We start from the raw sequence: 56,300 nt of genomic DNA, 5'->3' as shown, positions 1-56,300 counted from the left end.
AGCAGACCGCTGACGGCGCAGCGGCGAAGTCCCGCGCCAATTGCCGGATCTGCGCGGCAGGCACCGCGCAGAGCGGGCCCATCGCTTCAGCCGTGAATGTGGCGACGGCCTCGCGCACATCCTCCAGGCCATCCACCGGCAGGTGACTGTCACGCACCAGCCCTTCGTCGAACAGCGTGTTGAGCAAGCCAAACAGCAGTGCGGCATCGCCCCCCGGGCGTACGAATACGTGTTGATCAGCGATGGCCGCCGTTTCGCTGCGGCGGGGATCGACCACCACCACTTTGCCGCCACGGGACTGGATCGCCTTGAGGCGTTTCTCCACATCCGGCACGGTCATGATGCTGCCGTTGGAGGCCAGCGGATTGCCGCCCAGGATCAGCATGAAGTCGGTATGGTCGATGTCCGGGATCGGCAACAGCAGGCCGTGGCCGTACATCAGGTGACTGGTCAGGTGATGGGGCAGTTGGTCCACCGAGGTCGCCGAGAAGCGGCTCCGGGTTTTCAACAGGCCGAGGAAATAATTGCTGTGGGTCATCAACCCATAATTGTGAACACTGGGGTTGCCCTGGTAGACCCCCACCGCGTTCTGGCCGTGACGGGCCTGGATGTCCGCCAGCCGTTCGGCGACCAGGGCAAAGGCATCGTCCCAGGCGATGGGCTGCCACTCGTCACCGACGCGCTGCATGGGTTGGCGCAGTCGATCCGGATCGTTCTGAATATCTTGCAGCGCTACCGCTTTGGGGCAGATGTGGCCGCGACTGAAGCTGTCCAGCGCATCGCCCTTGATCGAGGTGATCGTCAGGCCCTGGTCTTCGGTTTCGGTGGTTTCGAGGGTCAAGCCACAGATGGCTTCACACAGATGGCACGCACGGTGATGAAGAGTCTTGGTCATGGCCAGTCTCTGTTTTGTTCTTGGCGGGCGCTTTCGGCCGCGGGAACAAAACTATGGCGGGTGATTCCCGGCTGCGCCAGCGACGTTCGTCCTGTGAATTGCCGGGCATCAGGCCCACCGATGAGATGGTCTCACGGTTGGTCGGGAGGCGGCGCCAGTAGCTGGATTTCCTCTACGGTCTCCACCTGCTCCTGGCCGATGGGTTCGCCTGTCAGCTCACCAATCAGGCGCCAATGCTCGTCGAGCCCGCCACTGATGGTTGCCATGCGGTCGATCATCCGGCGACCGGCGGCCTTGATGACCTCGTCCTCGCTGCGCAGCAGTTCGAACGACAAGGACGTCACCGACGCAGTGAGGTGCGTCAGGGAGCGTGTCGTCAGCCCCAGCAGTTCCATCAATTGTTGCTCTTTCGAATCCATTTCGGCGCTCCTGCGTCTCGGGGTTCATTTATAACTCAGGCCTTTGCATTAGGAAATGTTTCGCGGTCGACAGCACTAAGTGCTGCCACCGATCACAGGTCATCAACCGCTCGCCGACGCCTCGCGCATCGGCCCTGCTTGATTGCCAAGCGGCGCGGCGCCAGTGTACAAATGAGTCGCTGCTGTCCGGAAACCGGCCCCAAACGTCGTCCCAGCCCGGGAATGGCCCCGCTGCAATCCCCAAAAACCGTAGCCCTATTGGTAAGACGCGACATTTAATGTCAATATCGCGCCTTCCCCTATTTTCGTCGCCCCGTGCGGCTTTTGCCGCAGGTCTCGCCCGTTTTTTCCTTGAACAAGGCTTTGAGCATCTGCGGTCCGTTACAAAAAGGTAGTCAATCATGAGCGCAAGGCACTTTCTCTCCCTGATGGATTTCACGCCCGATGAGTTGCTCGCCGTGATCCGTCGAGGCGTGGAGCTCAAAGACCTGCGTAACCGCGGCGTACTGTTCGAGCCCTTGAAAAACCGCGTGCTGGGGATGATCTTCGAGAAGTCATCGACCCGCACTCGCATCTCTTTCGAAGCCGGGATGATCCAGCTGGGCGGCCAGGCGATCTTCCTGTCACCGCGTGACACCCAGCTGGGCCGCGGCGAACCGGTCAGCGACTGCGCGATCGTCATGTCGAGCATGCTCGATGCCGTGATGATCCGTACCTTTGCCCACAGCACCCTGACCGAATTCGCTGCCCACTCCCGCGTGCCAGTGATCAACGGCCTGTCCGATGACCTGCACCCCTGTCAGTTGCTCGCCGACATGCAGACCTACCTCGAACACCGTGGCTCGATCCAGGGCAAGACCGTGGCCTGGATCGGCGACGGCAACAACATGTGCAACAGCTATATAGAAGCGGCGATCCAGTTCGACTTCCAGCTGCGCATCGCCTGCCCGGAAGGTTATGACCCCAACGCCGAGCTGCTCGCCAAGGCTGGAGATCGGGTGAGCATCGTTCGCGACCCGAAACTGGCCGTGGCCGGTGCACACCTGGTGAGCACTGACGTCTGGACCTCCATGGGTCAGGAAGAAGAAACCGCCAAGCGCCTCGAGCTGTTCGCGCCCCTGCAGGTCAACCGGGCCCTGCTCGATCTGGCGGACGCCGACGTGTTGTTCATGCACTGCCTGCCGGCCCACCGTGGCGAGGAAATCAGTGTCGACCTGCTGGACGACCCTCGCTCGGTCGCTTGGGCGCAAGCAGAGAATCGTCTCCATGCCCAGAAGGCCCTGCTGGAGTTTCTGGTCGAACCGGCGTACCACCACGCATGAGCCATTCCCTGCTGCTGGATCTGCATAACCTGGCCTGCGGTTACCAGGACCAACGGGTCGTCCAGAACCTCAACCTGCACCTCAATGCCGGTGATATCGGTTGCCTGCTCGGTTCCTCCGGCTGTGGCAAGACCACGACGCTGCGCGCCATTGCCGGCTTCGAGCCGGTCCATGAGGGGGAAATCCAACTGGCCGGGGAAACCATTTCCCGCGCCGGCTTCACCCTCGCTCCGGAAAAGCGCCGCATCGGAATGGTGTTCCAGGACTACGCGCTGTTCCCCCACCTGAGCGTGGCCGAGAACATTGCCTTTGGCATCCGCAAGCACCCGGACCAGGCTCGCGTTGTCGAAGAACTGCTGGAATTGGTCAACCTCAAGAACCTGGGCAAGCGCTTTCCCCAAGAGCTGTCCGGCGGCCAGCAACAACGCGTGGCACTGGCCCGCGCGCTGGCACCCGAACCGCAACTGCTGCTGCTCGACGAGCCGTTCTCCAACCTTGACGGCGAGCTGCGACGCAAGCTCAGCCATGAGGTGCGCGATATCCTCAAGGCTCGCGGCACCAGCGCGATCCTGGTCACCCACGACCAGGAGGAAGCCTTCGCGGTGAGTGATCACGTCGGGGTATTCAAGGAAGGCCGCCTGGAGCAGTGGGATACGCCCTACAACCTGTATCACGAACCGCTGACACCTTTTGTCGCCAGTTTCATCGGCCAGGGCTACTTCATTCGCGGTCGCCTCGACAGTCCTGAATCGGTACAGACCGAACTCGGCGTCCTGCGCGGCAATCGAGCCTATACCTGGCCTGTCGGCTGTGCGGTGGATGTATTGCTGCGACCGGACGACATCGTCTATGCCCCGGACTGCCCGCTCCAAGCGCAAATAGTCGGCAAGACTTTCCTGGGCGCTTCGACCTTGTATCGCCTGCAATTGCCGACCGGCGCACAACTGGAATCGATTTTCCCGAGCCACGCCGATCATCAGGTCGGTGCCAGTGTCGGCATTCGTGTGGCGGCTGAGCATCTGGTGCTGTTCCAGGCATCGGGTAGCACGGCGGCGCATCTGCCGGTGGTAGAGAACGGCGTGCGGCGGCACAGCACTGCCTATTGATTCGTCGATTCTCGGATGATTTTGTGGCGAGGGAGCTTGCTCCCGCTCGAGTGCGCAGCGCTCGCATGTTTTTGGGGCCGCTACGCGCCCCAGCGGGAGCAAGCTCCCTCGCCACAGACTCCGTCCCAATGATCAGCCCAGTGAAAGGGTTCCACTGGCCACCAACCTCGCATCTCCGCCTATCTTCACCCGCTCCCCTTCCAGCCGACAGAACAACGCCCCGCCCCGGGTCGAGCATTGGTAAGCGGTCAGCCCCAGCTTGCCCAAGCGCCTGGACCAGTATGGGATCAGGCTGCAATGAGTCGAACCGGTCACCGGATCTTCATTGATACCAATCGCCGGGGCGAAATAGCGCGAGACGAAATCATGCCGGCTTCCCGGTGCCGTGACGATTGCGCCCGGCCAAGGCAGCTTCGCCAACGCCGCCATGTCCGGTTTGCAATCGAGCACCGCTTGCTCCGACTCCAGCACCACGAACAGCTCGTTGGAACTCAGCACATCCACCACATCCACCCCAAGGGCACTCTGGACCGCCAGGGATGCCCCTAACTCGACCGGGGTAATGGCCGGGAAATCCAGCCACAGTCGCTCGCCCTCACGAGTCACGCTCAACGGCCCGGATTTGCAGATGAAGTCCAGTCGCTCAGCCGTTTCGTGGTAGACCTTGAACAGCACATAAGCGCTGGCCAACGTGGCATGCCCGCACAACGGCACTTCCGTGGTGGGCGTGAACCAACGAATATGCCAATACTGGCCTTCGCGTACTACGAACGCGGTTTCAGCCAGATTGTGTTCAGCGGCAATTTTCTGCATCAAATCATCGGCCAACCAGGCATCGAGCCTATAGACCATCGCGGGATTACCGCCGAACGGCCGGTCACTGAACGCATCGACCTGATGAAACGCAAGCTGCATGGCACTTCTCCTTGTCATTAGCGGGCCAGCATGAGGCGCAGGGGGCGGGTTATCCAGTGACAGATCCATAGAATTTTCACCCGACAGCGCTGGATGAGCTCGACACCCTTGCGGCGAGGGAGCTTGCTGCCGCTGGGACAGTCTGACGCTTCGGGCGCAGCAGCCCCAATGAATCAGACCCGCCCGATATCGGCGAATTTCGCCCCGGTGTGCTCCGCCAGCACCGACGGCGCCAGCTCCACCTCCAGCCCACGCCGACCGGCACTGACAAAGATAGTCGGGAGAAGCTGTGCCGAGCTGTCGACAAAAGTGCGCAGGCGCTTTTTCTGCCCCAACGGGCTGATGCCGCCCAGCAGATATCCGGTGGAGCGCTGCGCAGCGGCCGGGTCGGCCATTTCGACTTTCTTCACCCCGGCAGCGTGGGCCAGGCCTTTGAGATCCAGGCTTCCGGCTACGGGCACGACCGCCACCAAAAGCTCGCCTTTCTCGCTGGCTGCCAGCAGGGTCTTGAATACCCGGGCCGGTTCCAATCCAAGCTTTTCCGCCGCCTCCAGCCCATAGGACGCGGCTTTAGGGTCGTGTTCATAACTGTGAATGCGATGTTCGGCGCGCACTTTTTTAAGCAAATCCAATGCGGGTGTCATGACCGCTCCTGGCAGGAAATCCGAAAAGAGTGGCCGGATTCTAAGCCATCAGCCCCCAAAAGGCTCTGGAACGCACCCGCCGACCTGCCTTCAGAAAAAGCCATTCACGCGACGAATAATTGAAATGTGACCGACGGTTCACTTTCGACCTTTGACTTCAGCGTTTCTTGTCTATATTTTTTCGAAACTGAAAGCAAAAACACAGGTCTCAGCAACAACCCGAGCGCAGGATGGGAACTGCAACGCCGGTGGAAATCGCGCTAACGAGTGCGCCGCAAAAAAACAAAAACCGAGGTATGAATGACTATTGCTTCACAACAGCCGCCCCTGTCCAGCCAATGCCTGGCCGAATTCCTGGGGACTGCCCTGCTGATTTTCTTCGGCACCGGCTGCGTCGCGGCGCTCAAGGTGGCGGGTGCGAGTTTCGGCTTGTGGGAAATCAGCATCATCTGGGGCATCGGTGTCAGCATGGCGATCTACCTCAGCGCTGGCGTCTCCGGCGCGCACCTGAACCCTGCCGTCAGCATCGCCCTGTGCCTGTTCACCGACTTCGAAACACGCAAACTGCCCTTCTACATCCTGTGCCAGGTCGCCGGTGCTTTCTGCGGCGCGTTCCTGGTCTATACGTTGTACAGCAACCTATTCTTCGATTTCGAACAGTCCCGTCAGATGATTCGTGGCACTGAAGCCAGCCTCGAACTCGCCTCGGTCTTCTCGACCTACCCGCACGCGGCGTTGTCCACCGGACAAGCTTTCATGGTGGAAGCCATCATTACCGCGATCCTGATGGGGGTGATCATGTCGCTGACCGATGATAACAATGGCCTGCCCCGCGGCCCGCTGGCACCGCTGCTGATCGGCTTGCTGATTGCGGTGATCGGCAGTTCCATGGGCCCGCTCACCGGCTTCGCGATGAACCCGGCGCGGGACTTCGGACCAAAACTGATGACTTTCTTCGCTGGCTGGGGTGAAATTTCCCTCACCGGTGGACGCGATATCCCGTATTTCCTGGTTCCGATTTTCGCACCGATCATAGGTGCTTGCCTCGGTGCTGCCGCCTATCGTGGGTTGATTGCCCGCCATTTGCCTGGCGCCACAGCGGCTACAAAGGATGCAGAACGAGCCATTGACGGCAAGCCCGGAATGTCCTGAAACAGATCGGCGCAAGCTCCTGCCGTTCGAGCATGCGCTACGGCTTCCTCCCTTATTTACGTCCCAAGGCAATCGACATGACCGACATTCAGAACAAGAACTACATCATTGCCCTCGACCAGGGTACGACCAGCTCCCGGGCGATCATTTTCGATCGTGATGCGAACGTGGTCTGCACCGCCCAGCGCGAATTCGCCCAGCATTACCCTCAGGCCGGCTGGGTCGAGCATGACCCGATGGAAATCTTTGCCACCCAGAGCGCGGTCATGGTCGAAGCCCTGGCCCAAGCTGGCCTGCACCATGACCAGGTCGCTGCCATCGGCATTACCAACCAGCGTGAAACCACCGTGGTCTGGGACAAGACTACCGGCCGGCCGATCTACAACGCCATCGTCTGGCAATGTCGGCGCAGCACCGAAATCTGCCAGCAGCTCAAGCGCGATGGGCACGAACCGTACATCAGCGAAACCACTGGCCTGGTAACCGACCCGTATTTTTCCGGGACCAAACTCAAATGGATCCTGGATAACGTCGAAGGCAGCCGCGAACGGGCGCGCAACGGCGAGCTGCTGTTCGGCACCGTCGACAGCTGGCTGATCTGGAAATTTACCGGCGGCAAGGTCCATGTCACCGACTACACCAACGCCTCACGCACCATGCTGTTCAACATCCACTCGCTGGAATGGGACGCGAAGATGCTGGACATTCTCGACGTCCCCCGGGAAATGCTGCCGGAAGTGAAGGCATCCTCGGAAATTTATGGCCGCACCAAGAGCGGCATTGCCATCGGCGGTATCGCCGGAGACCAGCAGGCCGCCCTCTTCGGCCAGATGTGTGTAGAACCGGGCCAGGCAAAGAACACCTATGGCACCGGCTGCTTCCTGCTGATGAACACCGGTACCAAGGCCGTCAAGTCCAATCACGGCATGCTCACCACCATCGCCTGCGGTCCTCGCGGCGAAGTGGCCTACGCCCTGGAAGGCGCGGTATTCAACGGCGGTTCCACGGTGCAATGGCTGCGCGATGAGCTGAAAATCATCAATGACGCTTTCGATACCGAATACTTCGCCAACAAGGTCAAGGACACCAACGGCGTGTACCTGGTGCCGGCCTTCACCGGCCTGGGCGCGCCGTACTGGGACCCCTATGCCCGCGGCGCATTGTTCGGCCTGACCCGCGGCGTACGGGTCGATCACATCATTCGCGCGGCACTGGAGTCGATTGCCTACCAGACCCGCGATGTGCTCGATGCCATGCAGCAGGATTCGGGCGAACGCCTCAAGGCCCTGCGCGTCGACGGCGGTGCGGTTGCGAACAATTTCCTGATGCAGTTCCAGGCCGACATTCTCGGCACCCAGGTCGAACGCCCGAAAATGCGCGAGACCACAGCCCTAGGCGCGGCCTATCTGGCTGGCCTGGCGTGCGGTTTCTGGGGCAGCCTGGAAGAACTGCGCGGCAAAGCGGTGATCGAGCGCGAATTCGAACCTCAACTGGACGAGCCGGCGAAGGAAAAACTTTACGCGGGCTGGCAGAAAGCAGTGAGCCGCACCCGCGACTGGGAGCCGCATGAAGACGCTGAATAAGCCAAAGCCGGGTACGTTAAAGGTTCTGTAACTGGCCGGGAGTCGATTCCTGCGGCATCATGGGCATATTTCGGCAGCCCGAAGGACGCCCATGAATCTGCCTCCCCGTCAGCAGCAAATCCTCGAACTGGTCCGCGAGCGCGGCTATGTCAGCATCGAGGAAATGGCGCAATTATTCGTTGTAACCCCGCAAACCATCCGCCGTGACATCAATCAATTGGCGGAAGTGAACCTGTTGCGCCGCTACCATGGCGGCGCTGCCTATGATTCGAGCGTCGAAAACACCGCCTACGCCATGCGTGCCGACCAGATGCGCGACGAAAAGCAACGCATCGCCGAAGCCATCGCCGCCCAGATCCCCGACCACGCCTCGCTGTTCATCAACATCGGCACCACCACCGAATCCATTGCCCGGGCGCTGCTCAATCACAACCACCTCAAGATCATCACCAACAACCTGCACGTGGCCTCGATCCTGAGCGCCAAGGACGACTTCGAAGTCCTGATCGCCGGCGGCAACGTACGGCGTGACGGTGGTGTGGTCGGCCAGGCCAGCGTCGACTTCATCAACCAGTTCAAGGTCGACTTCGCCTTGGTGGGCATCAGCGGTATCGATGAGGACGGTAGCCTGCTGGATTTCGACTACCAGGAAGTACGCGTCTCCCAGGCGATCATCGCCAACGCCCGACAAGTGCTGCTGGCGGCGGACTCGAGCAAGTTCGGGCGCAACGCGATGGTCCGCCTCGGCCCCATCAGCCTGATCGACTGCCTGGTGACCGATCAGCAACCGGTGCCAGCCCTGGCGCAGTTGTTGAGCCAGCACAAGATTCGGTTGGAAGTGGTCTGACCTTCCTCCTTTAACACCGTGGCGAGGGAGCTTGCTCCTGCCGGGACGGTCCGACGCCTCGGGCAAAGCCGCCCCAAACCGGCTGGCGTAGTTACCCGGAAAGATCGTATTCACCGATTTACGACGGCTGCGCCGCCGAACGGGAACAAGCTCCCTCGCCACAAGAGCAAGTCGCGCCCACCCCTCGCCCCCTCAGGTTCGGAAATTTTCCTTTCAGCTTCCTTTGATCAGTATTTTCAATCAAAGGCGACTGGCAGCTGCCATCCATATGGGCTAGTATTTTCGCAAATGAACATTAATGTTCGAATTCAAATATGACGAAAAGAGCCCGAGGCCAGCCGATGCCCACTTCTACCTTGCCTACGCCCCCTCTCGCCGAGATCTACGACATCGCCGTCATTGGCGGTGGCATCAATGGTGTGGGGATCGCCGCGGACGCTGCCGGTCGCGGTCTTTCGGTGTTCCTGTGTGAAAAGGACGACCTGGCCAGCCATACCTCCTCGGCCAGCAGCAAGCTGATCCACGGCGGTCTGCGCTACCTTGAACACTATGAATTCCGCCTGGTGCGAGAAGCGTTGGCCGAGCGTGAGGTACTGCTGACCAAGGCTCCCCACATCGTCAAGCAAATGCGTTTCGTGCTGCCCCACCGCCCGCATCTGCGTCCGGCCTGGATGATCCGTGCCGGCCTGTTCCTCTACGATCACCTGGGCAAGCGCGAACAGCTCGCGGGCTCCAAGAGCCTTAAGTTCGATGCCGGCAGTCCATTGAAGAACGAGATCACCAAGGGGTTCGAATATTCCGATTGCTGGGTCGACGATGCCCGGCTGGTGGTGCTCAACGCCATGGCCGCCCGGGAACAGGGCGCCCATATTCACACCCGCACCCGCTGCGTGAACGCCCGCCGCAGCAACGGCCTCTGGCACTTGCACCTGGAGCGTGCCGACGGCAGCCTGTTTTCGATCCGTGCCAAGGCGCTGGTGAACGCGGCCGGCCCATGGGTCGCCAAGTTCATTCGTGACGACCTGAAGATGGAGTCGCCCTACGGCATCCGCCTGATCCAGGGCAGCCACGTCATCGTGCCCAAACTCTACGAAGGCGAGCATGCACACATTCTTCAGAACGAAGACCAGCGCATCGTGTTCACCATTCCGTACCTGAACCAGTTCACCCTGATCGGCACGACCGACCGCGAATACACTGGCGACCCGGCCAAAGTCGCAATTACCGAAGGCGAGACAGACTATCTGTTGAAAGTAGTCAACGCCCACTTCAAGAAGCAGATCAGCCGCGAAGACATCCTGCACAGCTATTCCGGCGTGCGGCCGCTGTGCAACGACGAATCCGACAACCCGTCGGCCGTCACTCGTGACTACACCTTGGCGCTGTCTGGCAGTGACAAGGAAGCCCCGCTGCTCTCGGTGTTCGGCGGCAAGCTGACCACCTATCGCAAGCTGGCCGAATCGGCCATGGCGCAATTGGCGCCGTATTTCACCCAGATGCGCCCGAGCTGGACAGCGGTCGCCACACTCCCTGGCGGCGAGAACATGACCACCCCGCAAGCCTTGTGCTCGGCGATCCGCGACAAGTTCGACTGGCTGCCGACCGACATCGCCCGCCGCTGGGCGACCACCTACGGCAGCCGCACCTGGCGCATGCTCGAAGGCGTGCACAACCTCGGCGACCTGGGCGAGCACATCGGCGGGGGCCTCTACACGCGGGAAGTCGACTACCTGTGCAGTGACGAATGGGCGATCAATGCCCAGGACATCCTGTGGCGCCGCAGTAAGCTGGGGTTGTTCACCACGGCGGCTGAGCAGGAAAAACTGCAGCAGTATCTGGATAAGGTCGAGCATAACCGGCGCAAGATTGAAGCAGCCTGATAGATAGCCTGCCATACCAAAGCCCCTGGATCCCCCGATTCAGGGGCTTTTTACTCTCTGAAATCACACCGCCTCCCGGTGGGAGCGAGCCTGCTCGCGATGACGTCGGGTCAGCCACACTGATGTTGACTGACAGACCGCGATCGCGAGCAGGCTCGCTCCCACAGGTTCCTAACCACCTCAGATATTCGGTTTTCCGAACACGACCCGACAGTCAGTTCGGACAACCGGATACACAACCGGCAAACAAACCTGAAACAAAAGATTAATTACCTTTAAAAACAGATAGTTAACTAGTCATGACTGGCCTGGCACGAGTCATGCTCTACACTCCTCGAGACGAATGCCTGTAGCCGACACAACAGGAGCCGACAGGCACTTCGAAGTACTCAGGGCCGAAGAACCGGCCGGAATAAAAAAAACAATGTCGAGGAAACATCGATGCGTATCGTTCCCCATATCCTGGGCGCAGCCATTGCTGCCGCTCTGATCAGCACCCCGGTTTTCGCAGCCGAACTGACCGGCACGCTGAAAAAGATCAAAGAGTCCGGCGTCATCACGCTCGGCCATCGTGACGCTTCCATTCCGTTTTCCTACATCGCGGACGCTTCCGGTAAACCGGTCGGCTATTCCCACGACATTCAGCTGAAAGTCGTCGAAGCGCTGAAAAAGGACCTGGACCTGCCTAATCTGCAGGTCAAATACAACCTGGTCACTTCGCAGACTCGTATTCCACTGGTGCAGAACGGCACCGTGGACCTGGAATGCGGCTCCACCACCAACAACGTCGAGCGCCAGCAGCAAGTCGACTTCTCCGTGGGTATCTTCGAGATCGGCACCCGTCTGCTGTCCAAGAAAGATTCCAAGTACAAGGATTTCGACGACCTGAAAGGCAAGAACGTCGTGACCACCGCCGGCACCACTTCCGAGCGCCTGCTCAAGGCCATGAACGCCGACAAGCAGATGGGCATGAACGTCATCTCCGCCAAGGACCATGGCGAATCGTTCCAGATGCTGGAGTCGGGTCGGGCCGTCGCGTTCATGATGGACGACGCCTTGCTGGCCGGTGAAGCAGCCAAGGCCAAGAAAGCCGATGACTGGGCTGTTACCGGTACCCCACAGTCCTACGAAATCTACGGCTGCATGATGCGCAAAGGCGACGAGCCGTTCAAAAAGGCCGTGGATGACGCCATCAAGGCCACCTACGCGTCGGGCGAGATCAACAAGATCTACGACAAATGGTTCACCCAGCCGATCCCACCGAAAAACCTGAACCTGAACTTCCCGATGAGCGACGAGCTCAAGGCCCTGATCGCCAATCCGACCGATAAAGCGGCTGACGACAAGAAGTCCTGATTTTTCTGACTAACCTTATCTCCTGAAGGGGCGCGGCCCTTTCAGGGGATGGTCACTCCCAGCTGACAATAAGGAAACACTCGAACCGGTGGCTGTCGAGCCGGACGGGTGTGCCTGACCCTCAAGGTCGGGCGGGAACGGAGCTTCCCCAGGCGGGCACTTGTACATCGAACGATCTGAGGGGAGACCCTAATGAATTACAACTGGGACTGGGGCGTGTTCTTCAAGTCCACCGGCGTTGGCAGCGAGACCTATCTCGACTGGTACATCGCCGGCCTGGGCTGGACCATCGCCATCGCCGTCGTCGCCTGGATCATCGCCCTGATACTGGGCTCGATCCTGGGTGTGATGCGCACTGTGCCGAACCGACTGGTGTCGGGTATCGCCACCTGCTACGTGGAACTGTTTCGTAACGTACCGCTGCTGGTCCAGCTGTTCATCTGGTACTTCCTGGTGCCCGACCTGCTGCCGGAAAACCTGCAGGAGTGGTACAAGCAAGACCTGAACCCGACCACCTCGGCTTACCTGAGCGTCGTGGTGTGCCTGGGCCTGTTCACCGCCGCACGGGTTTGCGAACAGGTGCGCACCGGTATCCAGGCGCTGCCACGCGGCCAGGAATCCGCCGCCCGGGCCATGGGCTTCAAGCTGCCGCAGATCTACTGGAACGTGCTGCTGCCTCAAGCCTACCGCATCATCATTCCGCCGCTCACCTCGGAATTTCTCAACGTCTTCAAGAACTCTTCCGTGGCCTCGCTGATCGGCCTGATGGAATTGCTCGCGCAGACCAAGCAGACCGCCGAGTTCTCCGCCAACCTGTTCGAAGCCTTCACCCTGGCGACGCTGATCTACTTCACCCTGAACATGAGCCTGATGTTGCTCATGCGCATGGTCGAGAAGAAAGTCGCGGTGCCCGGCCTGATTTCCGTGGGGGGTAAATAATGGAATTCGATTTCAGTGGCGTCGTCCCCGCCATTCCCGGTCTGTGGAACGGCATGGTGATGACCCTCAAGCTGATGGCCCTGGGCGTCGTCGGCGGGATCATCCTGGGCACCCTCCTGGCGCTGATGCGCCTGTCCCATAACAAACTGATCTCCAATATCGCCGGCGCCTACGTCAACTACTTCCGTTCGATCCCGCTGCTGCTGGTGATCACCTGGTTCTACCTGGCGGTGCCGTTCGTGCTGCGCTGGATCACCGGCGAGGACACGCCAATCGGAGCATTCGGTTCGTGCGTCGTGGCGTTCATGATGTTCGAGGCCGCGTACTTCTGCGAAATCGTCCGGGCCGGCGTGCAGTCGATCCCCAAGGGCCAGATGGGCGCCGCCCAGGCACTGGGCATGAATTATGGCCAGACCATGCGCCTGATCATCCTGCCCCAGGCGTTCCGCAAGATGACCCCGCTGTTGCTGCAGCAAAGCATCATCCTGTTCCAGGACACCTCGCTGGTCTACACCGTCGGCCTGGTGGACTTCCTCAATGCTTCGCGGGCCAATGGCGACATCATCGGCCGCTCCAATGAGTTCCTGATCGTCGCAGGTCTCGTGTACTTCACAATCAGCTTTGCCGCCTCGCTGCTGGTCAAGCGTCTGCAAAAAAGGTTCGCCGTATGATCTCTATCAAGAACATCAACAAGTGGTATGGGGACTTCCAGGTACTGACCAATTGCAGCACCGAGGTCAGCAAGGGTGAGGTGGTGGTGGTCTGCGGGCCGTCGGGTTCGGGCAAGTCCACGCTGATCAAATGCGTGAACGCCCTGGAGCCGTTCCAGAAAGGCGACATCGTGGTCGACGGCACGTCCATCGCCGACCCGAAGACCAACCTGCCGAAACTGCGTTCGCGGGTGGGCATGGTGTTCCAGCATTTCGAGCTGTTCCCGCACCTGACCATCACCGAGAACCTGACCATCGCGCAAATCAAGGTGCTGGGCCGGAGCAAGGAAGAGGCCACCAAAAAGGGCCTGCAACTGCTGGACCGGGTCGGCCTATCCGCCCACGCCCACAAGCACCCCGGCCAGCTCTCCGGCGGCCAGCAGCAACGCGTGGCGATTGCCCGTGCCCTCGCGATGGACCCGGTGGTGATGCTGTTCGACGAACCGACCTCGGCCCTTGACCCGGAAATGGTCAACGAAGTGCTCGATGTGATGGTGCAACTGGCCCATGAAGGCATGACCATGATGTGCGTGACCCACGAAATGGGCTTCGCCCGTAAAGTGGCGAACCGGGTGATCTTCATGGACCAGGGCCAGATCATCGAAGACTGCCCGAAAGAGGAGTTCTTCGGCGACATCAGCGCCCGCTCCGAACGTGCGCAGCATTTCCTTGAGAAAATCCTGCAGCACTAAGCGTCGCCTTCTTTTAGACGCACTTGCTCTTGTGGCGAGGGAGCTTGCTCCCGCTGGGTCGCGCAGCGACCCCAAACCGGTAAATGCATTGCATCTGGCACACCGCACGAACCGTTTTGCGACTGCTTCGCAGCCGAGCGGGAGCAAGCTCCCTCGCCACAGAGCCGCGTTCGAAGGACGACCGCAGCATACTGGTTGACCCAAGGCTTCTGTGATGAAATGCGACCCCACCCTCTATCGCGCCGCGCCGCCATCACTCGCCGTGAAACCCCGCCTGATCCGTCATCTGTTCCTGCCGCCGCTGATCATCGCCTTGACGATCGGCCTGGGTTATCTCGGCTTCTGGATCAGCGAGCACTACGGCGTGCGTGGCCTGGCCGAGAACGGCGAGCGCCAGCTGGAGCTGCATGCCCGGGCGGTCGAGAGCGAGATCAGCAAGTACACCTACCTGCCCAGCCTGCTGGAGCTGGAGTCCGGCGTCTCGGCCCTGCTCGACGACCCGACGCCCGAGCATCGCAAGGCGGTCAATGAATACCTCGAAGGCCTGAACCGGCGCAGCCGCAGCCGGGCCATCTATGTGATGGACACCACCGGCCGGGTCATGGCCACCAGCAACTGGCGCGACGTCGACAGTTACCTGGGCGAAGACTTGTCCTTCCGTGCCTATTTCCAGAACGCCGTGCGCGGCGAACCGGGGCGCTTCTATGGCATCGGCAGTACCAACGGCGAGCCCGGCTATTACCTGGCCCATGGCCTGGAACAACAGGGAAAAATCATCGGCGTCGCCGTGGTCAAGGTCCGCCTCGAAGCCATGGAAGAGCGCTGGCAGCGGGCGCGCCTGGAGGCGTTCGTCAGCGATGAGAACGGCATCATCATTCTTTCCAGCGATCCGGCGCGACGGCTCAAGTCAGTCCGCCCGCTGAGCGACGACACCAAGGAACGCCTGGCCCGCAGCCTGCAGTATTACTGGTTCCCCCTGAATGAGCTGGTGCCGCTGGCCCGGGAGCGGCTGGCCGAGGGCATGGAAAAGCTGACCTTCCCAGCCAACGCCGAGCTGGTGTCCGATGAGCGCGCCATCAGCTATCTGTCGCAGACCCGGCCCCTGAGCGATACGCCGTGGAACTTTACCCTGCTCACGCCCCTTGAAGACCTGCGCCGCCAGGCAATCAACCAAGGCATCCTGGTGGCCGTGGCTTTCGCCCTGGTGGCGTTCCTGCTGATTGCCTGGAACGAACGGCGCAAGGTCATCGCCACCCGCCTCGCCGCCCGCGAAGCGTTGCAGGAAGCCAACAATCAGCTCGAGCGTCGGATTACCGAACGCACCACCGACCTGCGGGCCAGCAACGAACGGCTCAAGAGTCAGATTCGCGAACGACGCCAGGCCGAGGAAACCCTGCGCCGAGCCCAGGACGAGTTGGTCCAGGCCGGCAAACTGGCGGCCATCGGTCAGATGTCCACCAGCATCGCACACGAACTCAACCAGCCGCTGGCGGCGCTGCGAACCTTGTCCGGCAACACCGTGCGCTTCCTGGAGCGCGGCCAGCTGGACATCGCCAGTACCAATCTCAGGACTATCAACGAACTGGTCGACCGCATGGGCCGCATCACCGCCAGTCTGCGCGCCTTTGCCAGGCGCGGGGACGACCAGGGCCGGGCCAGCCTGGGCAAGGCCGTCGAAGCGGCCCTGCAATTGCTCGGCGAGCGTCTTGAAAAGCTCGACATCCAGATCCACAACGGTTTCGACGACGTACAAGTGCAAATCGACCAGACGCGCCTGGAGCAGATCCTGGTGAACCTGATCGGCAACGCCCTGGACGCCATGCAGACCCAACCCGAGCCGCGGCTGTGGCTCGAAGGCCAGGTCGCCGATGGCAAATATCGCCTGCGGGTGCGGGACAATGGTCACGGCATCGATCCGCAAGCACGCAAACATTTGTTCGAACCGTTCTTCACCACCAAACCCGGCGAACAAGGGCTGGGCCTGGGCCTGACGCTTTCGGCGAGCCTCGCGGCGGCGGCCGGCGGTCATCTGGGCGTCGAGTTCCCGGTGGAGCCTGGCACCACCTTCGTCCTGAGTTTACCGTTGGTAAGCCTTTTACCTGCCGAGCAGCCATGAACAACGACCTGAGCGTACTGATCGTCGAAGACGACCCCCATGTCCTGCTGGGCTGTGAGCAGGCTCTGAGTCTGGAGGACATCCCATGCATTGGCGTGAGCAGCGCCGAAGAAGCCTTGGAGCGGGTCGGCGATGATTTTGCCGGCATTGTCATCAGCGACATCCGCCTGCCGGGCATCGACGGCCTGGAGCTGCTGACCCGCCTCAAGGCCCGTGATCGCAGCCTGCCAGTGGTGCTGATCACCGGCCACGGCGACATTTCCATGGCCGTCGGCGCCATGCAGAAAGGCGCCTACGACTTCATGGAGAAACCCTTCTCCCCTGAACGCCTGGTGGACGTCGCCCGCCGTGCCTTGGAGCAGCGCAGCCTGGCCCGTGAGGTTTTCTCCTTGCGTCGGCAACTGGCCGAACGCGATTCCCTGGAAGGCCGGATCATAGGTCGCTCACCCGCGATGCAGCACCTGCGAGCCCTGATCGCCAATGTCGCCGACACCTCGGCCAACGTGCTGATCGAAGGTGAAACCGGCACCGGCAAGGAACTGGTCGCCCGCTGCCTGCATGACTTCAGCCGGCGCCACGACAAACAGTTCGTGGCCCTAAACTGCGGCGGCCTGCCGGAGAACCTGTTCGAAAGCGAGATTTTCGGCCACGAAGCCAACGCCTTCACCGGCGCCGGTAAACGCCGGATCGGCAAGATCGAGCACGCCGATGGCGGCACACTGTTTCTCGACGAAGTGGAAAGCATGCCCCTGCCCTTGCAGATCAAGTTGCTGCGGGTGTTGCAGGAACGTACCCTCGAACGCCTGGGCTCGAACCAGAGCGTGGCCGTGGATTGCCGAGTGATTGCCGCGACCAAATCCGACCTGGACGAGATGGGCCGCGCCGGGCAGTTTCGCAGCGACCTGTATTACCGCCTCAACGTGGTGACGCTGGAACTACCGCCCCTGCGCGAGCGACGCGAAGACATCCTGCAACTGTTCGAACATTTCCTCCAGCAATCGTCCTTGCGCTTCGACCGTACGGTGCCGGAGCTGGATAACCAGACGCTGTCCAGCCTGATGAGCCATGACTGGCCGGGCAACGTGCGCGAACTGCGCAACGTCGCCGAACGCTATGCCCTCGGCCTGCCGGCCTTCAAGAAATCCGGCGCCAGTTCTGGCAGCCAGGCCCTGAGCTTTGCCGAGGCGGTGGAAGCTTTCGAGCGCAATCTGCTGGTGGATGCCCTGCAACGCAGCGGTGGCAACCTGACCCAGGCCAGCCAGGAACTGGGCATGGCCAAGACCACGCTGTTCGACAAAGTCAAAAAGTATGGCCTGAGCCACTGACCGGGACGCAAACCTGTGGACTTGATATTCAAGGCGGCGCTCGGCGCCGCCGTAGTGGTCATCCTGGCCATGCTGGCCAAGACCCGCAATTACTACATCGCCGGGCTGGTGCCACTGTTTCCCACCTTCGCCCTGATCGCTCATTACATCGTCGGCAAGGGCCGTTCGGTGGATGACCTGAAGACCACCATCGTTTTCGGCATGTGGTCGATCATCCCGTATTTCGTGTACCTGGCAACGTTGTATGTGATGGTCGACCGGATGAGGCTGGAGGCCTCGCTGGCGGTAGCGTCCGTGGCGTGGTTGATGGCGGCGACGGTGCTGGTGAGTGTCTGGGTGCGGGTTCACGGCTGAGTTTAAAGCCCCATTGTGGGAGCGGGCTTGCTCGCGAAGGCGGGGTGTCAGTCGACATTCACTTGGCTGACACACCGCTTTCGCGAGCAAGCCCGCTCCCACAGGTCTGCGCTCATCATAAACCGGAGAACACCACAACATCGTTGTGGGCAAGCCTGCTCCGGGTGGCGATCCGACGATAGCCTCGATTCAATACCCCACGGTAAACCGCGCACGCGGGAACTGTGGTTTCTCCACCTCATCGATCAACGCAATGGCGTAGTCGGCGAAGCTGATCCAACTGCGCCCGGCGGCATCGAACAACAGGTGATCCTTGCCGACCCGGAACTGGCCGGTGCGCTCGGTTTCGACGAACTCCGCCGAGGGCGAAAGGAAGGTCCAGTCCAGGTCCTGTTCCGTGCGCAACACGTCCAGGAACAAGGCGCCGGCCGTCGCTTCGGCAAGATATTCCTCGGGGAAACCCTCGCTGTCGATCACCCGGCTGTTGTCCGGCAGCAACAACGAACCGGCCCCGCCCACCACCAGCAGGCGCTTGACGCCGGCGGCCTTCACCGGCGCGATGACCTTGTCGGCCGGCACGGTAGAAAAGTGCGCGGCGCTGATCACCACGTCGTGACCGGTGATGGCCGCGATCAATGCCTCGCTATCCAACACGTCCAGTTGCCTGCTGACTACCCCGTCCCGGTCGCCGATCTTTGCCGTGTTGCGGGCAATGGCCGTGACGCTGTGGCCGCGACGCAGGGCTTCTTCCAACAGCTGGCTGCCAGCACGACCGGTGGCGCCGATGATTGCGATTTTGCTCATGGTGTTCTCCTCTGATTACTCATAGATGCCAGGCATGCAGCCCCTTGTGGCGAGGGAGCTTGCTCCCGCTCGGCTGCGAAGCAGTCGCAAGTGGTGGGCCGCCGCGCGACCCAGCGGGAGCAAGCTCCCTCGCCACAAACGCTCTTCAGCCAAGCGGATTCATTGCTGCAAAAGCGTCATCCACCATCGGCCCCTCACCATTTCATCTCCCCCTTCGCCACCTTGGCACTGAGCTCCAGCGAACTGTCTTCGCCCAGGTCCGGGTAGCGCTGCTTCATGGCGGCGATCAGCGCAGCGGAGTCCTTGGCGCGGGCGGTCTCTTCGTCGAAGGCCTGAATGTAGGCGGCGGTGAATCTGACCGGCGCCAAGGAGCGCTCGCTCTCGCCCAGGTAATGGCCCGGAATCACCGTGCGCGGTTGCAGTTTCTCGATGCTCGCCAGGGTCGCCAGCCAGTCCTGATGGGACTTCGGCGTCTGGGTGTCGGCCATCCACACATGAATGTTCTCGGCCACCACCACCCCGCCCACCACGGCCTTGATCGATGGAATCCACACGAAGCTGCGATCCGGTTGCGGGCCGTCAAGACCAATGACCTGCAAGCGTTTGCCTTCCAGCGTCAGGCTGTCGCCCTTGAGCACGTCAGGCACGATGGCCTTGGCCGGCGCGTCAGCCTTCAAGACCGGTCCCCAGTATTTAAGCTTGCCGTCGACGGTGTGCTTGATGTGCTCGACGGTCGGTGCCGAGGCCAGGACCTTGGCCTCGGGGAACGCCGCGGTCAGGGTTTGCAGGCCAAAGTAATAATCTGGATCGCCATGGCTGATGTAGATCGTGGTCAGCCGCTTGCCGCTGGCACGGATCTTTTCCACCACCTGCTCGGCCTGGGTTCTGCCGAACTGAGCGTCCACCAGGATCGCTTCCTTCTCGCCACTGACCAACACCGAGCTCACCGGGAACACCGCCGCCGCGCCAGGGTTATAGACGTCGAGGGTCAGGTCGGCCGCCCAGGTGTGCGCGGCGAAAGCCCATGCGGCCGTCGCCAGCAGCAGGCGCTTGAAAGGGGTCAATCCGCTCATGGTGTGCTCCGTTGTTCAAAGTCCGAATGCGACAGAGCTTAGTTACCCGATTGATTCTGAAAAATGCGATGCTCGAACATAGTTTGTTTCTGAAAGCGGGCAAATCATGGATCGTCTCCAAGCAATGCGAGTCTTTGTCACGGTGGTGGACCTGGGCAGCCAGTCAGCGGCGGCCGAGTATCTGGACCTTTCAAGGCCGGTGGTCTCGCGGTACCTGGCGGAGCTGGAAGATTGGGTCGGCGCCCGGCTGATGCACCGAACCACGCGCAAGCTGAGCCTGACGGCCGCCGGCACCGAGACCCTGCCGCGCTGCCGACAGATGCTGGAATTGTCCGGTGATATGCAAGCGGCGGTCAGCACGCGGGACGACGCGCCAAGGGGCATGCTGCGCATCAGCGCCAGCACCTCGTTCGGCCAGACGCAACTGGCAGCCGCCATGGCTGAGTTCGTCAAGCGATACCCTGGGGTGAGCGTCGACCTGCAAATGCTCGATCGCACCGTGAACCTGGTGGACGAACGCATTGACCTGGCGATCCGCATGAGCAACGACCTGGACCCGAACCTGATCGCCCGCCGCCTCTCGGTCTGCCGCTCGGTGATCTGCGCCTCACCCGCCTACCTGCGCGAACACCCTACACCGCAGCGGGTGGAGGACCTGAGCCGGCACAACTGCCTGACCCACTCCTACGTCGGCAAGAGCCTGTGGCATTTCGAGCAGGACGGCGAACAGGTCTCGGTACCGGTGCAGGGCAACATCAGCGCCAACGAGGCCAGTACCCTGCTGCGGGCGACGATGGCGGGCGCCGGCGTGGCGATGCTGCCCAGCTTTCAGGCCGGCGCCCACATCAAGCGCGGCGAGCTGATTCGCCTGTTGCCCCACGCCGAACCCCGGCGGATGAACATGTACGCGGTGTATGCCTCGCGCAAACACATGCCCTCGGCGCTGCGCAGCCTGCTGGATTTTCTGGTGGTGAGGTTTCCCGAGACGCCGGAGTGGGATGTGGGGTTGTAAACCCAACCCCCTGTGGGAGCGAGCCTGCTCGCGATAGCGATGTGTCAGTCGACATTCATGTTGACAGTCAGACCGCTATCGCGAGCAGGCTCGCTCCCACAAGGGGATTGTGCAAGAGCTCGAATACCGCACCAGGATTTCACCAAACCCCCACCCCAAGGCATACTTGCCACCCTCCGCACTCCAGAACCCGAAACCGCCCCATGCGTATCCACGTCAGTTTCATCGACCGCGTCGGCATCACCCAGGAAGTCCTGGCGTTGCTCGGTGGGCGCAATCTCAATCTGGATGCGGTGGAGATGGTGCCGCCCAACGTCTACATCGACGCTCCGACCCTCAGTCCGCAGGTGCTGGACGAGTTGCGCGAGGCGCTGTTCAGCGTACGTGGCGTTCAAGCGGTGACCGTAGTGGACATCCTGCCGGGCCAGCGCCGACACCTGCAGCTCGATGCCCTGCTGGCGGCCATGACCGATCCGGTGCTGGCCCTGGACAGCGCCGGCAACATACTGCTGGCCAACCCGGCACTGATTGCCCTGTATGGCCGCGAGCCGGCCGGGGAAAGCGTGGCCAGCCTGTTCGGCGACGAAGCGCTGCTCAGTGCTCTGCTGGAGAACGGTTTCCGCCTGCCGCTGCGGGAGATCACCCTCAACGGCCAGACCTTGCTGCTGGACGCCACGCCCATTACCGACGCCGGTGCCCTGCTGACGCTCTACCCGCCGAATCGCATTGGCGAACGCTTGTCGGCCCTGCACCACGACCACGCCGAAGGTTTTGATGCGTTGCTCGGCGAGTCGCCGGCAATCCGCACCCTCAAGGCCCGGGCCCAGCGCGTCGCAGCCCTCGACGCACCGCTATTGATCCAAGGCGAAACCGGTACCGGCAAGGAACTGGTGGCCCGAGCCTGCCACGCCATCAGCGCCCGCCACAGCGCACCGTTCCTGGCCTTGAACTGCGCCGCACTGCCGGAGAACCTGGCCGAGAGCGAACTGTTCGGTTATGCGCCCGGTGCGTTCACCGGGGCGCAGCGGGGCGGCAAGCCCGGGCTGATGGAGCTGGCGAACCAGGGCACGGTATTCCTCGACGAGATCGGCGAGATGTCGCCCTACCTGCAAGCCAAGCTGCTGCGCTTTCTCAACGATGGCAGCTTCCGCCGGGTCGGCGGCGACCGGGAAATCAAGGTCAACGTGCGGATCCTCAGCGCCACCCACCGCAACCTGGAAAAAATGGTCAGCGAAGGCTCGTTCCGCGAAGACCTGTTCTATCGCCTGAACGTGCTCAACGTCGAAGTCCCGCCGCTGCGTGAACGCGGCCAGGACATCCTGCTGCTGGCCCGCTATTTCATGCAACAGGCCTGCGCGCAGATCCAGCGTCCGGTCTGCCGCCTGGCGCCCGGTACCTACCCCGCGCTGCTGGGCAATCGCTGGCCGGGCAACGTGCGGCAGTTGCAAAACGTGATCTTCCGCGCCGCCGCCATTTGCGAAAGCAGCCTGGTAGACATCGGCGACCTGGACATCGCCGGCACCTCGGTGGCCCGTCAGGGCGATGTGGAAGTCGAAAGCCTGGAGCAGGCGGTGGAGACCTTCGAGAAAAACCTTCTCGAAAGCCTCTACGTCAATTACCCCTCCACGCGCCAGCTCGCCAGCCGCCTGCAAACCTCCCACACCGCGATTGCCCATCGGTTGCGCAAGTATGGGATTTCCAACAAGCCGTAAGCCCTGCGCAGCCCCCACAGGGTTGTGCTGGGCTAGAGAAACGGTTCAAAAACGACCTCCATCTGTACTGAATGCGCTACAGCGGAACGATATCGCTACACTCAACGCCAACATGCGCCAGATAAGGTTTTGATCCACCAACGATTTTATCTGGTCCTCAGTCTGTATCGATTTCGCTACAGCCACGCAAATCCGTCGGCCCCAGAATCAACGCAACCCATTGATCTACCAGCCTTTATCGACATTGGCCGCATTCTTGCTATGGATATCCCCATTCGGCCGGGCCAAGCCCCGCGCCTTTCTTCGCGTCCACCAGACGAATCTGGCCCCAGGAGTTTCCATGAGCGAGTTGCGTTTCACTGAAGATCACGAATGGCTGCGTACCGAAGCCGACGGCAGCGTCACAGTCGGTATTACCGCGTTTGCGCAAAACGCCTTGGGCGATGTGGTCTATGTTCAGTTACCGGAACTGCAAAGCTACGACAAGGGTGCCGAAGCCGCGACCGTGGAATCGGTGAAAGCCGCCAGTGGCGTCTACATGCCCCTCAACGGTGAGGTGCTGGAAGTCAACCCGGCCCTGGAAAGCAATCCGGAACTGGTCAACGAAGATCCGCTGGGCGATGGCTGGTTTTTCCGTTTCCAGCCCGCCAATGCCGCTGAAGTTGGCCAACTGTTGAATCAGGACGCCTACGACCGCCTGATCAAAGCCAACGCCGAAGCCTGAGGAGCCACGACATGAGTATCAATCTGGGCACCGCCAACGAATTCATCGCCCGCCACATCGGCCCGCGGGCCAGCGACGAGCAAGCCATGCTCGAACGCCTGGGCTATGACTCTCTGGAAGCGTTGAGCGCCAGCGTCATCCCGGAAAGCATCAAGGGCACCAGCGTGCTGGACATGGGCGACGGCCAGAGCGAAGCCGATGCCTTGGCCTCGATCAAGACCATCGCCGGTAAGAATCAGTTGTTCAAGACCTACATTGGCCAGGGTTACTACAACTGTCATACCCCTGCTCCGATCCTGCGCAACCTGCTGGAAAACCCGGCCTGGTACACCGCCTACACGCCATACCAGCCAGAAATTTCCCAGGGCCGTCTCGAAGCGCTGCTGAACTTCCAGACCCTGATCAGCGACCTCACCGGCCTGCCGATCGCCAACGCATCCTTGCTGGACGAAGCCACCGCCGCCGCCGAAGCCATGACCTTCTGCAAGCGCCTGAGCAAGAACAAGGGCAGCAACGCCTTTTTCGCCTCCCGTCACTGTCACCCGCAGACCCTCGACGTACTGCGCACCCGCGCCGAGCCCCTGGGGATCGACGTGGTGGTGGGCGACGAGCGCGAACTGAGCGACGTCAACGGCTTCTTCGGTGCATTGCTGCAATATCCAGCCAGCAACGGTGATCTGTTCGACTATCGTGAACTGACCGAACGTTTCCACGCTGCCAATGCCCTGGTGGCGGTCGCGGCGGACCTGCTGGCCCTGACTCTGCTGACTCCGCCAGGCGAATTCGGCGCCGACGTGGCCATCGGCAGCGCCCAGCGCTTCGGCGTGCCGCTGGGCTTCGGCGGCCCGCACGCGGCCTATTTCTCGACCAAGGACGCCTTCAAGCGCGACATGCCGGGCCGTCTGGTGGGGGTTTCCGTGGACCGCTTCGGCAAGCCGGCCCTGCGCCTGGCGATGCAGACCCGCGAGCAACACATCCGCCGCGAGAAAGCCACGAGCAACATCTGCACCGCCCAGGTACTGCTGGCCAACATCGCCAGCATGTACGCCGTTTACCACGGGCCCAAGGGCCTCGTGCAGATCGCCAACCGCATTCATCACCTGACCGCGATCCTCGCCAACGGCCTCGGCGCGTTGGGCTTGAAGGTCGAACAAGCCAGCTTCTTCGACACCCTGACCCTGCACACCGGCGCGCAAACTGCCGCCCTGCACGACAAGGCCCGCGCCCAGCGCATCAACCTGCGCGCGGTGGACGCTGAACGCCTGGGTCTGTCCCTGGATGAAACCACCACCCAGACCGACATCCAAAACCTGTGGGCACTGCTGGCCGACGGCAAGGCCCTGCCGGATTTCGCTGCCCTCGCCGCCAGCGTGCAGAGCCGCATCCCGACCGAGCTGGTACGCCAGTCGCCGATCCTCAGCCATCCGGTATTCAACCGCTACCACTCCGAAACCGAGCTGATGCGCTACCTGCGCAAGCTGGCCGACAAGGACCTGGCCCTGGATCGCACCATGATCCCGCTGGGTTCGTGCACCATGAAGCTCAACGCCGCCAGCGAGATGATCCCGGTGACCTGGGCCGAATTCGGCGCGCTGCACCCGTTCGCTCCGGCCGAGCAGAGCGCCGGTTACCAACAGTTGACCGACGAGTTGGAAGCCATGCTCTGCGCCGCCACCGGTTACGACGCGGTGTCGCTGCAACCCAACGCCGGTTCCCAGGGTGAATACGCCGGCCTGCTGGCGATCCGCGCCTACCACCAGAGCCGTGGCGAAGAGCGTCGCGACATCTGCCTGATCCCGTCCTCGGCCCACGGCACCAACCCGGCCACCGCCAACATGGCCGGCATGCGCGTCGTCGTGACGGCCTGCGATGCCCGTGGCAACGTCGACATCGAAGACCTGCGGGCCAAGGCTATCGAGCATCGCGAACACCTCGCCGCGCTGATGATCACCTACCCGTCCACCCACGGCGTGTTCGAAGAAGGCATCCGCGAAATCTGCGGCATCATTCATGATAACGGCGGCCAGGTGTACATCGACGGCGCCAACATGAACGCCATGGTCGGCCTCTGCGCACCGGGCAAGTTCGGTGGCGACGTGTCGCACCTGAACCTGCACAAGACTTTCTGCATTCCCCACGGCGGTGGCGGCCCGGGCGTCGGCCCGATTGGCGTCAAGTCGCACCTGGCACCGTTCCTACCCGGCCACGCCAACATGGAGCGCAAGGAAGGCGCGGTATGCGCGGCGCCGTTCGGTAGCGCCAGCATCCTGCCAATCACCTGGATGTACATCCGCATGATGGGCGGTGCCGGCCTCAAGCGCGCCTCGCAGCTGGCGATCCTCAACGCCAACTACATTGCCCGCCGCCTGGAAGAGCATTACCCGGTGCTCTACACCGGCAGCAACGGCCTGGTGGCTCACGAGTGCATCCTTGACCTGCGTCCGCTCAAGGACAGCAGCGGCATCAGCGTCGATGACGTGGCCAAGCGCCTGATCGACTTCGGTTTCCACGCCCCGACCATGTCGTTCCCGGTGGCCGGCACGCTGATGATCGAGCCGACCGAAAGCGAATCCAAGGAAGAGCTGGACCGTTTCTGCGACGCCATGATCTGCATCCGCGAAGAAATCCGCGCGGTGGAAAACGGCAGCCTGGACAAAGACGACAACCCACTGAAAAACGCTCCGCACACGGCGGCGGAACTCGTCGGCGATTGGACCCACCCCTACAGCCGCGAACAAGCGGTGTATCCAGTGGCGTCGTTGATCGAAAGCAAGTACTGGCCACCGGTTGGCCGGGTCGACAACGTGTTCGGCGACCGCAACCTGGTCTGCGCCTGCCCGTCGATCGAAAGCTACGCTTGATCTGAGAGGGGGCGGGCTTGCCTGCCCCTCCCTCAATAACACCGCATATCCCTTTGTGGGAGCGAGCCTGCTCGCGATAGCGGTCTGACAGCCGACAGATGTGTTGACTGACACGCCGCTATCGCGAGCAGGCTCGCTCCCACAAGGGAATGCTATGCCACACCTTGATAACTCGATCCCATAAAAAGAAACCGGAGAAACACCATGTCGTTAAGCGTGTTCGACCTGTTCAAGATCGGTATCGGCCCTTCCAGCTCCCATACGGTCGGCCCGATGCGTGCCGCTGCCCGTTTCGTCGAAGGGCTGCGTCGGGATGACCTGCTCGAAACCATCACCAGCGTCAAGGTCGAGCTCTACGGCTCCCTCGGTGCCACCGGCAAGGGCCACGGCAGTGACAAGGCCGTGCTGCTGGGCCTGGAAGGTGAACACCCGGACACCGTGGACACCGAGACCGTCACGGCCCGCCTGCAAGACATCCGCAGCAACGGTCGCTTGAACCTGCTCGGTCAACACCCCATCGAATTCAATGAAAAGCTGCACCTGGCAATGATCCGCAAGCCGCTGGCCTTTCACCCCAACGGCATGATCTTTCGCGCCTTCGACGCGGCGGGGCTGCAGGTGCGCAGCCGCGAGTATTACTCCATCGGGGGCGGGTTCGTCGTCGATGAAGGCGCGGCCGGTGCCGACCGTATCGTCGAAGACGCCACGGTCCTGACCTTCCCGTTCAAGAGCGCCAAGGACCTGCTCGGCCATTGCACCACCTATGGCCTGTCCATCAGCCAGGTGATGCTGACCAACGAAAGTGCCTGGCGCCCCGAAGCCGAGACTCGCGCAGGCCTGCTGAAAATCTGGCAGGTGATGCAGGATTGCGTGGCAGCCGGCTGCCGCAACGAAGGCATCCTGCCGGGCGGATTGAAGGTCAAGCGCCGGGCCGCCGCATTGCACCGCCAGTTATGCAAGAACCCCGAAGCTTCGCTGCGCGATCCGCTGTCGGTACTGGATTGGGTCAACCTGTATGCCCTGGCCGTGAACGAAGAAAACGCCTTTGGCGGACGGGTCGTCACCGCGCCCACCAACGGCGCGGCGGGGATCATTCCGGCCGTGCTGCATTACTACATGCGCTTCATCCCTGGCGCCAATGAGGATGGCGTGGTGCGTTTCCTGCTGACCGCCGCCGCCATCGGCATTCTCTACAAGGAAAACGCCTCGATCTCCGGCGCCGAAGTCGGTTGCCAGGGCGAGGTCGGCGTTGCCTGTTCCATGGCCGCCGGTGCCCTGTGCGAAGTCTTGGGCGGCACGGTGCAACAGGTGGAAAACGCCGCCGAGATCGGCATGGAACACAATCTCGGCCTGACCTGCGACCCCATCGGCGGCCTGGTCCAGGTGCCGTGCATCGAGCGCAACGCCATGGGCTCGGTGAAAGCCATCAATGCCGTGCGCATGGCCATGCGTGGCGATGGTCATCACTTCGTCTCCCTCGACAAAGTCATCCGCACCATGCGCCAGACCGGCGCCGACATGAAAAGCAAATACAAGGAGACCGCCCGCGGCGGCCTGGCGGTCAACATCATTGAATGCTGATGCGCCTCTCTTCATTTTCCCAGGAGCTGATATGTCCACCGAATCATTGTTGAAAACCCCGCTGCACGCACTGCACCTTGAACTTGGCGCCCGCATGGTGCCGTTCGCCGGCTATGACATGCCGGTGCAATACCCGTTGGGCGTGATGAAAGAGCACCAGCACACCCGCGACCAGGCCGGGCTGTTCGACGTGTCCCACATGGGCCAGATCCGCCTGAGCGGCGCCGGCGCGGCCAAGGCCCTGGAAACCCTGGTGCCGGTGGACATCATCGATCTGCCGGTGGGCATGCAGCGCTACGCCATGTTCACCAACGAGAACGGCGGCATCCTCGACGACCTGATGGTCGCCAACCTGGGCAATGACGAGCTGTTCCTGGTGGTCAACGCAGCCTGCAAGGAGCAGGACCTGGCGCACCTGCGTACGCATATTGGCGAGCAGTGCAACATCGAGCCGCTGTTCGAAGCCCGCGCCCTGCTCGCCCTGCAAGGCCCGGCCGCCGTCACCGTACTGGCGCGCCTGGCACCCGATGTGGCGAAGATGACCTTCATGCAATTCCAGCGCGTCTCCCTGCTGGGCGTGGACTGCTTCGTCAGCCGCTCCGGCTACACCGGCGAAGACGGTTTCGAGATATCCGTGCCTGCCGTCGAGGCGGAAAAACTTGCTCGTGCCCTGCTCGCCGAGCCCGAAGTCGCGGCCATCGGCCTGGGCGCCCGTGACTCATTGCGCCTGGAAGCCGGCCTGTGCCTCTACGGCCACGACATGAATGCCGACACCACACCCGTCGAGGCCAGCCTGCTGTGGGCCATTTCCAAGGTGCGACGTGCCGACGGTGCCCGCGCCGGTGGTTTCCCCGGCGCCGAGACGGTATTTGCCCAGCAACAGAACGGCGTGAACCGCAAACGCGTCGGCCTGCTGCCCCAGGAACGCACACCGGTGCGCGAATGCGCGGAGATCGTCAACGAAGCGGGTGAGATTATCGGGGCAGTTTGCAGCGGCGGCTTCGGCCCGACGCTCGGCGGTCCATTGGCGATGGGTTATCTGAACAGTGCATATGTCGCATTGGATACGCCGGTCTGGGCGATTGTGCGTGGGAAAAAGGTGCCTTTACTTGTAAGCAAAACGCCATTCGTTCCACAACGCTACTACCGTGGTTGATTGACTGTTTCTATAAGTAACGCGGTCGCGTTATACGTGCACTAATGTGTAACGCAACCGCCATAAAAAGGTGCATCTTCAGGTAATTGAACGAGCCTTATACCGTTCACTACTTATTGAGTTCCGGTATCGTATAAGCCAAGTCCAGCGAAACGTTTGAAATGCCGTCAAGCTGAGCAAATACGGGCCCTTCAGGGGGGTTGTTTTTTTGTTCATGGTTGGCGTAGAGTTTGGTCACTGTGTTTGCATGGGTCGCTTGGAATCGTGACCTGGGCAGTAGCTTATGAAGTTCGCTACATCCCGCTCGACGTCTCTTACTTTCCTGCAACCCAGCCCCAGTACTCTTTCAGGCGAAAGAGGCTGTCATCAATTTTAGCGTCAAAGGAAATAAGAAAATGTCCCAACGTCAGAGCGGTACCGTCAAGTGGTTCAACGACGAGAAAGGTTTTGGTTTTATCACTCCTGAAAGCGGTCCGGATCTGTTCGTGCACTTTCGCGCGATCCAGGGCAACGGCTTCAAGACCCTGAAAGAAGGCCAGAAGGTCACTTTCGTTGCGGTGCAAGGCCAGAAAGGTATGCAGGCTGACGAAGTACAAGCTGAAGCCTGAGGCTTTCGCGAACGAAAAAGCCCCTGATTGATATCAGGGGCTTTTTTATGGGCGTAAATCCGTAGAATGGGCTTCTTTTTGTCCGAGGCCGTCATGCCGAAACACTTGCTCACCCCACAGGGCGATTTCCCCCCCGTCGGCATGGGCCGTCGCCTCGCAGCGATGTTCTATGACTTTCTACTGTGTACGGCGCTGTTGATCGTCACCAGTGGCGCGTACAAGATGATCCAGATGGCAATCATCGGCGAAGAAAGAATGCGCGCCCTGACCGAGTCCGGCGCGCTGGACGGTGACCCGCTGCTGTCTACCGTGCTGCTGTTCGTATTGTTCGGCTTCTTCGCCAAGTTCTGGACCCACAACGGCCAGACCCTGGGCATGCAGGTGTGGTGCATCCGCGTACAGAACGCCGATGGCACGGCCATCAGCCTGTGGCAGGCGCTGTTGCGCTTCGTGGTGTCGATTGCGTCATTGCTGCTGGTGGGGCTGGGCTTCATCTGGGCGCTGTTCGACAAGCGCAAGCGCAGCTGGCATGACATCTATTCGGATACTCAGCTGGTGCGGATTCCGAAGAAGACCAAGTGAGGCCAGCCTGGGCGGCCGATGATGAACCCCGTGGCGAGGGAGCTTGCTCCCGCTCGACTGCGCAGCAGTCGCAAATGCTTATGCGCGTTCAAGTAACCCAGCACCGGAGAGAGGGGCTGCTGCGCAGCCCAGCGGGAGCAAGCTCCCTCGCCACAGGGGTTTCATAGGCCTTGAGACCTTTGCGGTCCCGAAGCTTGTCGATCAGGCGTTACCCGCCAATTTCATCCGCGCCGCCTGGGTAAAATCCAGCATGCGCTTGAGCGGGCGGATAGCCTGGGGAATCAGCGCCGGGTCGACGAAGATTTCATTGGCGCCCTCCTGCAAGCTCTTAAGGGTACGTTCCAGGGTATTCATCGCCATCCACGGGCAGTGCGCGCAACTGCGACAGGCAGCGCCGTTGCCCGCGGTTGGCGCTTCGATAAAGACCTTGTCCGGGCACAGCTGCTGCATCTTGTAGAAAATGCCGCGGTCGGTGGCGACGATCAGCGTCTTGTTCGGCAGGCTCTGGGCGGCGGCGATCAGTTGGCTGGTGGAGCCCACCGCGTCCGCCAGTTCGATCACCGAAGTCGGCGATTCCGGGTGCACCAGGATCGCGGCATCCGGGTACAGCGCCTTCATGTCCTCCAGCTGCTTGGACTTGAACTCTTCGTGGACGATACAGGCTCCGTCCCACAGCAACATGTCGGCACCGGTCTTGCGTTGGATGTAGGTACCCAGGTGCTTGTCCGGGCCCCAGATGATCGTCTCGCCGTTGTCCATCAGGCTCTCGACGATTTCCAGCGCACAGCTGGACGTCACCACCCAGTCGGCACGGGCCTTGACCGCCGCCGAGGTGTTGGCATACACCACCACGGTGCGCTCCGGATGCTGGTCGCAGAACGCCGAGAACTCGTCCACCGGGCAACCCAGATCCAGGGAGCAAGTGGCTTCCAGCGTCGGCATCAGCACGCGTTTCTCAGGGTTGAGGATCTTGGCGGTCTCACCCATGAACCTGACCCCGGCCACCACCACGGTCTTGGCCGGATGGGCGTTGCCGAAACGGGCCATTTCCAGGGAGTCGGACACGCAGCCGCCGGTCTCTTCAGCCAGGGCCTGGATGATCGGGTCGCAGTAGAAGTGCGCAACCAGCACCGCGTCCTGAGCCTTGAGCTCGGCGGCGATGGCGGCGCGATACCAGGCCTCTTGTTCGGCGCTCAGCGGCTTGGGCTGCTTGGCGTCGAGGTGGGCCTGGACCAGAAGGCGTTCGGAAATTTGCGTCATGTTCGCAAGACCTGCAAGCGCGTTTAGCGCGAAAGTCGAGTATACACCCGGCTCCGGACCACTCGGGTACCGCCGGGACAATGGGGATCAATCAGGCACGGGACAGCGTCAAGCCGGCAAGGCTACAGAATATCCCCTCGATGCAAAAGATCATTCTGACCTGCGTCCGGCCAGGCTGGGGTTCGCCTGCTCCACCGGGGTCACTAAGCCCGGGGACGGAATAAACAGGACAGGCGGCGAACGCCAGTGTGGCGAGGGGATTGATCGCCTCGCCACAGCAGCGAGCCGCATTTGATTATTAAATAGGCCTCACCAGTTTTCAGTTTGCCCATCGCAAGGCGCCCTGGCCTAAATGGGGCTTTATCCAACCAAGGCCCTGTCATGGAAAACATTCGAACCTCAACCACCCACGCCATCTGGCTGATGGTCAGCATCGTTCTGGTGGCGCTGAACCTGCGGCCCTCGATGGCGGCGGTCGGGCCGTTGTTGTCGGCCATTCGCGGCGAGGTGTCGTTGAATTTCAGTACCGCCTCGCTGCTGACCATGTTGCCGGTCATGGCGATGGGCCTGGCGATGTTCCTGGGCATGCGCATCGCCCTGCGCGTCGGCGAACACCGCACCATCGTGCTGTCGCTGTTGATCATTGGCATCGCCACGGCCTCGCGCTTGTACCTGGACAGCACCGTCGGGTTGATCGCCAGTGCGATCGTGGCCGGGCTCGGGATCGCCTTGATTCAGGCTGTGATGCCGGCACTGATCAAGTCGCGCTTCGCCGACAACGTCTCTCTGTTCATGGGCTTGTACGTCACCTCCATCATGGGCGGGGCGGCGATTGCCGCATCGTTTTCACCCTTTGTCCTGACGCAGACTGGCAGTTGGCGCGCCGGCCTGGCGATCTGGGCATTGTTGGCGCTGGTTGCCTTGGGCTGCTGGTACGCCCAGCGCTCGAACATCACGCCCTTGCCCGAAACAGCGTCCCGGCATCACGAAGCGTTTTCCAGCAACGCCCGGGCCTGGCTACTGGCGACATTCTTCGGCTTGGGCACTGCTTCCTACACCTGCGTACTGGCCTGGCTGGCGCCCTACTATGTGGAAAAAGGCTGGAGTGAACAGCACGCGGGCTTAATGCTGGGGTTTCTTACGGCGATGGAGGTGCTGTCCGGCCTGGTCACCCCGGCGCTTGCCAACCGAAGCCGGGATAAACGCCTGGTCCTGACAGTCCTGCTGGTTTTGATCATGACGGGCTTCTGCGGCCTGATCCTCAGCCCGGAACGCCTGAGCCTGCTGTGGCCGTGCCTGTTGGGGCTAGGTATTGGCGGGCTGTTCCCGATGAGCCTGATCGTGTCGCTGGACCATCTGGATAACCCGCGCAGGGCCGGCGGCCTGACGGCGTTCGTGCAAGGGATCGGCTATCTGATCGCCGGACTTTCGCCGTTGATTGCCGGATCGATTCGCGACCAGCTGGGAAGCTTCGAGTGGGCCTGGTGGTCGCTTACCGCGGTCATGGCGTTAATGATGCTGATGGTGATGCGGTTCAACCCGAAGCGCTACGCGCAACACATCCAGTGATTCAGACATTCATCCCCGGAGCCATCGAGCAAGCTGCGGGTTCGCCGGCCACTTTTCCACAGGCAAAAAAAAAATCTGGAAATCCTCACTTTCGTGGGCCTTCCAGACTTTTAAAACTGCTAAAAATGGTGGGTCGTGTGGGATTCGAACCTACGACCAATTGGTTAAAAGCCAACTGCTCTACCAACTGAGCTAACGACCCGCTGTGTGGTGGCGCGTATAATACTGATTTCTAAGGACTATTCAACACTTAATTTGAAATAAATCAAAAATAAGGGGTTGGATCGCTCACGCCCGCCGCTGCGAAGCCTTCAGCACGCAGGCGGCAGCTGTCGCACTTGCCGCAAGCGCGGCCCTGATCGTCGGCCTGGTAGCAGGAAACAGTCAGCCCATAGTCCACGCCAAGCTTCACGCCCGCCTTGACGATGGCGGCCTTGCTCAGATTCTGCAATGGAGCCTGGATACGGAACCCCTGACCCTCTACGCCGGCCTTGGTCGCCAGATTGGCCATGCGCTCGAACGCTTCGACGAACTCCGGGCGGCAGTCCGGGTAGCCTGAATAATCCACCGCATTGACCCCGATGAAGATGTCACGGGCACCCAGGACTTCGGCCCAGCCCAAGGCCAGGGACAGGAACACGGTGTTGCGTGCCGGCACATAAGTCACCGGGATGCCTTCGCTCGGCGCCTCGGGTACGTCGATGGAACTGTCGGTCAGGGCCGAACCGCCGATGCCGTTGAGATTCAGGCCGATTACCTTATGCTCCACAACGCCCAAGTCAAGGGCCACGCGCTCGGCGGCTCGCAGTTCGGCGCGGTGCCGCTGGCCATAGTCGAAACTCATGGTGTAGCAGCGGTAGCCCTCGGCGCGGGCCATGGCCACGACCGTGGCCGAATCCAGGCCGCCGGACAGCAGGATGACCGCACGTTTCTCTACCATGTTCGATTGCTCAGTCATATCAGCGCCCCGGTTCGTCGTTCCAAAGATATTTATGCAACTGCAGTTGCAGGCGCACCGGCAGGTTATCCGCCACCACCCAATCCGCCAGCTCCCGAGCGTTCAGGTCATGATGACTCGGTGAGAACAATACCTCGCCGGCCCGCTGATCCAGCCCGTATTGGATGAGCTTGGACACAGCCCAGTCGTAATCCTCTCGCGAGCAGATGACGAACTTGACCTGATCGTTGGGCGTCAACAGCTCGATGTTTTCGTAACGGTTGCGATGCGCTTCCTTGGAACCCGGGGTTTTCAGGTCCAGGACGCGGCTGACCCGCGTATCGACCGCCGAGATGTCCAGCGCGCCGCTGGTTTCCAGCGAGACCTCGTAGCCGGCATCACACAGCCGCTTGATCAGCGGAATGGCATTGGGTTGTGCCAGTGGCTCGCCGCCCGTGACGCAGACATAGCGCGGACGATAGCCGGCCACTTGTTCAAGGATATCGTCGAGGGTACGCAAAGTGCCGCCGCTGAAGGCGTAGGCGCTGTCACAGTATTGGCAACGCAACGGACAACCGGTGAGGCGCACAAATACCGTGGGCAGCCCGGCCGTTCGCGTTTCACCCTGTAACGAGTAAAAAACTTCGGTGATTCTCAATGTGTCTTGCATAGTCGCCACGGGCGTAACAGCTAAACAGGCTGTCCGCCTCCGTCAGGCACTTCAAGGAACCCCGCCAACGCGTAGATCCCAAAAAGCGTGTTTCATAAAAGGGCGTGAATTCTAACGAAAAAACCCGCGACAGGCGCGGGTTTCTTCAATACGGGCTCAAACCGGCTTACATGCGCTGTAGATCGCGCTGGGCCAGTTGGGCGGCTGAGGTGCCCGGGTACTGGGCCACCACTTGCTGCAAGATGCCCTTGACCTTGTCGGTATGACCGAGGCGGCGCTCTACGTCAGCCAGCTTGTACAGCGAATCCGGCACCTTGGCGTGCTTGGGATACAGCTGCGACACCTTGGCGAACGCCTGGCCAGCGCCTTGCAGGTCGCCTTTGGCCAGGTTCACTTCGCCCAGCCAGTACTGAGCATTGCCCGCGTACTGGCTGTTGGGGTACTTGCGCAGGAAAGCGGCGAAGGCCTGGCTGGCCTTGTCGAAATCCTTGGCTTTGATCAGGTCGAAGGCGGCATCGTAGTAGAGCTTTTCCTTCGCCGGGTCGGCCGGTTCGCCGCCGGCGGCAGGTGCCGGAGCGGCTGCCCCCGCGCCTGCGGCAGGTGCTGCACCGGGGGCGTTCAAGTCGCCACCGGTACCAGAATTCTCAGGAGTCGCGGCAGGTGCAACGCCGGTTCCTATGCGCCGATCAAGATCCTGGTATCGCTCCAGGTTTTCCTGCTTCATGCGCGAAATATCATTCTGCAGAACTTCAATCACGCCTTGCTGGCGCGACAGCTGATCCTGCATTTGCTGGAGCTGGTTGAACAGCTCGCCCTGTGCCGAGACAGGGGCCGAAACCCCTCCCCCGGCATAGGCGCCGTTCGTACCGTAACCCGCAGGCGGATAGCTGCTCCCGCTATTGTTATAGCCGGCATCGTTATCGACCACAGGAACCGCAGCCCACGCCGCAAGCGGCGCGAGGCTGAGAGCCAGAACAGTTACAGCACGACGGCACGTTCGCATGACGAATTACTTACGCAGTTCGACGCGACGGTTCTGAGCCCAGGACTGCTCGTCGTTGCCGGTAGCAACTGGACGCTCTTCGCCGTAGGAAACCAGTTCCAGCTGAGCTGGGGAAACACCTTGCAGTACCAGGTAGCGTTGAACGGCTTTCGCACGACGCTCGCCCAGTGCCATGTTGTACTCACGAGTACCACGTTCGTCGGTGTTGCCTTCCAGAACGACGCGAGCGCCGTTTGCTTTCAGGTCCTTGGCGTGAACGTCCAGAGCGCGCATGGCTTCTGGCTTCAGGTCCGAGCTGTCGTATTCGAAGTAGAAGGTGGTGATTGCGCGCAGAGCAGCTTCTTCGCTCAGGGAGCCGTCAACTGCACCAGTGTTAGCGCCGTAACCAGCGTTTGGATCAACAGCGCCTTCGCCGGCATTGTCGCCGCCTTTGGACGAGCAACCTACAGCTACAGCCATGGCCAGAGCCAGCGCAGCAAATTTACCAAACTTCAGCATTTCCATCGTGAAACTCCTAATGAACCCCAGTGTGTTAAGTAAAACGTATTGCGCCGCGTCAGTTCAGGTAAGGGGACCAGGACGGTTCTCTGACTTCGCCTTGTGCGGTAGGAAGCGGGAGCCTCACGCGTCCGTTGATGGACACGAGCATCAAGACTCCCCGGCCCTGCTGGCGGGTGGCGTAGATTACCATGGTGCCGTTGGGCGCAACAGTAGGTGACTCGTCCAGAGTGCTATCAGTGAGGATTTTTACGCTACCGCGCTGCAAATCCTGGGCCGCCACCTTGAAATTGGTGAAACCGTCCTGGCGATGGATCATCACCAGGGTCTTTTCGTCCGCCGACAGCTTAGGGTTGGCGTTGTAGTTACCGACGAACGTCACGCGTTCGGCACCGCCGCCACCGGCACTGGTCTTGTAGATCTGTGGCTTGCCGCCCCGGTCGGAGGTGAAGTAGATGGTCGAGCCATCCTTGCCCCAGAACGGTTCGGTGTTGATGCCCGGGCCATTGGTCACGCGCGAGATCGAACGCGAAGCCAGGTTCATCACGTAGATGTCCGGGTTACCGTCCTTGGACAGTACGAACGCCAGGCGCGTACCGTCCGGCGACCAGGAGGGCGCGCCGTTGAGGCCTTCGAAGTTGGTGATCTGCTCACGACGGCCGGTGTCGATGTGCTGGACGAAGATGCGCGGACGCTTCTGCTCGAACGAGACGTAGGCGATGCGTTTGCCATCCGGGGCAAAACGCGGCGACAGGATCGGTTCGCGCGATTGCAGCAGGGTCACCGCGCGGGCACCGTCATAGTCGGAGCGCTGCAGGGTGTAGCGGGTGTTGTTTTCCGAGAAGCGCTCGGCGGTCACGTAGAGCATGCGGGTCGAGAACGCGCCCTTGATGCCGGTGAGTTTCTCGAACGACTGGTCGGCGATGTAGTGCGCCATGTCGCGCAATTGATCGACGCCACCCGACACGCTGCCGGTCAGTACCTGCTGCTCGGTGGCGACGTTGAACAGGGCGTACTGCACCTGCAGGCGGCCGCCGGCCGGAACGATGCTGCCGACCATGATGTACTGGGCACCCAAGGCCTTCCAGTCACGGTAGATGACTTCGCTGGCCTGGGTCGGCAGGCTGATCATGTTCTGCTTCGGAATCGGTGCGTAGTAACCCGAGTTGCGCAGGTCGTTGCCGATGATTTCCGCCATGTCGTCGGGCAGGACGCTGCCGCCCTGCCAACCGAACGGTACCACCGCGATCGGGGTCGCCCGGTCGCTGCCGCTGGTGACCAGAATGTTCTTTTCCTCTGCTACCGCTATCCCTGCCAGGCAGCAGATAACGACGAGCATTGATCGAAGAAGGTTTCTCACAAGGCTAGATCCTCAGGTGTGAATGTCATCTTGAATGAACGATAGGGAGCGAAATCGCTCGGTTTCATTCCTTGCATTTCCGTCAATCGTCCAATGTTCTTGACCGCTGCGACCGCCGAAGCATCGAACGGGCCGTCACCGCTGGACTTGGCGACGCTGACCGAGGTAACCGTACCGTCGGGCAACATGCCGATTTGCAATACTACCGTCATGCCTTTGCGCGCCGAAGGTGGACGAGCCCAGCCTTCCGCCGCTCGGGCACGAATCAGATCATCGAAACTGCCGGCGACTTCGTCGCCCTGCTCGTCCGCCAAGGCCTGCTGGCGCTGCGGCGTGTCGGAAAGCAGATCCGCCAAGGCCTGGGCCTTCTTGTCTTCGGCAGATTTGCGCGCTGCGTCCTGGGCCTTTTTCTTGGCGGCGTCGGCGGCGGCTTTCTTCTTCGCTTCTTCGGCGACCTTTTTCTTCGCCTCTTCAGCTTCGGCTTTCTTCTTCGCGTCTTCAGCCGCTTTTTTCTTCGCGTCCTCGACAATCTTTTTCTTCGCTTCTTCAGCGGCCGCTTTCTTGGCCTCTTCTTCAGCGGCTTTCTTGGCTTCTTCCTCAGCCTTCTTTTTGGCTATATCAGCCAATTGTTTCTCTTCTGCCTTTTTCGCCTCGGCAGCTTTCTTCGCATCGTCGGCTTTCTTGGCTTCGTCAGCCTTCTTCGCTTCCTCCGCTTTCTTCGCCTCGTCGGCCTTGCGGGCTTCTTCGGCCTTTTGAGCGGCTTCCTCTTTCTTTTGTTCCGCAGCCTTGATCGCTTCCTGCTCGACCTTCTTCTGCTCCATCTGCTCGACTTCGGTCTGCCGCGCGGCAGACTTCTTGGCCTCACCGGCCAGCTTCTGGTTGGTCTGGGTCGTGGCCTGGCTCTTGGATTTGAGCTGGTACAACGTCGCCTGCACGATCGGCTTGGCCGGCGGCAACTCAGGCGTCATGGCAAAACTGACGAACAGCATGCCGAACACCAGCACATGCAGGCCGATTGCCAGGACACTGGGCCAGAAGTAGCTTTCCGAGGCAGAGGGCTCTCGCTGTTGCTGCATCAGGGGGCCTCGGTGATCAAGCCAACATTACCGACCCCGGCTTTCTGCAGACCGCCCATCGCGCCCATCACGGCGCCGTAATCCACGGTCTTGTCGCCACGGATGAACACTTGGGTACGCTTGCCGGCGTCGTTGCCGACACGAATGATCTTGGTCACCGCGTCAGTCATCTGCGGCAGGGTCATGGCCCGGTCCTGCTGCTTCTCCGTATCGACTTCGCTGCCAAGGTTCCAGTAATAGGTCTTGTCAGCCTTGATCGAAATGGTCAGGACCTGGGTGTTGTTGTCCTGCGGCAAGGCTTCGCTGGAAACCTTGGGCAGATCGACCTTCACGCCCTGGTTGAGCATCGGCGCGGTCACCATGAAGATGACCAGCAGCACCAGCATCACGTCGATGTAGGGCACCACGTTCATCTCGGCAACCGGCTTGCGCTTGTTTCGGGCTCGAGCGATTAAAGCCATCGGGAAATACCTGCTTATTCTTCGCTGGTGTGCACTTTACGGTGCAGGATCGCCTGGAACTCGTCGGCGAAGGTGTAGTAACGGCCGATCAGCGTTTCGCTGCGGGCAGAAAAGCGGTTGTAGGCGATAACGGCCGGGATGGCCGCGAACAGGCCAATGGCGGTGGCGACCAGCGCCTCGGCGATGCCCGGAGCCACGGTGGCCAGGGTCGCCTGCTGGGCGGAGGCCAGGCCACGGAAGGAGTTCATGATCCCCCATACGGTACCGAACAGACCGATGTACGGGCTGACCGAACCGACGGTGGCCAGGAACGGCAGGCTCTGCTCGAGCTTCTCTTCTTCCCGGGAAATGGCCACGCGCATGGCACGGGCCACGCCTTCCATCACGGCTTCAGGGTCTACGCCCGGTTGCTGGCGCAAACGGGAGAACTCCTTGAAACCGGCACGGAAAATCTGCTCGACGCCCGAGTCCGGATCCGGGTTGCTGCCCGCCTGGCGGTAGAGCTTGGACAGGTCGATACCCGACCAGAAGCGCTCCTCAAAGCTCTCCAGGGCACGGCGACCGGCGCGCAGCAGGTTGCTGCGCTGAAAAATCATGATCCATGAGGTCACCGATGCGGCTACCAGGGTCAGCATTACCAGTTGCACCACGACGCTGGCATTGCTGACCAGGCTCCACATGGAGGTATGGTCGACGACGTTAGCTTCCACGCTTTATCTCCTGCTCTGAGTGTGTACCCGCGCCGCTCACGCCGGCAAAGGCCGCACGTAGAGCTTCGGGAATGGCCCGGGGTTTCAAACTATGGGTGCGCACACAGGCCACCAAAAACTGCCCTTCGCAGAGCAGCACATTATCCGCAGCCCGCCTGACCTGCTGCTTGAAGCGCAGGCTGACGCGGTTCAATTCGACGACATCGGCTGTTACCACCAGTTCGTCGTCCAGTCGCGCCGGCGCGTGGTAGCGCGCTTCGCTGGAATGCACGACGAATAACAGGTCCTCCCCTGCCAGTGCGGATTGGGCGAAACCCAGTTCCCGCAGCCGTTCGGTTCGAGCCCGTTCCATAAACTTGAGGTAATTGACGTAGTAAACGATGCCGCCGGCATCGGTGTCCTCGTAATAAACGCGACAGCGATGTGCGAACGACTCCAGCCCGTTTTGCGCGCGCATACTCTAGTGCTTACTCCTCAGGTTGCCAATCGGCCAGGCAACTGTTTTTTCAATCTCGAATGCATTGACGCTCCAGACGTCGTCTGGGACAGCACGAGCTGGAAAAAAGTCAGCCTATCGAGCGCGTTCAATCGTCCACGGCATCGAGGAATTCGTCTACCACCGGCATCTCGCCCATTCGTGTCGGGATGTTTAAGCCAAAGTGCAGGTAGGCATGGCGCGTCACCACGCGCCCGCGGGGAGTACGCATGATATAGCCCTGCTGGATCAGGTACGGCTCCAGCACATCTTCAATGGTGTGACGCTCTTCGCTGATCGCCGCCGCCAGGCTGTCCACGCCCACCGGGCCACCGTCGAACTTTTCGATCATGGTCAGTAGCAAGCGTCGGTCCTGATGGTCGAAACCGCGCTCGTCGATATCCAGCAGGTTCAATGCCAGGTCGGCAATCGGCTTGGTGATGTGCCCCTTGGCCCGGACTTCGGCGAAGTCCCGCACCCGACGCAACAACCGGTTGGCGATCCGCGGCGTGCCTCGGGCCCGACGGGCCACCTCATAGGCACCCTCCGGGTCCAGCGGCAAGCCGAGGATGCCGGCCGAACGGCTGACAATCGTCGCCAGGTCGGCGTTGCTGTAGAACTCAAGGCGCTGGACGATACCGAAACGGTCGCGCAGCGGGTTGGTCAGCATGCCGGCCCGGGTGGTCGCGCCCACCAGGGTGAAGGGCGGCAGGTCCAGCTTGATGGAGCGTGCCGCCGGTCCTTCGCCGATCATGATGTCCAACTGGAAATCTTCCATGGCCGGGTACAGCACTTCCTCGACGATCGGCGACAGCCGGTGGATCTCGTCGATGAACAGCACATCATGGGGTTCAAGGTTGGTCAGCAGCGCCGCCAGGTCGCCCGGCCGCTCGAGGACCGGCCCCGAGGTGCTTTTGATCGACACGCCCATTTCCTGGGCAATGATGTTCGCCAGGGTGGTCTTGCCCAGGCCCGGCGGGCCGAAGATCAGGGTGTGGTCCAGCGATTCGCTGCGCCCACGGGCCGCCTGGATGAACAACTCCATCTGCTCGCGCACGGTCGGCTGGCCGATATAGTCCGCCAGGCTGACGGGGCGAATCGCCCGGTCCTGGACTTCCTCGCGGTCACGGGGGGCGCCCGTGGCGGCGATCAGACGGTCTGCTTCAATCACTTAAATCATTCCCTTCAGGGCACGACGAATCATGTCTTCAGTGCTCAGGCCTTTTTCCTTGATGGCGGAAATCGCCTTGCTGGCTTCCTGAGGCTTATAGCCCAGGGAGATCAATGCGGTCACCGCGTCGTTCTCGGCGTTGGCCGCAGGCATCGGTGCATCCGGCTGGTTCGGCACCAGCGCGAACATGGCCGGCACCGCTTCCCAAGCCTTGAAGCGGTCCTTGAGCTCGACCAGCAGGCGCTCGGCGGTTTTCTTGCCCACACCCGGCACCTTGGTCAGCGCCGAGGTGTCCTGGGACTGCACGCAACGCACCAGCTCGTCGACCTCCAGGCTCGACATCAAGGCCAGGGCCAGTTTCGGCCCTACACCATTGAGACGGATCAACTCACGAAAAAAGTCTCGCTCACGCTTGCCGACGAAACCATAGAGTAACTGCGCGTCCTCGCGTACGACCAAATGGGTATGCAGTGTCAGCGGCTCGCCGACCGACGGCAGGCGGTACAGCGTGGTCATGGGCACTTCCAGCTCGTAGCCCAGCCCATTGACATCGAGAATCAGGTGCGGCGGCTGTTTCTCAGCCAGGGTGCCGCGCAAGCGTCCAATCACGTTTCAGATCCTTGGGGGTTGGCCAACCACGGGCTGGCGAGTCGCTGCCCGCGCACATAAGGCCGACGACAGGCGCAAAATGCTCGGGCTCTTGAATAATTGCGCTGATGCTATCAGAGACGCAGGCGCCCGCCACGACTGCGTGCGGTTCCCAGGCCATGAGGCAACAGGCTGGAACGGGTGTGGGCATGGCAAATGGCGATGGCCAGGGCGTCGGAGGCGTCGATCTGCGGCTTGCTGACCAGCTTCAGCAGATGCATCACCATCATTTGCACCTGCTCCTTGTTCGCCGCGCCCGTTCCAACGACTGCCTGTTTGACCTGGGTCGCAGTGTACTCGGCGATTTCCAGGTTTTCTTCGGCACCGGCGACAATGGCCGCGCCTCGGGCCTGGCCCAGCTTCAGGGCTGAATCGGCGTTGCGGGCCATGAACACTTTTTCGATGCCCATGGTGACCGGCCCGTAGGTCTGGATGACCTCCCGCACGCCGCGATAAACAATCTGCAGGCGCTCGTGCAATTCGCCCGCGCCCGTGCGGATACAACCGGAAGCCACGTACACGCAGCCGCGTCCGGTATCGCGAACCACGCCATAGCCGGTGATGCGCGAACCGGGGTCGATGCCAAGGATTAAAGTCATAACGCCTGCGAAAAAAAGTGCGATGGCAAGAAGATGCAACTCATCAAAGGCCTACAGTGAACCCGTGGCGAGGGAGCTTGCTCCCGCTGGGCTGCGCAGCAGACCTTTTTGGGAGCGCTTCGCACTCCAGCGGGAGCAAGCTCCCTCGCCACAATGGTTTCAAACAAACCCTAAGGGAGCAGCATTACACCTGTCAGCCCAACTGCTCTGCCACCGACTCCGGGATATCGGCATTGGAATAAACGTTCTGCACGTCATCCAGGTCTTCGAGCATGTCGATCAGCTTGAGCACTTTCTCGGCGCCTTCAAGGTCCAGCTCGGCGCTGGTGGTCGGCTGCATCACGATCTCGGCGTCGGCAGGCTTGAATCCGGCCGCTTCCAAGGCGTTACGCACGGCGTAGAAGCTGGCGAACGAGGTGAATACGTCGAACGAGCCATCCTCATGACTGACCACGTCGTCAGCGTCGGCTTCCAGGGCCGCCTCTGTCAGGGCATCTTCATCCAGGCCGGGGGCGAAGCTGATCTGCCCCTTGCGTTCGAACAGGTAAGCCACCGAGCCGTCGGTGCCCAGATTGCCACCGCATTTGCTGAAGGCATGACGCACGGCAGCTGCCGTACGGTTGCGGTTGTCGGTCATGCATTCGACCATCACCGCCACGCCGCCCGGGCCGTAACCCTCGTAGGTCAGCTCTTCAACGTTGTCAGCCTCGGTCGCACCGGCGCCGCGGGCGATGGCCCGGTCGATGATGTCGCGGCTCATGTTGGCACCCAGCGCCTTGTCCAGGGCCAGGCGCAGGCGCGGGTTGGAACCCGGGTCGCCGCCACCCTGGCGGGCCGCGACCGTCAGCTCACGGATCCACTTGGTGAAGATCTTGCCTCTCTTGGCATCCTGACGTTCTTTGCGGTGCTTGATGTTCGCCCACTTGGAATGACCTGCCATAACTCGCTCCGGTTTTTCTTTGAAACATTGCCCGCCCTGCTGGCGCAGCAGCCGGCAATCGGAAATATCGACCCCAACGAAAAGGCGCATCCGAAGATGCGCCCTCAGGTGCCGGTCTTACTCAGCCTTGGGCTGTTCGCGCAGGCGAATATGCAGCTCGCGCAGCGCCTTGGCGTCCACTTCGCCCGGAGCCTGGGTCATGACATCGGCCGCGCTCTGGGTTTTCGGGAATGCAATCACTTCACGAATCGACTGGGCGCCGGTCATCAGCATCACCAGGCGGTCCAGGCCGAAGGCCAGGCCACCATGGGGTGGTGCGCCGAACTTAAGGGCGTCCAGCAGGAAGCCGAATTTCTCTTCCTGCTCCGCTTCGTCGATGCCCAACAGGCGGAACACGGCCTGTTGCATTTCCTTGCGGTGGATACGGATCGAACCGCCACCCAGCTCGGTACCGTTCAGGACCATGTCGTACGCGCGGGACAGAGCGGTCGCCGGATTGGCTTCCAGCTCCTCGGGCGAGCACTTCGGTGCGGTGAACGGGTGGTGCAGCGCGGTGAAGCTGCCGTCGTCGTTCTCTTCGAACATCGGGAAGTCGACGACCCACATCGGGGCCCATTCGCAGGTCAGCAGCTTCAGGTCATGACCCAGCTTGATCCGCAGTGCGCCCAGGGCTTCGCTGACGATCTTGGCCTTGTCGGCGCCGAAGAACACGATGTCGCCATCGACCGCACCCACGCGATCGAGGATCACGTTGAGGTTGGCCTCAGGGATGTTTTTCACGATCGGCGATTGCAGGCCATCGACACCCGCAGCGCGCTCGTTGACCTTGATGTACGCCAGGCCCTTGGCACCGTAGATGCCGACGAACTTGGTGTAGTCGTCGATCTGCTTGCGCGGCATGCTGGCGCCGCCCGGTACACGCAGGGCGGCGATACGGCATTTCGGATCGTTGGCCGGGCCGCTGAAGACCTTGAATTCGACTTCCTTGAGCTGGTCGGCGACATCCACCAGTTCCAGCGGGTTACGCAGGTCCGGCTTGTCGGAACCGTAGCGGCGCATGGCCTCTTCGTAGGTCATGTGCGGGAACTCGCCGAACTCCAGACCCAGCACTTCCTTGAACAGGTTGCGGATCATGCCTTCGGTCAGGCCCATGATGTCTTTTTCATCGAGGAAGCTGGTTTCGATGTCGATCTGAGTGAACTCAGGCTGACGGTCGGCACGCAGGTCTTCGTCGCGGAAGCATTTGGCGATCTGGTAGTAGCGGTCGAAGCCGGCAACCATCAGCAGCTGCTTGAACAACTGCGGCGATTGCGGCAGGGCGAAGAAGCTGCCGGGGTGGGTGCGGCTCGGTACCAGGTAGTCGCGGGCGCCTTCCGGGGTGGCGCGGGTCAGGATCGGCGTCTCAACGTCGAGGAAGCCGTTCTCGTCCAGGTAGCGACGGATGCTGGTGGTCATGCGCGAACGCAAGCGCAGCTTCTCAGCCATTTCCGGACGGCGCAGGTCGATGAAGCGGTAGCGCAGGCGGGTTTCCTCACCTACGTCGGAGTATTCATTGAGTGGGAACGGCGGGGTTTCCGCTTCGTTGAGCACTTCCAGCTCATAGCCCAGCACTTCGATCATGCCGGACGCCATGTTGGCGTTGCCGGCACCGGCCGGACGCAGGCGCACCTTGCCGGTGATCTTGACCACATATTCGCTGCGCACGCGGTCGGCGGTGGCGAAGGTTTCAGCGCGATCCGGGTCGAACACCACCTGGGCCAGGCCTTCACGATCACGGATATCGAGGAAAATCACCCCGCCATGGTCACGGCGACGATGGACCCATCCGCAAAGAGTAACTTCCTGACCTTCAAGGCTTTCGTTCAGTTGGCCGCAATAATGGCTGCGCATCATGGTAGTGGTTTCACTTCTCGTAATTCGACATTCGGTTGGAGGCCCTGCCCGTGCAAGAACTCGCGCGTGTTCAACTCAGTCAGCTTTGTCGCCACCGGCCAGGTTCTTCTTGGCGCCGGTCTTGAAATCGGTTTCGTACCAACCCGTGCCGCCGAGGCGGAAGCCAGGCATGGAGAGCATTTTCTTCAGTTCCGGCGCCTGGCAAGCAGGACAGTCGACCAGCTTTGCGTCGCTGATCTTTTGAATGACTTCCATCTGATGACCACAGGAAGCACATTGATAGTCGTACATCGGCATGGGGTTATCTCGGCGATCAGGTTACACCCGCAAGACTGGGCCTTGCGGCAAAGGGCGAGATTATAGCCATTAAATGCAGCCTGTGCAGCCGTAAGACCGCACAGGCTGCGCCGTCGGGTTGCGGACACCGCCGGGCTTGCGCGGTCAATGGCGCGCGGGGACTTCTATCCCGGTCTCCTTCAGGCTATGCACCACGCAGACCACTCTCACCAAGCCGCTGAAATTGCGCACCCCACCGTGACGCAGATGCACTTCCCGATCCACATGGGACAGCAAGGTGCTGATGGAGCAGCGGTTGAGCCGGGCCATATCGCCGAGGATGTTCCAATACACCTGCTCCAGCCGCAGACAGGTGGCGAATCCGTTCAGACGGATGGATCGGGCCCAGGGCCGGGCCAGCTGCATATCGAACCCCCTGACAAACGGGTCGACACTGATGGGTTGGAAGCGCCCCTGCACGCCCTCCCCGGGTTCTTTTCCTTGAATCATACCGTTGACACTCCTTTGCCATACGAGCCTGTGGGTTGGAATACCCGACCCGTGGTCCTATGGAAGCGCAACGGCAGCGCCAGTTCCAGATGACTTTATGACCATCGACGTAGGACAAGCCAACAGCAGGTGGGCGATGAATTACACGGTCCTACACCCGGCGCGCAGGTAATATCGCCCCCGTGGCGAGGGAGCTTGCTCCCGTTCGGCTGCGCAGCAGCCGTAGGACCTGTGTCTGACAAGGTTTGGGGCGGCTACGCCCGAGGCGTCGGACCGTCCCAGCGGGAGCAAGCTCCCTCGCCACGGAGCATATAACGGGTGCCTCTTATTGGCTTTCCAACAGCGAGCGCAGCATCCATGCGGTCTTCTCGTGCACTTGCATGCGCTGGGTCAGCAAGTCGGCGGTGGGTTCGTCGCTGACCTTGTCCAACAAAGGAAAGATGCCACGGGCGGTACGCGTCACGGCTTCCTGACCTTCGACCAGTTGCCGGATCATGTCTTCGGCGCCCGGCACACCTTCTTCTTCCTTGATGGAAGACAGGCGCGCATACACCGAATACGCACCGGGGGCGGGAAAGCCCAGGGCACGGATTCGCTCGGCAATCGAATCCACCGCCAGCGCCAGTTCGTTGTATTGTTCCTCGAACATCAGGTGCAGGGTGCGGAACATCGGCCCGGTGACGTTCCAATGGAAATTATGGGTCTTGAGGTACAGCACATAGGTGTCCGACAGCAGGCGCGAAAGCCCGTCGACGATAGACTTGCGGTCTTCTTCGCTGATTCCGATATCAATAGCCATGGTGGGTTGATCTCCTGGTGGTGATGAATTCGACAACGACCGTTCACTCTAGTGGATTTGGCCGCCTCCAGCCTGCGACAGATCGCCAGCCCTTCTGAACCGACAAGGCCGGGGCGCTGGCGGTTCCGACAGTCTCAAGAATTCAACGCCCTTTGCCTGACAGCTTCAAGCGCATGCCAGTCTTTCCAGCCGACGAACTGCGCGGCCCGCGCTCTCAACGGGTTTGAGAAGGCCCAGGCTTTACTGTTAAATAGGCAGTGTGTCGCTACGCCTATTCTTCCGGGCATGGCGCATAGGCTGACTCGGGTACGTGTCCACCGCCTCTTAATGTGTTCCGAAGCGAACCGCCCCCGACCAGCTCTTCCTTGTGATCTGTCTTAACCGTGAGCCAATCAAAATGTTGAAAATCGTCCACTTGCTAATGGGCGCAGCTGCCCTGCTGCTGTCCTTCATCCCTAGCCTGGGTTCCGAAGCCACACCTTACCTGCAACACCCCGACGCACTGTACCTGGCCTTCTTCGGCCTGCTCAACCTGACCCTCGCGCCTGTAATTCCGTACTGGAACAAAGGTCCACGTCATCAACTGCAAAACCTGGTCAGCGCCTTGCTCGTGCTGGCCGTTGCCTTGCAAACCCTGGCGCTGCTGGCGCCGATGCCGGAAATCGCCGGTCAACCGGCGATCCTGTTCAGCCTGGGTAGCGCCCTGCTCGCCGTGGCCCTGCACCTGGCCGTCAGCTTCTACAAGAAGTCGTCGCCAGCCGCCGCGCCGCAGAACTACGACATGTCCAACCGCGATACCGGCACCGTGAAGTGGTTCAACACGTCCAAAGGTTTCGGTTTCATCTCCCGCGACTCCGGCGATGACATCTTCGTGCATTTCCGGGCCATTCGTGGCGAAGGCCACCGCGTCCTGGTAGAAGGCCAGCGCGTGGAATTCTCGGTGATGAACCGCGACAAAGGCCTGCAAGCCGAAGACGTGATCGCAGCCCTGCCGCGTCGCTGATTCCCAAGCGCTAAAAAAAACCGCGGGCAGCCTAGGCTGCTCGCGGTTTTTTATGGTCTGCCAATCGACGCCAGGTCCGCCACTTCCTGTGGGAGCGGGCTTGCTCGCTATAGCGGTGGGTCAGTCGGTCGCAATGCTGGCTGATCCGCCCTTTTCGCGAGCAAGCCCGCTTCCACAAGGATTGCGGCGTTAGTAATGCGGAGGCGGCGCCTCCTCTTCAAAGGTTTCGAATTGCCCCGCCATCTCTTCCTGGCGCTTGAGCAACGCCGCCATTTGCAGCTGCAGCCGCTCGACTACACGCTGCTGTTCCACCAGCACGTCGTTCAAGGCCTGGATGGTGTCATCCTGAAACGCCAGGCGACTTTCAAGCTCGGTAACACGCTCCTCAAGATTCATGGCATCAGTCCTCCAGAAACTTGAAATCATCGGTCAGGGCCATCCGCAAGCGTTCGCGAACAGCCGCCACCTGCACCTCAGTATAAGGCCGCGCCGGATGTTTGCCCCAGACTGGAGCAGGCCAGGCGACATCATCACGCTTGCGTACGATCACATGCATGTGCAACTGGCTGACGACGTTACCCAAGGTGGCAACGTTCATTTTGTCGGCATCGAACGAATCTTTCAGGGTTTCGGCAAGCGCCGTGGTTTCTTTCCACAACTGTTGTTGATCGCCGTCATCCAACTGAAACAATTCGCTGATACTTTCCCGCCGCGGTACGAGGATGAACCACGGGTAGTTGGAATCATTGGACAGCAGCAACCGGCATAGCGGGAAATCACCGATCGGCAATGTGTCTTGTTGCAGTCGTGGGTCTAAGGCAAACACCGTGCGTACTCCTCGTTGATGATCCTGCCCGGACGAGCGGCCCTGGGGACTGCGTCGGGCACAGACCTGCAGCATACCGGCTAACCGCAGAAGGTTCACTGCGTAACGTCCAGGTCCGGAACAACCACTGGCTGCTGATGTATTTTGGTCCGGGAGTGCCATGAACCAGTGCAGCCGCGCGCCCCTATTCGGCGCATGGGTCATGCAGACAACCTGGGCCGCGCGGCTACATACCGCGACAGCTGTAGGAATTTCGTCCAGCCTGAAATTTTTTGCACCAAAACAGCACAGTGCGTCTACGCTCAGTGCACGAAGCATCCGGGATTTACTCACCGGATGGGGTGAACCGGTAACGTTTTTGGTTGTCTCGCGAAATTTCATACCGGCAACCATGACTATTGCGCAGCAGTCAACCCTATTTAAAACAAGGCCTTTGGGGCCCGGTTTCATGAGGTTTCACCGCGACCGCGAGCAAGATGTGAAAAAAATGTGAAGGCAGAATCGGATTTGAGCATGCTTGTTGCATTCAATCCGCACATCGTCTGGAAGGCCTGCCGGAGCGCAGACCGCCAGGAGTTGAAAAAATTAGAGTGGCAAGGCTGCCCAAGGAGCTTCAAACGCGGTAATGATGGACTCTTTATACCGATGCCGGAAAAAGAAAAAACAACATTAAAGTTGTGAATCCAAGTGCACGGTATCAGCCTAGATACGACATGGATCGAGCCATTGGCGACATGGTCGTAAAGAAGCTGAAAGGTTGTATGGGCAAGTATCGCCAATAGGGTCGGCGTGATATAAGTTTGCGCCGACACAAAAAGAAAGAGCCGCCCAGATAATAAAACAGGTGGGACGGCAGTACTCTTCTAAAACCAAAGGAGCAAATCACGATGCGCGTGATGAAGTGGAGCATGATCGCACTGGCCGTTGCAGCAGCAGCCAGTACCCAAATGGCTACGGCCGCACCGTTTGTAACTGACCAGTCTGAAGCCAAAGGCTTTGTGGAAGATGCCAGCGCCAAGCTGCTGCTGCGCAACTACTACTTCAACCGTGACAACAAAAACGGTGGCAACGATCAGAAAGACTGGACCCAAGGCATCTGGGGCAACTTCAACTCCGGCTACACCCAAGGCACCGTAGGCGTCGGTATCGATGCATTCGGTTACCTGGCCGTCAAACTGGACGGTGGCGACGGCACTGGCGGCACTGGCAACATGAGCCGCGACGCCGATGGCGATGTGAACGACAGCCAGGGCAAAGCCGGCGCGGCCATCAAGTTCCGCATCTCCAAGACCGAGCTGAAATTCGGCGACATGCAGCCTAGCACTTCTCCAGTGTTCGCAGTCGGTGGCTCCCGCATCCTTCCTCAAACTGCCAGCGGTTTCCAACTGCAGAGCAGTGAAGTCAAAGATCTTGACCTCGAAGCCGGCCACTTCTACTCGGGCACCAGCCAGGATCGCAACGCTCGTGACGGCGGTCTGTTTGCAAACTACGCTGGCGTGGAAGCCAACACCATCGACTACCTTGGCGGCAAATACGCCTTCAGCGACAACCTGAGCGCATCGGTGTACGGCGCCAAGCTGGAAGATATCTGGAACCAGTACTACGGTAACCTGAACTACACTATCCCTATGGGCGGTGATCAGTCGCTGAACTTGGACGGTAACATCTACCGCACCACCGACGCCGGCAGCGCCAAGGCTGGCGACATCAGCAACACCACGTTCTCCCTGGCTGCCGCTTACTCGTTCCTTAAAGCACACACCGTTACCGTCGCGTTCCAGAAAGTCAACGGCGACACTCCGTTCGACTACATCGGTGTAGGCAAGAACAACCGTGGTGGCGACTCGATCTTCCTCGCAAACTCCATCCAGTACTCTGACTTCAACGCCCCTAACGAGAAGTCTGCCCAGGTTCGTTACGACCTGAAGATGGCTGAGTACGGCGTACCTGGCCTGAGCTTCATGGCCCGCTACGTTAAAGGTTGGGATATCGACGGGTCCAAAATGGATGCCACCAGCCCATACAACGCCATCGGTTATGGTGATGATGGCAAGCATCACGAAACCAACTTCGAAGCCAAGTACGTGGTTCAGGCCGGCCCTGCCAAGGACCTGTCGTTCCGCGTTCGTCAGGCATGGCATCGCGCCAACACCGACCAGGCTGAAGGCGATATCAATGAGTTCCGCCTGATCGTCGACTACCCGATTTCGATTCTGTAATTGTCGAAAGTTAGTTCGCGGTAATCAAAAAAGGCCCATCTTCGGATGGGCCTTTTTCATTGTGCCTGGTTCATGGAAACCCTGACCAAAAGGTCAAGCAACTACCGAAGCATCATTGCACCGAAGAAGGTTCCTGGACGACCCGAATCACCCGCTGGGGAAACGGAATATCAATCCCGGCATCCTTCAAGCGGTCCCGGGCCTGTTCGTTGAGCATGAACATCACGCTCCAGTAGTCCGCGGTTTTCACCCAGATGCGCAACGACACAGTGATCGAACTGTCGCCCAGGGTGGAAATCACTGCTTCAGGTGCCGGATCGGCCAGTACGCGCTCGTCCTTTGCCAGATCCAGCAGCACCTGCCGGGCCTTTTGCAAGTCGGCCTGGTAATCCACGCCCACATCGAATACCACCTTGCGGGTCGGCTGACGATTGGTGTTGGTGATGATGCCGTTCGACAGATTGCCGTTGGGCACGATAACGGTCTTGTTGTCGCCAGTGCGCAGCACGGTGTGGAAGATCTGGATCGCATCGACCGTACCGGCAACGCCCTGGGCCTCGATCCAGTCACCGATGCGAAACGGACGGAACAACAGGATCAGCACCCCACCGGCGAAATTCGCCAGGCTGCCCTGCAGTGCCAGGCCGATCGCCAGGCCGGCCGCACCGATGGCCGCGACAAACGAGGTGGTTTCCACACCGATCATCGAGGCCACGCTAACGATCAGCAGTATCTTCAGGATGATATTCGCCAGGGTACTGATGAACCCTTGCAACGCCAGGTCAGCATTACGCAGGGCCAGCAGCGCGCCCAGCTTCTGGGTCACCTTGTTGATCAGCCACCAGCCGATGGCCAGGGTGACGATCGCCAGCAGCACGCGGCTGCCGTACTCCATGATCATTGGGATCCAGGCCTGGGAAGCCTTGACCAGGTGGTCCACTTCAGCGTTCAAGTCCATCGTGTTCTCCTTATCCTATTGCACGCGGCATTATGGCAAGGGCGCTTGCTCGCGCCTGGGTGCGTAGCGCCTATCTATAATAGGCTGCTACGCAGCCAGCGGGAGCAAGCTCCCACGCCACAGGGTCTTCATGTAACTGGAACATCAGTCACGGAAGTTATTGAATTGCAGCGGCATGCCGAATTCCTTGCCGCGCAAGGCAGCGATTGCTTCCTGCAAGTCGTCGCGCTTCTTGCCGGTCACCCGGACCTGCTCACCCTGGATGGCGGCCTGGACCTTGAGTTTGGCGTCCTTGATATGAGCGACGATCTTCTTGGCCAGTTCCTTGTCGATACCTTCCTTGAGCACGGCTTCCTGCTTCACCACCTTGCCCGACGCGTAGGCGTCCTTGACCTCGAGGCATTGCACGTCGATCTTGCGCTTGACCAACGCCAGCTTGAGGATCTCGATCATCGCCTCAAGCTGAAAGTCGGCTTCGGCGGTCAAGTTGACGGTCAGCTCCTTTTCCTTGAACTCGAAGCTGCCCTTGCCCTTGAGGTCATAGCGACGGTCGAGTTCCTTGACGGCGTTTTCAACGGCGTTGGTGACTTCGTGTTTGTCCAGTTCGGATACCACGTCGAATGACGGCATGTAGTGTTCTCCAAATAAAAAGGCGCGCCCGTAACGAAGGCGCGCGCTTGGCTTGTGGTTGAAATCGGGCTCATTATAACGGGTCTTTTCCAATCGACGCTGTGAGCCCTCAGATGCCTGCGCCAATCCGAGTAAAAAACTGATGTCCACCACTTGGCATGTCCTCGGTGCCGGCAGCCTTGGCACACTGTGGGCCACGCGCCTGGCCCGGGCCGGCCTGCCGGTGCGGCTGGTGCTGCGCAATGACGACCGGTTGCAGGCGTATGAGGCGGCCGGAGGCCTGACCCTGGTGGAACAGGGCCAGCCGCAATTCTACCCGGTGCCCGGCGAAACGGCGGACAGCTCCGAACCGATCCGGCGCCTGCTGCTGGCTTGCAAAGCCTACGATGCCGAAGCCGCGGTGGCTTCGGTGGCCCACCGCCTGGGCGCCGAGTCGGAACTGATCCTTCTACAGAACGGCCTCGGCAGCCAGGATGCGGTGGCAAACCGCGTCCCCCAGGCCCGCTGCATCAGTGCCTCCAGCACCGAGGGCGCATTTCGCGACGGTGACTGGCGCGTGGTGTTCGCCGGCCACGGCTACACCTGGCTTGGCGACCCCGCCCACCCGGTGCCGCCGTTCTGGCTGGACGACCTGAGCGCCGCCGGCATCCCCCACGAATGGAGCACCGAGATCCTCACCCGGCTCTGGCGCAAACTGGCGCTCAATTGCGCGATCAATCCGCTGACGGTACTGCATGACTGCAACAATGGCGGCTTGCGGGCGCACCATTGCGAAGTCGCGACCCTCTGCGCAGAGCTCACCGACCTGCTCGAACGCTGCGGCCAGCCGGCTGCGGCCGAGCACTTGCATTCGGAAGTCGAACGGGTGATCCAGGCCACCGCCGCCAATTACTCCTCGATGTACCAGGACGTCAAACATCGGCGCCGCACCGAAATCAGCTATCTGCTCGGCCACGCCTGCAAGTCAGCCCAACGCCATGGGCTGGTGATCCCGCACCTGGAACAGCTGCGACAGCGCCTGATTGCCCACCTGGACAACCTCGGATTGCCCAGCGACTGAGCAGCGGCTACGCTGCCCTCGTGTTCTTTTGCAGCGACGACTCTGATGCCATTGCGCCAACGCCTTGAAAACCTCCCGGTCGGCCAGAAACTGCTGGCCGCCCTGTTGGTGTTGTTGACCACCGTTCTGCTGGTGGCCAACCTGACCTTTATCAGCGCCGCCTACTACATTTCCCAGGAAAGCATGGCACCCCAGGCCTTGCAGACCATCGGCCGGCTGGTGGCGAACCCGAGCCTGATTTCCGACGCACTGCAATCGCCGCAAACCGCCAAGCGCCTGCTCGATGAGCTCAACAGCTACGGACCGCTGCGAGCAGCGGCCTTATATGACGGTGAGGGCGAACGCCTGGCACAGTTGCAACAGGGCGAAAAGCTCAAGTTGCCCGACCATTTCCGCCATATGCAGGCCTGGCAGGCCGGAGAGTTTCGCAGCAACCAGGTGATCACCCTGCCCCGTCCCGGCAAGACACCGGGGCATCTGTTGCTGGTGGCCAGCAGTGAATTGCCGACGGCGTTCTACACCGGCACCCTCACCGCCAGCCTCGGCATCCTGATCTTCAGTGTGTTGCTCTGGCTGGTGATTGCCCAACAGATCAAGCGCCTGATCACCCAACCGATCCATCAACTCGAAGAACTGTCACGCCAGGTCACCCGCGAAGAGAACTATTCACTGCGCGCCGCCCGGGGCAACCACGACGAGATCGGCAGCCTGGCCGAGGCATTCAACACCATGCTGTCGCGGATCGAAGCCCGCGAGCAACAGCTCAAGCGCGCCCGGGACGACTCCCAGGCCGCCTACGACCAGGCCCAAGGCCTGGCGGAAGAAACCCGCCATACCAATCGCAAGCTGGAATTGGAAGTCCAGGTGCGCAGCAAGATCGAGAAAAAACTCACCGGTTTCCAGAACTACCTCAACAGCATCATCGACTCCATGCCCTCGGCGCTGATCGCCCTCGACGAACAGCTCTACGTCACCCAGTGGAACCAGGAGGCCAGCGCGCTCTCCGGCACGCGCCTGGACGAGGCGCTGAACCAGCCGATCTTCCTCGCCTTCGAACCGCTCAAACCGTACCTGCCGCAGCTCAAGCAGACCGTCGAACAACATACGGTGGCGAAGATCGAACGGGTCACCTGGACCAAGGACGACGAAGCGCGACACTACGCCCTGACCTTCTACCCATTGATGGGCGGCGCCGGGCGCGGGGTGGTGATCCGCATCGATGACATCACCCAGCGCCTGTCGCTGGAGGAAATGATGGTGCAATCGGAAAAAATGCTCTCGGTCGGCGGTCTCGCGGCGGGCATGGCCCACGAGATCAATAACCCCCTGGGCGCGATCCTGCACAACGTGCAGAACATCCGGCGGCGGCTGTCGCCGGACCTGCCGAGGAACCTCGAACAGGCCGAGCAACTGGGCATCGAGCTGCCAGCGGTCAATCGTTACCTGGAAGGCCGGGAGATCCCGCAGCTGCTCGACGGCATCCAGCAGGCCGGTGCCCGGGCCGCGAAGATCGTCACCCACATGCTCAGCTTCAGCCGCCGCAGCACGCGGCAGATGGCACCCTGCGACCTGCCGGCGCTGATCGACCAGGCGGTGGAAATCGCCGGCAACGACTTCGACCTGGCGATAGGCTTCGACTTCAAGGGCCAGGCGATCATCCGTCAGTTCGACCCGAACCTGGGGCCGGTGCCCGGCACGGCCAACGAACTGGAACAAGTGTTGCTCAATCTGTTGAAAAACGCCGCCCAGGCAATCCACCAACGCCAGGACGACAGCGAACCGGGGCGCATCATCCTGCGCACTCGGCTGAATCCGCCGTGGGCGGAGATCCAGGTGGAAGACAACGGCATCGGCATGAGCGAAAACGTCCGTAAGCGGACCTTCGAGCCGTTCTTCACCACCAAGGAGATCGGCCAGGGCACGGGCCTCGGGCTGTCGGTGTCGTATTTCATCATCACCAATAACCACAAGGGCCAGATGGAAGTGCAATCGGCACCGGGCCAGGGCACTTGCTTTACCCTGCGCCTGCCGTTGGCCGGCACGTCCCTCACCCAGCAGGAAAACATACAACTGGAGCGCTGAGCATGGGCTTTCGCCTGTCGAAGATTTACACCCGCACCGGCGACAAGGGTGAAACCGGATTGGGCGATGGCCGTCGCGTGGCGAAGGACCATCCACGAATCGAGGCCATTGGCGAGGTGGATACGCTGAACAGCCAGCTGGGGTTGCTATTGGCCGGACTTGCCGCCGAAACCACGCGCTACCCGGCGCTGGGGGAAGTCAGTGACGTGCTGGCGCCATGTCAGCACCGCCTGTTCGATCTGGGCGGTGAACTGGCGATGCCGGCCTATCAGGCGTTGAATACGGCGGAAGTCGAACGA

General features: G+C 61.0%; 56 protein-coding genes and 1 tRNA gene (2 of these 57 running past the window's edge). 28 read left to right on the top strand and 29 right to left on the bottom strand.

Going from position 1 to position 56,300, the window contains the following annotated elements:
- On the bottom strand, window positions 1–895 hold the 5' portion of the coding sequence (locus ACLEJR_RS09555) for a molybdopterin oxidoreductase family protein (protein WP_440813507.1). The gene continues 1,214 nt to the left of window position 1, outside the view; 895 of the gene's 2,109 nt are visible here — the first part of the coding sequence; its start codon is at window positions 893–895; the stop codon falls past the left edge of the window.
- A gap of 131 nt (window positions 896–1,026) precedes the next feature.
- Window positions 1,027–1,314 (bottom strand): hypothetical protein, encoded by a 288-nt coding sequence (locus ACLEJR_RS09550; RefSeq protein WP_440813505.1) that lies wholly within the window; start codon window positions 1,312–1,314, stop codon window positions 1,027–1,029.
- 401 nt (window positions 1,315–1,715) lie between these two features.
- Here ACLEJR_RS09550 and argF point away from each other — a divergent pair, with 401 nt between their 5' ends.
- Entirely contained in the window at window positions 1,716–2,636 is a 921-nt protein-coding gene (gene argF / locus ACLEJR_RS09545) for an ornithine carbamoyltransferase (protein WP_440813502.1), read from the top strand.
- Window positions 2,633–3,742 (top strand): ABC transporter ATP-binding protein, encoded by a 1,110-nt coding sequence (locus ACLEJR_RS09540; RefSeq protein WP_440813499.1) that lies wholly within the window; start codon window positions 2,633–2,635, stop codon window positions 3,740–3,742. The genes argF and ACLEJR_RS09540 overlap by 4 nt, the downstream gene beginning before the upstream one ends.
- A 132-nt stretch (window positions 3,743–3,874) precedes the next feature.
- Here the strand turns inward: ACLEJR_RS09540 and ACLEJR_RS09535 are convergent, their stop codons facing one another.
- Both ACLEJR_RS09535 and ybaK read right to left on the bottom strand, forming a co-directional pair.
- Window positions 3,875–4,657, bottom strand: coding sequence for a PhzF family phenazine biosynthesis protein (locus tag ACLEJR_RS09535; protein ID WP_440813496.1), 783 nt, complete (start codon window positions 4,655–4,657; stop codon window positions 3,875–3,877).
- A gap of 173 nt (window positions 4,658–4,830) precedes the next feature.
- Entirely contained in the window at window positions 4,831–5,301 is a 471-nt protein-coding gene (gene ybaK / locus ACLEJR_RS09530) for a Cys-tRNA(Pro) deacylase (protein WP_440813493.1), read from the bottom strand.
- A 300-nt stretch (window positions 5,302–5,601) separates the two neighbouring features.
- Between ybaK and ACLEJR_RS09525 the strand changes: the two genes are divergently transcribed.
- The 11 genes from ACLEJR_RS09525 to ACLEJR_RS09475 all read left to right on the top strand — a co-directional run bounded on the left by ACLEJR_RS09525 (window position 5,602) and on the right by ACLEJR_RS09475 (window position 18,255).
- Window positions 5,602–6,453: an MIP/aquaporin family protein gene (locus ACLEJR_RS09525; RefSeq protein ID WP_440813490.1), complete on the top strand. Its 852-nt coding sequence runs from the start codon at window positions 5,602–5,604 to the stop codon at window positions 6,451–6,453.
- Window positions 6,454–6,530: 77 nt separating this feature from the next.
- A complete protein-coding gene (gene glpK / locus ACLEJR_RS09520) occupies window positions 6,531–8,036 on the top strand; it encodes a glycerol kinase GlpK (RefSeq protein ID WP_440795122.1) in 1,506 nt (501 codons plus the stop codon).
- Window positions 8,037–8,127: 91 nt separating this feature from the next.
- A complete protein-coding gene (locus ACLEJR_RS09515; protein WP_440795124.1) occupies window positions 8,128–8,883 on the top strand; it encodes a DeoR/GlpR family transcriptional regulator in 756 nt (251 codons plus the stop codon).
- 341 nt (window positions 8,884–9,224) lie between these two features.
- The gene (gene glpD / locus ACLEJR_RS09510) at window positions 9,225–10,763 is read left to right on the top strand and encodes a glycerol-3-phosphate dehydrogenase (protein ID WP_440813488.1); all 1,539 of its coding nucleotides are present in this window, start codon (window positions 9,225–9,227) and stop codon (window positions 10,761–10,763) included.
- A gap of 441 nt (window positions 10,764–11,204) precedes the next feature.
- Window positions 11,205–12,119, top strand: coding sequence for a glutamate/aspartate ABC transporter substrate-binding protein (locus ACLEJR_RS09505; RefSeq protein WP_440795128.1), 915 nt, complete (start codon window positions 11,205–11,207; stop codon window positions 12,117–12,119).
- 192 nt (window positions 12,120–12,311) lie between these two features.
- Window positions 12,312–13,058: an amino acid ABC transporter permease gene (locus ACLEJR_RS09500; RefSeq protein WP_440795130.1), complete on the top strand. Its 747-nt coding sequence runs from the start codon at window positions 12,312–12,314 to the stop codon at window positions 13,056–13,058.
- Window positions 13,058–13,729 carry an amino acid ABC transporter permease gene (locus ACLEJR_RS09495; RefSeq protein ID WP_440795132.1) on the top strand — a complete coding sequence of 224 codons (672 nt, stop codon included), beginning with the start codon at window positions 13,058–13,060 and terminating at the stop codon, window positions 13,727–13,729. Before ACLEJR_RS09500 ends, ACLEJR_RS09495 begins: the two co-directional genes overlap by 1 nt.
- Window positions 13,726–14,460, top strand: coding sequence for an amino acid ABC transporter ATP-binding protein (locus ACLEJR_RS09490; RefSeq protein ID WP_024779491.1), 735 nt, complete (start codon window positions 13,726–13,728; stop codon window positions 14,458–14,460). Before ACLEJR_RS09495 ends, ACLEJR_RS09490 begins: the two co-directional genes overlap by 4 nt.
- Window positions 14,461–14,674: 214 nt before the next feature.
- Entirely contained in the window at window positions 14,675–16,576 is a 1,902-nt protein-coding gene (locus tag ACLEJR_RS09485; RefSeq protein WP_440813486.1) for a sensor histidine kinase, read from the top strand.
- Window positions 16,573–17,901, top strand: coding sequence for a sigma-54-dependent transcriptional regulator (locus ACLEJR_RS09480; RefSeq protein ID WP_440813485.1), 1,329 nt, complete (start codon window positions 16,573–16,575; stop codon window positions 17,899–17,901). Before ACLEJR_RS09485 ends, ACLEJR_RS09480 begins: the two co-directional genes overlap by 4 nt.
- A gap of 24 nt (window positions 17,902–17,925) precedes the next feature.
- Window positions 17,926–18,255, top strand: a complete 330-nt coding sequence (locus ACLEJR_RS09475; RefSeq protein WP_440813609.1) for a GlpM family protein — start codon at window positions 17,926–17,928, stop codon at window positions 18,253–18,255.
- Between the two features lie 189 nt (window positions 18,256–18,444).
- On the opposite strand, the gene ACLEJR_RS09470 is transcribed toward ACLEJR_RS09475, so the two are convergent.
- Window positions 18,445–19,059: an NAD(P)-dependent oxidoreductase gene (locus ACLEJR_RS09470; protein ID WP_440799146.1), complete on the bottom strand. Its 615-nt coding sequence runs from the start codon at window positions 19,057–19,059 to the stop codon at window positions 18,445–18,447.
- A gap of 194 nt (window positions 19,060–19,253) precedes the next feature.
- Window positions 19,254–20,132 carry an MBL fold metallo-hydrolase gene (locus ACLEJR_RS09465; protein ID WP_440799148.1) on the bottom strand — a complete coding sequence of 293 codons (879 nt, stop codon included), beginning with the start codon at window positions 20,130–20,132 and terminating at the stop codon, window positions 19,254–19,256.
- Between the two features lie 106 nt (window positions 20,133–20,238).
- Here ACLEJR_RS09465 and ACLEJR_RS09460 point away from each other — a divergent pair, with 106 nt between their 5' ends.
- The 8 genes from ACLEJR_RS09460 (at window position 20,239) to ACLEJR_RS09425 (ending at window position 30,368) form a co-directional block, all read left to right on the top strand.
- Window positions 20,239–21,144 (top strand): LysR family transcriptional regulator, encoded by a 906-nt coding sequence (locus tag ACLEJR_RS09460; RefSeq protein ID WP_440799150.1) that lies wholly within the window; start codon window positions 20,239–20,241, stop codon window positions 21,142–21,144.
- Window positions 21,145–21,347: 203 nt separating this feature from the next.
- Entirely contained in the window at window positions 21,348–22,856 is a 1,509-nt protein-coding gene (locus ACLEJR_RS09455) for a sigma-54-dependent transcriptional regulator (protein ID WP_440799151.1), read from the top strand.
- Window positions 22,857–23,196: 340 nt separating this feature from the next.
- Window positions 23,197–23,580 (top strand): glycine cleavage system protein GcvH, encoded by a 384-nt coding sequence (gene gcvH / locus ACLEJR_RS09450; RefSeq protein ID WP_440799153.1) that lies wholly within the window; start codon window positions 23,197–23,199, stop codon window positions 23,578–23,580.
- Between the two features lie 11 nt (window positions 23,581–23,591).
- Window positions 23,592–26,441 carry an aminomethyl-transferring glycine dehydrogenase gene (gene gcvP / locus ACLEJR_RS09445; protein ID WP_440813482.1) on the top strand — a complete coding sequence of 950 codons (2,850 nt, stop codon included), beginning with the start codon at window positions 23,592–23,594 and terminating at the stop codon, window positions 26,439–26,441.
- 204 nt (window positions 26,442–26,645) lie between these two features.
- Window positions 26,646–28,022: an L-serine ammonia-lyase gene (locus ACLEJR_RS09440; protein WP_440799157.1), complete on the top strand. Its 1,377-nt coding sequence runs from the start codon at window positions 26,646–26,648 to the stop codon at window positions 28,020–28,022.
- A 31-nt stretch (window positions 28,023–28,053) separates the two neighbouring features.
- A complete protein-coding gene (gene gcvT / locus ACLEJR_RS09435) occupies window positions 28,054–29,178 on the top strand; it encodes a glycine cleavage system aminomethyltransferase GcvT (protein ID WP_440813480.1) in 1,125 nt (374 codons plus the stop codon).
- A 395-nt stretch (window positions 29,179–29,573) separates the two neighbouring features.
- Window positions 29,574–29,786: a cold-shock protein gene (locus ACLEJR_RS09430; RefSeq protein WP_440799161.1), complete on the top strand. Its 213-nt coding sequence runs from the start codon at window positions 29,574–29,576 to the stop codon at window positions 29,784–29,786.
- Between the two features lie 93 nt (window positions 29,787–29,879).
- Complete coding sequence (locus ACLEJR_RS09425) at window positions 29,880–30,368, top strand: RDD family protein (protein ID WP_440799163.1); 489 nt, start codon at window positions 29,880–29,882, stop codon at window positions 30,366–30,368.
- 201 nt (window positions 30,369–30,569) lie between these two features.
- Here the strand turns inward: ACLEJR_RS09425 and nadA are convergent, their stop codons facing one another.
- The gene (gene nadA, locus ACLEJR_RS09420; protein WP_440799165.1) at window positions 30,570–31,628 is read right to left on the bottom strand and encodes a quinolinate synthase NadA; all 1,059 of its coding nucleotides are present in this window, start codon (window positions 31,626–31,628) and stop codon (window positions 30,570–30,572) included.
- 381 nt (window positions 31,629–32,009) lie between these two features.
- Here nadA and ACLEJR_RS09415 point away from each other — a divergent pair, with 381 nt between their 5' ends.
- The gene (locus ACLEJR_RS09415; RefSeq protein ID WP_440813477.1) at window positions 32,010–33,197 is read left to right on the top strand and encodes a cyanate transporter; all 1,188 of its coding nucleotides are present in this window, start codon (window positions 32,010–32,012) and stop codon (window positions 33,195–33,197) included.
- Window positions 33,198–33,323: 126 nt separating this feature from the next.
- On the opposite strand, the gene ACLEJR_RS09410 is transcribed toward ACLEJR_RS09415, so the two are convergent.
- The 18 genes from ACLEJR_RS09410 to ACLEJR_RS09325 form a co-directional block, all read right to left on the bottom strand.
- Window positions 33,324–33,399, bottom strand: a tRNA-Lys gene (locus ACLEJR_RS09410).
- 63 nt (window positions 33,400–33,462) lie between these two features.
- Window positions 33,463–34,137 (bottom strand): 7-cyano-7-deazaguanine synthase QueC, encoded by a 675-nt coding sequence (queC, locus tag ACLEJR_RS09405; RefSeq protein WP_440813607.1) that lies wholly within the window; start codon window positions 34,135–34,137, stop codon window positions 33,463–33,465.
- Between the two features lie 19 nt (window positions 34,138–34,156).
- Complete coding sequence (gene queE / locus ACLEJR_RS09400; protein WP_245142993.1) at window positions 34,157–34,804, bottom strand: 7-carboxy-7-deazaguanine synthase QueE; 648 nt, start codon at window positions 34,802–34,804, stop codon at window positions 34,157–34,159.
- A 166-nt stretch (window positions 34,805–34,970) separates the two neighbouring features.
- Complete coding sequence (gene ybgF, locus ACLEJR_RS09395) at window positions 34,971–35,807, bottom strand: tol-pal system protein YbgF (protein WP_440813474.1); 837 nt, start codon at window positions 35,805–35,807, stop codon at window positions 34,971–34,973.
- 6 nt (window positions 35,808–35,813) lie between these two features.
- The gene (gene pal, locus ACLEJR_RS09390) at window positions 35,814–36,311 is read right to left on the bottom strand and encodes a peptidoglycan-associated lipoprotein Pal (protein WP_003178634.1); all 498 of its coding nucleotides are present in this window, start codon (window positions 36,309–36,311) and stop codon (window positions 35,814–35,816) included.
- Window positions 36,312–36,363: 52 nt separating this feature from the next.
- Window positions 36,364–37,665: a Tol-Pal system beta propeller repeat protein TolB gene (gene tolB / locus ACLEJR_RS09385; protein ID WP_440799171.1), complete on the bottom strand. Its 1,302-nt coding sequence runs from the start codon at window positions 37,663–37,665 to the stop codon at window positions 36,364–36,366.
- Entirely contained in the window at window positions 37,662–38,741 is a 1,080-nt protein-coding gene (tolA, locus tag ACLEJR_RS09380) for a cell envelope integrity protein TolA (protein ID WP_440799173.1), read from the bottom strand. Before tolA ends, tolB begins: the two co-directional genes overlap by 4 nt.
- Window positions 38,741–39,193 (bottom strand): protein TolR, encoded by a 453-nt coding sequence (gene tolR / locus ACLEJR_RS09375; RefSeq protein WP_161796096.1) that lies wholly within the window; start codon window positions 39,191–39,193, stop codon window positions 38,741–38,743. Before tolR ends, tolA begins: the two co-directional genes overlap by 1 nt.
- 23 nt (window positions 39,194–39,216) lie before the next feature.
- Window positions 39,217–39,912, bottom strand: a complete 696-nt coding sequence (gene tolQ / locus ACLEJR_RS09370; protein WP_440799175.1) for a protein TolQ — start codon at window positions 39,910–39,912, stop codon at window positions 39,217–39,219.
- Window positions 39,902–40,369, bottom strand: coding sequence for a tol-pal system-associated acyl-CoA thioesterase (gene ybgC / locus ACLEJR_RS09365; protein WP_440813473.1), 468 nt, complete (start codon window positions 40,367–40,369; stop codon window positions 39,902–39,904). Before ybgC ends, tolQ begins: the two co-directional genes overlap by 11 nt.
- Before the next feature lie 127 nt (window positions 40,370–40,496).
- On the bottom strand, window positions 40,497–41,558 hold the full coding sequence (gene ruvB / locus ACLEJR_RS09360; RefSeq protein ID WP_041023877.1) for a Holliday junction branch migration DNA helicase RuvB: 1,062 nt from the start codon (window positions 41,556–41,558) through the stop codon (window positions 40,497–40,499).
- Window positions 41,559–42,167: a Holliday junction branch migration protein RuvA gene (ruvA, locus tag ACLEJR_RS09355; RefSeq protein WP_440813471.1), complete on the bottom strand. Its 609-nt coding sequence runs from the start codon at window positions 42,165–42,167 to the stop codon at window positions 41,559–41,561.
- Window positions 42,168–42,280: 113 nt separating this feature from the next.
- A complete protein-coding gene (ruvC, locus tag ACLEJR_RS09350) occupies window positions 42,281–42,805 on the bottom strand; it encodes a crossover junction endodeoxyribonuclease RuvC (RefSeq protein WP_063324612.1) in 525 nt (174 codons plus the stop codon).
- Between the two features lie 193 nt (window positions 42,806–42,998).
- Entirely contained in the window at window positions 42,999–43,745 is a 747-nt protein-coding gene (locus ACLEJR_RS09345) for a YebC/PmpR family DNA-binding transcriptional regulator (protein WP_018614256.1), read from the bottom strand.
- Window positions 43,746–43,862: 117 nt separating this feature from the next.
- Window positions 43,863–45,638, bottom strand: a complete 1,776-nt coding sequence (gene aspS / locus ACLEJR_RS09340; RefSeq protein ID WP_440799180.1) for an aspartate--tRNA ligase — start codon at window positions 45,636–45,638, stop codon at window positions 43,863–43,865.
- A 75-nt stretch (window positions 45,639–45,713) separates the two neighbouring features.
- Window positions 45,714–45,935: an FmdB family zinc ribbon protein gene (locus ACLEJR_RS09335; protein ID WP_245143008.1), complete on the bottom strand. Its 222-nt coding sequence runs from the start codon at window positions 45,933–45,935 to the stop codon at window positions 45,714–45,716.
- 144 nt (window positions 45,936–46,079) lie between these two features.
- Window positions 46,080–46,424: a ribbon-helix-helix domain-containing protein gene (locus tag ACLEJR_RS09330; protein ID WP_440799183.1), complete on the bottom strand. Its 345-nt coding sequence runs from the start codon at window positions 46,422–46,424 to the stop codon at window positions 46,080–46,082.
- Between the two features lie 325 nt (window positions 46,425–46,749).
- On the bottom strand, window positions 46,750–47,223 hold the full coding sequence (locus tag ACLEJR_RS09325; RefSeq protein WP_440799185.1) for a Dps family protein: 474 nt from the start codon (window positions 47,221–47,223) through the stop codon (window positions 46,750–46,752).
- A 397-nt stretch (window positions 47,224–47,620) separates the two neighbouring features.
- Between ACLEJR_RS09325 and ACLEJR_RS09320 the strand changes: the two genes are divergently transcribed.
- Window positions 47,621–48,226, top strand: a complete 606-nt coding sequence (locus ACLEJR_RS09320) for a cold shock domain-containing protein membrane protein (RefSeq protein WP_440799187.1) — start codon at window positions 47,621–47,623, stop codon at window positions 48,224–48,226.
- A gap of 189 nt (window positions 48,227–48,415) precedes the next feature.
- Here ACLEJR_RS09320 and ACLEJR_RS09315 read toward each other — a convergent pair whose 3' ends face one another.
- Window positions 48,416–48,622 carry a SlyX family protein gene (locus ACLEJR_RS09315; RefSeq protein WP_440799189.1) on the bottom strand — a complete coding sequence of 69 codons (207 nt, stop codon included), beginning with the start codon at window positions 48,620–48,622 and terminating at the stop codon, window positions 48,416–48,418.
- Between the two features lie 4 nt (window positions 48,623–48,626).
- Window positions 48,627–49,052 (bottom strand): HIT domain-containing protein, encoded by a 426-nt coding sequence (locus ACLEJR_RS09310; RefSeq protein WP_440799216.1) that lies wholly within the window; start codon window positions 49,050–49,052, stop codon window positions 48,627–48,629.
- Window positions 49,053–49,565: 513 nt separating this feature from the next.
- On the opposite strand from ACLEJR_RS09310, the gene ACLEJR_RS09305 reads away from it, so the two are divergent.
- Together ACLEJR_RS09305 and ACLEJR_RS09300 are read left to right on the top strand one after the other, a co-directional pair.
- On the top strand, window positions 49,566–49,733 hold the full coding sequence (locus ACLEJR_RS09305) for a hypothetical protein (RefSeq protein ID WP_440799190.1): 168 nt from the start codon (window positions 49,566–49,568) through the stop codon (window positions 49,731–49,733).
- Window positions 49,734–49,939: 206 nt separating this feature from the next.
- Window positions 49,940–51,271, top strand: a complete 1,332-nt coding sequence (locus ACLEJR_RS09300) for an OprD family porin (RefSeq protein WP_440799192.1) — start codon at window positions 49,940–49,942, stop codon at window positions 51,269–51,271.
- A 112-nt stretch (window positions 51,272–51,383) separates the two neighbouring features.
- Here the strand turns inward: ACLEJR_RS09300 and ACLEJR_RS09295 are convergent, their stop codons facing one another.
- Complete coding sequence (locus tag ACLEJR_RS09295) at window positions 51,384–52,229, bottom strand: mechanosensitive ion channel family protein (protein WP_440799194.1); 846 nt, start codon at window positions 52,227–52,229, stop codon at window positions 51,384–51,386.
- 144 nt (window positions 52,230–52,373) lie between these two features.
- A complete protein-coding gene (locus ACLEJR_RS09290) occupies window positions 52,374–52,859 on the bottom strand; it encodes a YajQ family cyclic di-GMP-binding protein (RefSeq protein ID WP_440799196.1) in 486 nt (161 codons plus the stop codon).
- Between the two features lie 142 nt (window positions 52,860–53,001).
- Here ACLEJR_RS09290 and ACLEJR_RS09285 point away from each other — a divergent pair, with 142 nt between their 5' ends.
- The 3 genes in view from ACLEJR_RS09285 to ACLEJR_RS09275 are tightly spaced (at most 45 nt apart) and all read left to right on the top strand, a layout consistent with a single transcriptional unit that may run on beyond the window.
- Window positions 53,002–53,919, top strand: a complete 918-nt coding sequence (locus ACLEJR_RS09285) for a putative 2-dehydropantoate 2-reductase (protein ID WP_440813469.1) — start codon at window positions 53,002–53,004, stop codon at window positions 53,917–53,919.
- A gap of 45 nt (window positions 53,920–53,964) precedes the next feature.
- Window positions 53,965–56,001: a sensor histidine kinase gene (locus tag ACLEJR_RS09280; RefSeq protein ID WP_440813466.1), complete on the top strand. Its 2,037-nt coding sequence runs from the start codon at window positions 53,965–53,967 to the stop codon at window positions 55,999–56,001.
- 2 nt (window positions 56,002–56,003) lie between these two features.
- A protein-coding gene (locus ACLEJR_RS09275) for a cob(I)yrinic acid a,c-diamide adenosyltransferase (RefSeq protein ID WP_440813464.1) crosses the window boundary here: on the top strand, window positions 56,004–56,300 show its 5' portion. Its footprint extends 285 nt past the window's final position; 297 of the gene's 582 nt are visible here — the first part of the coding sequence; its start codon is at window positions 56,004–56,006; its stop codon lies off the right edge, out of view.

Origin of the sequence: Pseudomonas sp. SMN5, from assembly GCF_052041925.1 — a bacterium.
In the GTDB taxonomy this organism is placed as follows: Bacteria; Pseudomonadota; Gammaproteobacteria; order Pseudomonadales; family Pseudomonadaceae; genus Aquipseudomonas.
This window is presented reverse-complemented; position numbering and strand designations above follow the sequence as displayed.

Coding starts and splice junctions, on each gene's coding strand:
- ACLEJR_RS09550 (WP_440813505.1), bottom strand. CDS start 1,314: ATGGATTCGAAAGAGCAACAATTGATGGAACTGCTGGGGCTGACGACA.
- argF (WP_440813502.1), top strand. CDS start 1,716: ATGAGCGCAAGGCACTTTCTCTCCCTGATGGATTTCACGCCCGATGAG.
- ACLEJR_RS09540 (WP_440813499.1), top strand. CDS start 2,633: ATGAGCCATTCCCTGCTGCTGGATCTGCATAACCTGGCCTGCGGTTAC.
- ACLEJR_RS09535 (WP_440813496.1), bottom strand. CDS start 4,657: ATGCAGCTTGCGTTTCATCAGGTCGATGCGTTCAGTGACCGGCCGTTC.
- ybaK (WP_440813493.1), bottom strand. CDS start 5,301: ATGACACCCGCATTGGATTTGCTTAAAAAAGTGCGCGCCGAACATCGC.
- ACLEJR_RS09525 (WP_440813490.1), top strand. CDS start 5,602: ATGACTATTGCTTCACAACAGCCGCCCCTGTCCAGCCAATGCCTGGCC.
- glpK (WP_440795122.1), top strand. CDS start 6,531: ATGACCGACATTCAGAACAAGAACTACATCATTGCCCTCGACCAGGGT.
- ACLEJR_RS09515 (WP_440795124.1), top strand. CDS start 8,128: ATGAATCTGCCTCCCCGTCAGCAGCAAATCCTCGAACTGGTCCGCGAG.
- glpD (WP_440813488.1), top strand. CDS start 9,225: ATGCCCACTTCTACCTTGCCTACGCCCCCTCTCGCCGAGATCTACGAC.
- ACLEJR_RS09505 (WP_440795128.1), top strand. CDS start 11,205: ATGCGTATCGTTCCCCATATCCTGGGCGCAGCCATTGCTGCCGCTCTG.
- ACLEJR_RS09500 (WP_440795130.1), top strand. CDS start 12,312: ATGAATTACAACTGGGACTGGGGCGTGTTCTTCAAGTCCACCGGCGTT.
- ACLEJR_RS09495 (WP_440795132.1), top strand. CDS start 13,058: ATGGAATTCGATTTCAGTGGCGTCGTCCCCGCCATTCCCGGTCTGTGG.
- ACLEJR_RS09490 (WP_024779491.1), top strand. CDS start 13,726: ATGATCTCTATCAAGAACATCAACAAGTGGTATGGGGACTTCCAGGTA.
- ACLEJR_RS09485 (WP_440813486.1), top strand. CDS start 14,675: ATGAAATGCGACCCCACCCTCTATCGCGCCGCGCCGCCATCACTCGCC.
- ACLEJR_RS09480 (WP_440813485.1), top strand. CDS start 16,573: ATGAACAACGACCTGAGCGTACTGATCGTCGAAGACGACCCCCATGTC.
- ACLEJR_RS09470 (WP_440799146.1), bottom strand. CDS start 19,059: ATGAGCAAAATCGCAATCATCGGCGCCACCGGTCGTGCTGGCAGCCAG.
- ACLEJR_RS09465 (WP_440799148.1), bottom strand. CDS start 20,132: ATGAGCGGATTGACCCCTTTCAAGCGCCTGCTGCTGGCGACGGCCGCA.
- ACLEJR_RS09460 (WP_440799150.1), top strand. CDS start 20,239: ATGGATCGTCTCCAAGCAATGCGAGTCTTTGTCACGGTGGTGGACCTG.
- ACLEJR_RS09455 (WP_440799151.1), top strand. CDS start 21,348: ATGCGTATCCACGTCAGTTTCATCGACCGCGTCGGCATCACCCAGGAA.
- gcvH (WP_440799153.1), top strand. CDS start 23,197: ATGAGCGAGTTGCGTTTCACTGAAGATCACGAATGGCTGCGTACCGAA.
- gcvP (WP_440813482.1), top strand. CDS start 23,592: ATGAGTATCAATCTGGGCACCGCCAACGAATTCATCGCCCGCCACATC.
- ACLEJR_RS09440 (WP_440799157.1), top strand. CDS start 26,646: ATGTCGTTAAGCGTGTTCGACCTGTTCAAGATCGGTATCGGCCCTTCC.
- gcvT (WP_440813480.1), top strand. CDS start 28,054: ATGTCCACCGAATCATTGTTGAAAACCCCGCTGCACGCACTGCACCTT.
- ACLEJR_RS09430 (WP_440799161.1), top strand. CDS start 29,574: ATGTCCCAACGTCAGAGCGGTACCGTCAAGTGGTTCAACGACGAGAAA.
- ACLEJR_RS09425 (WP_440799163.1), top strand. CDS start 29,880: ATGCCGAAACACTTGCTCACCCCACAGGGCGATTTCCCCCCCGTCGGC.
- nadA (WP_440799165.1), bottom strand. CDS start 31,628: ATGACGCAAATTTCCGAACGCCTTCTGGTCCAGGCCCACCTCGACGCC.
- ACLEJR_RS09415 (WP_440813477.1), top strand. CDS start 32,010: ATGGAAAACATTCGAACCTCAACCACCCACGCCATCTGGCTGATGGTC.
- queC (WP_440813607.1), bottom strand. CDS start 34,137: ATGGTAGAGAAACGTGCGGTCATCCTGCTGTCCGGCGGCCTGGATTCG.
- queE (WP_245142993.1), bottom strand. CDS start 34,804: ATGCAAGACACATTGAGAATCACCGAAGTTTTTTACTCGTTACAGGGT.
- ybgF (WP_440813474.1), bottom strand. CDS start 35,807: ATGCGAACGTGCCGTCGTGCTGTAACTGTTCTGGCTCTCAGCCTCGCG.
- pal (WP_003178634.1), bottom strand. CDS start 36,311: ATGGAAATGCTGAAGTTTGGTAAATTTGCTGCGCTGGCTCTGGCCATG.
- tolA (WP_440799173.1), bottom strand. CDS start 38,741: ATGCAGCAACAGCGAGAGCCCTCTGCCTCGGAAAGCTACTTCTGGCCC.
- ybgC (WP_440813473.1), bottom strand. CDS start 40,369: ATGCGCGCGCAAAACGGGCTGGAGTCGTTCGCACATCGCTGTCGCGTT.
- ruvC (WP_063324612.1), bottom strand. CDS start 42,805: ATGACTTTAATCCTTGGCATCGACCCCGGTTCGCGCATCACCGGCTAT.
- ACLEJR_RS09345 (WP_018614256.1), bottom strand. CDS start 43,745: ATGGCAGGTCATTCCAAGTGGGCGAACATCAAGCACCGCAAAGAACGT.
- aspS (WP_440799180.1), bottom strand. CDS start 45,638: ATGATGCGCAGCCATTATTGCGGCCAACTGAACGAAAGCCTTGAAGGT.
- ACLEJR_RS09335 (WP_245143008.1), bottom strand. CDS start 45,935: ATGCCGATGTACGACTATCAATGTGCTTCCTGTGGTCATCAGATGGAA.
- ACLEJR_RS09330 (WP_440799183.1), bottom strand. CDS start 46,424: ATGATTCAAGGAAAAGAACCCGGGGAGGGCGTGCAGGGGCGCTTCCAA.
- ACLEJR_RS09325 (WP_440799185.1), bottom strand. CDS start 47,223: ATGGCTATTGATATCGGAATCAGCGAAGAAGACCGCAAGTCTATCGTC.
- ACLEJR_RS09320 (WP_440799187.1), top strand. CDS start 47,621: ATGTTGAAAATCGTCCACTTGCTAATGGGCGCAGCTGCCCTGCTGCTG.
- ACLEJR_RS09315 (WP_440799189.1), bottom strand. CDS start 48,622: ATGAATCTTGAGGAGCGTGTTACCGAGCTTGAAAGTCGCCTGGCGTTT.
- ACLEJR_RS09305 (WP_440799190.1), top strand. CDS start 49,566: ATGCTTGTTGCATTCAATCCGCACATCGTCTGGAAGGCCTGCCGGAGC.
- ACLEJR_RS09300 (WP_440799192.1), top strand. CDS start 49,940: ATGCGCGTGATGAAGTGGAGCATGATCGCACTGGCCGTTGCAGCAGCA.
- ACLEJR_RS09295 (WP_440799194.1), bottom strand. CDS start 52,229: ATGGACTTGAACGCTGAAGTGGACCACCTGGTCAAGGCTTCCCAGGCC.
- ACLEJR_RS09290 (WP_440799196.1), bottom strand. CDS start 52,859: ATGCCGTCATTCGACGTGGTATCCGAACTGGACAAACACGAAGTCACC.
- ACLEJR_RS09285 (WP_440813469.1), top strand. CDS start 53,002: ATGTCCACCACTTGGCATGTCCTCGGTGCCGGCAGCCTTGGCACACTG.
- ACLEJR_RS09280 (WP_440813466.1), top strand. CDS start 53,965: ATGCCATTGCGCCAACGCCTTGAAAACCTCCCGGTCGGCCAGAAACTG.